This window comes from Spirillospora sp. NPDC029432 (genome assembly GCF_040703975.1).
Classification (GTDB): Bacteria; Actinomycetota; Actinomycetes; order Streptosporangiales; family Streptosporangiaceae; genus Spirillospora.
The window spans coordinates 1-54988 of record NZ_JBEZWH010000010.1; the positions used below are offsets into that span (position 1 = coordinate 1).

Genomic DNA, 54988 nt, shown 5'->3' on the forward strand with positions numbered 1-54988 from the left:
GGCCAGGGCGCGGCTCTCGGCCATGCAGGACGGGCATTCCGCGAGGTGGCCGGCCACCCGCGCGGCCTCGTCGGGCGGGCAGGCGCCGGCCGCCCAGGCTCCCAGCAGGGACGGCACGTCCCCGTGCGCCGCAGTCATCGCGTTCCCTTCCCGGCCGGTCCTCCCCTTGGCCTTCGTCCGGGCGCGGCCGTCCGGATGAAGATCGTCAGGTGATCTCGAGAAGCTTCTCCCGCACGGCGTAGACCACGGCCTCCATCCGGGAGTGCAGCTGGAGCTTCTCCAGGATGTTGCGGACGTGGTTCTTCACCGTGTTCTCCGAGATGAACAGCTCGCGGGCGATCTCCCGGTTGCCCAGTCCCCGGGCGACCAGCCGCAGCACCTCCATCTCGCGCTCGGTGAGCCGGGGCGCGGGGACCTGCTGGGTGCGCTCCTCGCTCTTCTTGGCGAGCGCGGCGAACTCGGTGATGAGCTTGGACGCCATCGACGGGCTGATCAGCGACTGGCCGCCGTGCACGGCGCGCACCGCCTGCGGGACCTCGTCGATGGAGATCTCCTTGAGCAGGTAGCCGCTGGCGCCCGCCTTGATCGCCTCGAAGAGGTCCTCCTCCTCGTCGCTGATCGTCAGCATCACGATCTTGGCGCTGGGCGCCGCGTCCTTGATCGCCGTGCACGCCTCGATGCCGCTGCGGCGCGGCATCCGGATGTCCATGAGGACGACATCGGGCAGCAGGTCGCCGGCCATCTCGACGGCCTCGTGGCCGTCCCCGCCCTCACCTATGACCTCGATGTCGTCCTCACCCTGCAGGACCATCTCCAGGCCGCGGCGGAACAGTGCGTGGTCGTCGACGATGAGCACGCGGATGGGATCGCCGGGGCCCGCACCGGCCGGGGTGTCGCCGGCGGCCTGGCGGGGCACCGGCGCGGCGCCGCGAGCCTGGGGATTCTCGCTCACCTGAGGCGCGGCGTGGAGGAGACGCCGCTTCCCCCCTTCACTATTCGTGATCTCGGGTCTTGCGAAGCCGTGCTGGGTAACGCCTTTCTAGATCATGGCACGGCCGGGCCGGTGACGTGACGCAGGTGCGGCATCACTCTTCGACAAGTCGGATGACGCCGTAGTCCCAGCCTCTCCTCCTGTATACGACGGAAGGGTGGCCCGTGGCCTTGTCCCGGAAGAGGAAGAAGTCGTGACCGACCAGTTCCATCTCGAACAGGGCCTGCTCGATGCCCATCGGCTCGGCCTTGTGGAACTTCTCGCGGACGACGATGGGGCAGTCGCCCTCCATGGGAATCGGGACGAGGTGCTCGTCCATGGCCGAGTCGACGGCCTCGTACACGTCCTCGTCCTCCCGCACCGCCGTCGGCGCCGCCTTGGCGGGCGGCGGGGACACCGGCAGGAGGTCGGGCGCCGCCTCGGGCAGCGGCTCCATGGTGGCCAGCTTCGCCTGGCCGCGGCTGCCGTGGTGGACCTTCCGGCGGTCGCTGCCGCGGCGCAGCCGGGATTCGAGCTTGTCGAGCGCCAGGTCGAGGGCGCCGTACCGGTCGTCGGCGGCCGCCTCTGCGCGGATCACCGGGCCGCGCGAGCGGATGGTCAGCTCGACCCGTTCCCGCTGGTCGGCCTGCCGCGGGTTGCGTTCCTGCGACACCTCCACGTCGACCCGCCTGACCTTGCTGTCGAGTCGTTCGATCTTTGCCAGCTTGGTGTCGACGTGCCGCCGGAACCTGTCGTTGACGTCGGTGTGACGGCCCCTCACGATGATGTCCACGCGGGACCCCCCTTCTCCCGATTGCGATCCTCGCCCGCTCCCGCTTCCGTGCTTCGGAGAGCGGACGCCACGACCCGCTGGGGTCGCACCCGCCCGGCCGACCTGGTCTTCGTCCCCACATCCGCCTGCTGAGGGGCTCGCGGCGCTCTCGCCACTACTGCCCTTCTCCCGGTTCGGGGGATGTCGGATCCCCCGACGGGGCAGGACTTACCTCTAAGGCGCACCGTGATCGGTCGACGAGAAGTCGCCTTACGTGGGCCGTTTCGCCTGCGCCTGGCATCGGCTAGCCGGACCGGCTGACGCGCTCCTGACGAGCACAGCGATCCGACGCAACCACGGACCCGGGCGGGTGCCATGTCAGGAACGCTAACCGCTTCCGGCACGAATGTCAGGGGGGTAACAAGAGGAAATACTCACTGACCGTCATCGGGAAGCACCCTCCGCCGCCCTCCGCGGGCCTCCTCCACCGCCCCCGAGCCGCCGGAATCCCCGTCCCGCAAGCCTTTCCGGGCCCCGCCCCGCCATCCGCGCGCACCGCGTACCGGCTGGTAGCGAGTTTGGGAAACCTGTACCGCGACTCTCACCACACGTGACCGTCCAAATCACCATGTAAGCCATGAACATCACCAGGCCGGGCGCCTGCCATCACATTCAGTAACTAACCTCCGCCCACTCAGAGCAACGTGAAGAAACTCACCGTTTCCGCCCCGGCTCCCCTCGCGGACGCCTCCGCGACCAGCGAGTGCCGCACGGCCGACGAGCGCCGCGCGACCGGCGGGCACCGCGCGACCGGCGGGCACCGCACGACCGGCGGGCACCGCACGACCGGCGAGCGCCGCACGGCCGCCGCGCGGAACGCGCGTCAGCGGGCGGGGCGGCGGCGCGGGGTCGCCGCCACCGTCGCGGCGGCCACCACGGCGGCGCCCGCCTCGCGGAGGGCCCGGGCCGCCTCGGCGAGCGTCGCGCCCGTGGTGATCACGTCGTCCACCAGGACGACCGTGCGGCCCGCCACCGCGGCGGACGGCACCACCTCCAGGGCGCCCGCCAGATTCGCCGCTCGGCGGCCGACCGGGAGCCCGGCCTGGTCCAAGACCCTCCGGCGCTGCCGGAGCGCCTGGAGGACGCTCACGGCCGTCCCGGCCGTCCGCAACCGCGCGGCGGCCGCCTCGGCCATCCGCCGCGTCGGATCGTGCCCCCGCCGCCGCACGGCCCCCCGCCCCGAAGGCACCGGCACGAGCAGCACTCCCGCGCCCGGCGGCCCGCGCAGCCCGGCGCCCGGCGCGACGTGACCATCGGTGCCCGGCGGGACGCGGCCGCCGGTGGCGCGCGTGCTGTGGAGGCCGGTTGCGGGGACGGTGTGAACCCTGTGAACCGTGCGGACGTCGGGGCCGGTGGCGGGGGTGGGGGTGTGCGAGAGGGCGGTTCGGGCTGCGCGGGCCAGGGCCTCGCCCAAGGGGGCGGCCAGGGAGGTGCGGCCGTGCTCCTTGTGGGCGGCGATGATCGAGCGGACGGGGCCCTCGTACGCGCAGGCCGTCCAGGGGCGCGGGAGTCCCTTGGGAACGGGTGACGGCCAGGCGGGACGGGGTACGGCGGTCAGGCAGGAAGCGCAGGTATCGCAGAGGAGGGCCCGGGGGCGGGCGCAGCCTGCGCAGGTCTGCGGGAGGAGGAGGTCGAGGAAGTCGGTCGCGAGTCCCATGCACTCCACGGTCGCGGGGCGCGGCGCCGGAGGGCAGGGGGTCGCGGGATTGTGGAAAACCTCAGCCGGGGTACGTCGGGTCCGAGGCGGGGATGTTGCAGACCCACTCGCTGAAGCGGTCGCGCGGGGTCCGCTGGCGGCAGACCTGCGTCTTGTGGGCCGACTTCGTGCCGATCAGCACGGGCTCGCCGGGGGCGGCGGCGATCGACTGGGGCGCGCCCAGCGAGCCGACGCCGAGGGAGCTGATGGCGCCGCCGCTGACGGGGACCAGGTACGCGAGGGTCTGCGAGTCGAAGTTCTTGCGGCCCAGGACGGCGAGGGTGCCGTAGTCGCGCCAGACCAGGTCGACGGCGCCGCCCAGCTCGGAGCTGACCGGCAGGAACGAGCCCACGTCGGTCCCGGTGCGCCGGACGATCCGGCCGATCTGGACCTGGTCGCGGCCGTCCATGTTGACGATCGCGGCGGCGCGGACGCCGTCGCGGGAGACGCGGAACGCCTTGACCTGGCGGCCGCCGAGGCCCCAGTGCGCGACGCGGACGGGCGCGCGGCCGCGGCGCTCGCGGACCCACAGCCAGGACTTGTCGCCGGTGGACTCGACCGTCCAGAGGCGGCCGTCGCGGTCCCAGGTGGGCGCGGTGAAGCGGGAGCCCTTGCGGGAGGACGACAGGACGGCGCGGATGTTGACCGCCCCCGCGATCAGGTCGCCCACCAGGAGCTGGTCGCCCTCGGCGCTGAGCCCGGCGACCTCCACGTAGTCGGGGGCGACGGCGGGCCGGGAGAGGCGGCCTGGGTTGCCGGTCGCGACGGGCTGCGGCTGGTCCTGGAGGAGCTGGCTGAGGTGGCCGGCGGCGCCGATGACGTACGCGTTCTTGTTGTTGGCCTCGCCGTCGGGGGCGTTGGCCTGCCAGGCCCGCATCGGCTGGGTGGACGACACACCGTCGGGCGCCGCCGTCTCCCCCTCGATCTGCAGCCGCCAGTGCTTGATCTCCGACAGCTGGCGCAGCGTCCAGCCGATCTGGGCGGACATCCGCTCCAGGTTGCCGCCGCGGGCCTCCTTGCTGAGGTCGACGGTGGCGACGTCCTTGGCGACCGTGACGCCGCGCAGGCGGGTGCCCTCGGGGAACGTGCTCTCCACCGCCGGGTCGAGCCAGGCCGTGGGGCCGTCCAGCAGGGCCCGGACGAGGTGGGCGGGCAGGTCCTGCCGGTTCACGAGGGGCAAGAAGATCCCGTTCGGTACGAGGGTGTGCCGGTCGGGCGCGAAGAAGAACAGGTTGACCGTCCGGAACGCGCGGTCCACGTCGCCCTTGGTCAGCAGCAGGCCGCTCTGCGCCTCGGGGGGCAGGCCGGTGACGCGCCAGACGCCGTGCGCGGTCTTGCCGACCTGGAAGAGGACCTCGACGTTCTTGGGGGCGGCGATGTACTGGCCGCCCTGGTCGATGGTGCCGAGCTGCTGGCCCCGCACGCGGACGGTGGCGGCGGAGCCGTTCTGCTTGACGAGCTCGGGCTCCTCGCGCTCCTGGAAGACGGTCACGGCGGGCCGCGCGCCGGGGCGCCAGAGGGACGGCGAGGAGAGGTACGCGCGGGCGACGGCGTGGTCGTCGTCGAAGCCGGCGGAGGCGGTGAGGTAGCCGGCGACGATCTGCTGCGGTCCCCATTCGGGGCGCGGCCGTACCGGAACGAGCCGGACGTACGGGTCGTCGACCTGGTCGGCGCCCTCCGCGGCCTTGCCGGTGATCACCCGGCCGCCGCTGGGCACGCCCGCGCAGCCGCTCAGCAGCAGCGCCGCTATCGCGGCGAGGCCGACGACGCTCCGCCTCAATCCCCCACCTCCAGTTCCGCGTACAGGGGCCGCGGGCCGCCGGCGCCGGGGGGCACCAGGGGCAGCGGGGAGCCTCGCAGCTCGGCCCCGGCGACCCGCGGCAGCGACAGCCGGAACTGCGAGCCCGCGCCGGGCTCGCCCCACGCCTGGAGCCAGCCGCCGTGCAGCTGGGCGTCCTCGCGGGAGATCGACAGGCCGAGCCCGGTGCCGCCGGTGGTGCGGGCGCGGGCGGGGTCGGCCCGCCAGAAGCGGTCGAAGACCATCTGGCCCTCGCCCGCCTTGAGGCCGACGCCGTGGTCGCGGACGGCCACGGCGACGGCGTCGCGGTCGGCGGCGACGGACACGACGATGTCCTCGCCCTCGCCGTGCTCGACCGCGTTGACCAGCAGGTTCCGCATGATCCGCTCGACGCGGCGGCGGTCGACCTCGGCCATGCACGGCTCGCCGGGAAGCTGGAAGACGACCTTGCTGCCCTTGCGCTCGGCGAGGCCCTGGATGTCGCCGACGGCGCGCAGCACCAGGTCGCGCATGTCGAGCGACTCGGCGTCCAGGGTGGCGGCGCCGGCGTCGTGCCGGCTGATCTCCAGCAGGTCGGCCAGCAGCGACTCGAACCGTTCGAGCTGGCTCTGCAGCAGCTCGGCGGAGCGGCCGACGGCCGGGTCGGAGAAGCTCTCGCGGGACTCGTACAGCATGTCGGCCGCGATCCGGATGGTGGTCAGCGGCGTGCGCAGCTCGTGCGAGACGTCCGAGACGAACTGCCGCTGCACCTGCGACAGGTCCTCCAGCTCGCCGATCTTCTCCTGGAGGTTGGCGGCCATGTCGTTGAACGAGCGCGCCAGCCGGGCCAGGTCGTCCTCGCCGCGCACCCGCATGCGCTCTTCGAGCCGCCCGGCGGCGAGCCGCTGGGCGCCCTGCGCGGCGAGCCGTACCGGGATCACGACCTGCCGGGTGACCAGCGACGCGATCGCGGCGAGCAGCACCAGCAGCACGGCGCCGACGCCGAAGAGCGAGCGGCCGACGAACGTGAGCGTCGCCTGCTCCTCGGTCAGCGGGAACAGGTAGTACAGCTCGAACTGGCCGGTCTTGCCGCCGACGATCAGGCCGGGCTCGTCGGGCTGCCCGATGTAGGACAGCGTGCCGTACGTGGACGCGCGCGTCCCCGAGGGCCCCTTGGCCAGCTCCTCGCGGAGCCGCTGCGGGACGCTGTCCTCGCGCAGCTCGTTGGTGGCGAACCCGTCGAAGTACGGCTGCCGCACGTCCCGGATGTAGACCTCGTACAGGCCGGACGGCCCGCTGCGCGCCTTCAGCGAGTTGACGACGGTCTCCAGCCGGCCGCCGGCGTCCTCGGACGGGTTGCCGAGGTCGCGCTGGACGGCGCTGAGCCCCTCGTCGAGCTGGAGGCGGGCGGCCTTGACCTTGCCGTCCATCAGCGCGGTGGTGATCTGCTGCATCAGGAACAGGCCGAGGATCGCCACCACGATCGCGGAGATGAACAGCGTCGAGGTGACGACCCGTACCTGGATGGAGCGGCGCCACCGCGTGTAGGCACGGCCGATCGCGCCGCGGAGCACTCGGCGCGTCCTGCCGAGCCCGCGGCGGGCGAGGCGCCTGACCCTGTTCATCGCGGGGTACGGGCGCCCGGTCAGGCGGGTCCGGCCTTGTAGCCGACGCCGCGGACCGTCACGACGATCTCGGGCCGTTCCGGATCCTTCTCGATCTTGGCGCGGAGCCGCTGCACGTGCACGTTCACCAGCCGGGTGTCGGCGGCGTGCCGGTAGCCCCAGACCTGCTCCAGCAGCACCTCGCGGGTGAACACCTGGCGCGGCTTGCGGGCCAGCGCGACCAGGAGGTCGAACTCCAGCGGGGTGAGCGGGATGTGCCGGTCGCCGCGCTTGACCGAGTGGCCGGCCACGTCGATGGTGATGTCGCCGATCTGCAGCGTCTCGGGCGCCGGCTCGTCGGTGCGGCGCAGCCGGGCGCGCACCCGGGCCACCAGCTCCTTCGGCTTGAACGGCTTGACGATGTAGTCGTCGGCGCCCGACTCCAGGCCGAGCACCACGTCCACGGTGTCGCTCTTGGCGGTGAGCATCACGATCGGGATGCCGGACTCGGCGCGGATCTGGCGGCACACGTCGATGCCGTCGGCGCCGGGGAGCATCAGGTCGAGCAGCACGAGGTCGGGCCGGGTCTCCCGGAACGCCTCGAGCGCCTTGTCGCCGTCATGGACGAACGACGGCTCGAAACCCTCGCCCCTCAGCACGATGCCGAGCATCTCGGCGAGAGCGAGATCGTCGTCGACGACCAGTACGCGTCCTCTCATGGCCCTCATCGTCACAAAAGTCGGGGATGGTGGGGGGAAATCATGGGGTCTGACGGGGTCTGTCGGGGTGTGGTGGGAACGGCGCGCGGGGGATACCCACCTCAGCGTGCCAGGTTACCCGCGTTTGCCTGGTCCGTGACCCGTACGGTCACGGAAAGATCGCCGGGCGTGCGGCGGGACGGGCGAACGCGACGGTCCGCCCGTGACAGGATGACCCGACGAGTAATCGCACGGGGAGCGGACATGGCGACACCGGACGGCACGGACACGGCCCTCGCGGGCGAGATCCCGTTCCGGCCGCTGTCGATCGCGGAGATCCTGGACGGCGCGATCGCCTGCGTCCGGCTCTACCCGCGCGCCGTCCTCGGCACCTCCCTGCTGGTGACCACGGTCGTGCAGGTCGCCGGGTCGGTGGCCGCGTACTACTTCGTCGGCCGGACGGCGCGCGACGAGGTCACGCCGAGCTGGGTGGTCCGCTCGGTCGGCACCCAGTTCACGCTCGGCGCGTTCGGCCTGGTGCTGTCGGCGTTCGCGATCGTGCTGCTGGCCGGGATGCTCGCGCCGGTGATCGGCCGCGGGCTGTACGGGCAGCCGGTGCCGCTGCGGCGCGCCTGGCGCGACACCCGGCCCCGGCTGTGGCGGCTGATCGGCACCGCGCTGGTGGTCACCCTCGTCCCGCTGCTCGGGCTGGCGGTCCCGATCCTGCCGTTCGCCGCGTTCGTCGCGGTCGACGCGCCGGCCGGCGCGGGCGTGCTGTCGGCCGTGATCGGCTTCCCGGTCGGCGCCGTCCTGATGGTGTGGCTGTACGTGCTGCTCGTGCTGGCCGCGCCCGCCGTGGTCCTGGAGCGGCAGAGCGTCGGCGGCGCGCTCAAGCGCGCGTACGCGCTCTCCCGCGGCCGCTGGTGGCGCACGTTCGGGACCTGCCTGCTGGCCATTCTGGTCACGGTGTTCATGGGGTTCTTCGCGCTGCGGATCCCGTTCCTGCTGGTGGAGCTGATCTTCTTCGGCGGCGGCGGGAGCGCGGACGGCCAGGGGAACGAGGCCATGTACGCGCTGGCCGTCGACACCGTGGGCCGGATCGTGAGCTGGACGGTGGTGCTGCCGTTCGACGCGGGCGTGATCGCGCTGCTCTACCTGGACCGCCGGATGCGCCGCGAGGGCCTCGACCTGGAGCTGCGCACCCGCGCCGTCGAGCGCGCCGCGGCACGCAAGGCTCCGGTGGCGGGCGACGGCTCCGCGCCCGAGGGCGAGGACCGCCGCGACCCCGACGACGAGTTCTTCGAGTCCTGGGAGCCGCCCCCGCCGCGGCCCCAGGCCGGACCACTGCCGTACGAGACCGGGGCGATGCCGTGAAGCTGCCCGAACCGATCGGCCGCGAGGAGGCCCAGGAGCTGGCCCGCCGCGAGCTGGAGAAGCCGATCTACCAGCGCGACCAGCCGTCCTGGCTGGAACGCGTCCTGGACCGCGTCGGCGAATGGCTCCGCGAGCTGCTCAACCGCAGCGTCGACCCGACCGCGCACGGGAACGACGGCGGCTGGATCTCGCTGGTCGTCATCCTGCTCCTGGTCGCCGCCGCCATCGGCGTGGTCGCCTGGCTGATGTGGGGCCGCGGCAACGTCCGGTCCCGGCGCGAGGCGCTCCTGGAAGAGAAGCCGACGACGGCGCGCGACCACCGGGCCTCCGCCGAGGAGTACGCCGCGGCCGGCGACTGGCCCAAGGCCATCCGCGAGCGGCTCCGCGCCATAGCCCGCGACCTGGAGGAACGGGCCGTGCTCGAACCCCAGCCGGGCCGCACCGCCGACGAGCTGGCCGCCGAGGCCGGCGCGGCGCTGCCCGAGCTGGCCGGCGGGCTGCGCGACGGCGTACGGATCTTCGACGACGTCTGGTACGGCGACCGGCCCGGCAGCGCGGAGTCGTACGCGCAGATGAAAGCCCTCGACGAGCGCGTACGGGCCGCGCGACCGCGCCCCCTGAGCGACGACGCCGGGGACGCCGGGGACGGCGAGGCCGCCCTCGCCGGGACGGCCGCCGACGAAGGGGGCCCGCGATGGTGATGAGCGACCGGCCCTCCACCGCCCCCGCCGCACCGCCCGGACCGGGAGCGGGCGGCGACGTCCCCACCGCGGGCCAGGTGGCCGCGCGCCGCTGGCGGTCCTCGCGGGGCGTGCTGTTCGCCGTGCTGGCCCTGATCGTGATCGCGCTCGGGATCGCCGCGCTGCGCCCGTCCGGCTCCGGCCAGGACCTCGACCCCGAGTCGGCCCGCCCCGGCGGCACCCGCGCGCTCGCCGAGATCCTCAAGCAGCGCGGCAACCCCGTCCAGGTGTCCCGCCGCGCCGACGACGCGGCCGGGCGGGCCGGCCCCGGCACGGTGCTGGTGATCACCCGGCCGGAGCGGCTCACCGACCGCGACATCGCCCTGCTCCGCGGCGCCCGCGGCGACCTGCTGCTGGTGGAGCCGTCCCGGGACGTGCTCGCCGGGCTGGCCCCCGGGGTCGAGCGCGCGAGCAGCAGCTACGAGCCGGTGTCCGAGCCCGGCTGCGCCGTGCGCGGCGCCGAGATCGCCGGGCGGGTGGAGTTCGGGCAGTCCGACACGTACCAGCTCACCGGCGGCGCGAGCGGCGGCATCGGCTGCTACCGGTCCGAGGACGACCTGCACCGGCTCGTCCAGGTCCCGGCCGCCGGCCGTACGATCACCGTCCTCGGCTCCGCCGCGCCGCTCACCAACGAGAGGCTCCGCGACGAGGGCAACGCCGCGCTCGGCATGAACCTGGCCGGCGCCCGCGCCGCGACCGTCTGGCTGATCCCCGACATGCCCGCGCCGGGCAGCGGCAGCGAGGAGGAGTCGCTCGGCGACCTGCTGCCGTTCGGGGTCAAACTCCTCATCCTCCAGCTGATCATCGCCGTCGTGCTCGTCGCGCTGTGGCGGGCCCGCCGGCTCGGGCCGGTGGTGGCCGAGGCGCTCCCGGTCATCGTCCGGTCCGCCGAGACCGTGGAGGGCCGGGCCCGCCTCTACCGGGCGCACCGGGCCCGCGGCAGCGCCGCCGAGGCGCTGCGCACCGGGACGCGCGAGCGCCTCGTCCCGCTGCTCGGGCTGCCCCGCAGCGCCGCCCAGGACCCCGCCGCGGCGCGCGAGATCGTCGCCGCCGTCGCCCAGCGCAGCACGTACGACGAGGCGATGGCCGGCGCGGCCCTGTACGGTCCTGAACCGGGGGACGACGGGCAACTCGTCGGGCTCACCGACCTCCTCGACGACCTGGAAAGGCAGGTACGCGCCTCGTGAACCACCCAGTCGAGCTCGACAAGGGGATGCCGTCCGACGACGACCGCCCCGGCGGCGCACTCGAAGGGTCCGACGCGGCCCGGGCCGCGCTGACCGCGCTGCGCGGCGAGGTCGCCAAGACCGTCGTCGGCCAGGACTCGGTGGTGACCGGCCTGGTCATCTCGCTGCTGTGCCGCGGCCACGTGCTGCTCGAAGGCGTGCCCGGCACCGCCAAGACCCTCATGATCCGGACGCTGGCGGCGGCGCTCGACCTGGACTTCAAGCGGGTGCAGTTCACGCCCGACCTGATGCCCGGCGACGTCACCGGCTCGCTGATCTACGACAACCGGACCGCGGAGTTCGAGTTCCGCGAGGGCCCGGTCTTCACCAACCTGCTGCTGGCGGACGAGATCAACCGGACGCCGCCCAAGACCCAGGCCTCGCTGCTGGAGGCGATGGAGGAGCGGCAGGTCTCGGTGGAGGGCATGCCGCGCGCGCTGCCCGACCCGTTCGTGGTCTGCGCGACGCAGAACCCGATCGAGTACGAGGGCACGTACCCGCTGCCCGAGGCCCAGCTCGACCGGTTCCTGCTCAAGCTGACCGTGCCCGTCCCCACCAGGGACGAGGAGATCGCGATGCTCCAGCGGCACGCGACCGGCTTCGACCCGCGCGACCTGTCGGCTGTCCAGCCGGTCGCCGGCGCGAGCGACCTCGCCGCCGGGCGCGCCGCGGTACGGACCGTCCACCTCGACCCCAAGGTCGCCGCGTACGTCGTCGACCTGTGCCGCGCCACCCGGCAGTCCCCGTCGCTCGCGCTCGGCGTGTCCCCGCGTGGCGCCACGGCGCTGCTGGCGACGTCGCGCGCCTGGGCGTGGATGTCGGGCCGCGACTACGTGACGCCCGACGACGTCAAGGCGCTGGCCCGGCCGACGCTGCGGCACCGCGTCCAGCTGCGCCCCGAGGCGGAGCTGGAAGGGGCCACCACCGACGGCGTGCTGGAGGGCATCCTCTCCCACGTCCCGGCGCCCCGCTGACCGGAGGGAACACTCCATGGCGCTGACCGGACGCCTGGGCCTGCTGGCGCTGCTCGCGGCTCCGCTGCCGATCTTCTTCCCGAGCTGGTGGACCCTGCTCGGCATCCTGGGCGTCCTGCTGCTGGGCGTGGTGGCCGACCTGGCGCTGGCGGGCAACGTCCGGGCGCTGCGCTTCCACCGCGCCGGCGACACCAACGTGCGGCTCGGCGAGCGGGCGACGGTCGCGCTGATCGTCGAGAACCTCGGCCGGCGGCGCCTCAAGGCCGTCGTCCGGGACGCCTGGCAGCCGAGCGCGGGCGCGGCCGCCCGCACCCACACGGTGGACGTCCCGGCCGGGGAGCGCCGCCGTGTGGACACCGCGCTCGTCCCCACCCGGCGCGGCGACCGCGAGGCGGTGACCGTGACCGTCCGGTCGGTGGGGCCGCTCGGGCTTGCCGCCCGGCAGCTGTCGCGGCCCGCGCCGTGGACGCTCCGCGTCCTGCCGGCCTTCCCCGCCCGCCGCCACCTGCCCGGCAAGCTCGCGAAGCTCCGCCAGCTGACCGGCCAGCACGTGGCGCTGATCCGCGGCCAGGGCACCGAGTTCGACTCGCTGCGCGAGTACGTCGACGGCGACGACGTCCGCTCGATCGACTGGCGGGCCACCGCCCGCCGCGCCGACGTGGTCGTCCGCACCTGGCGTCCCGAGCGCGACCGCCGCCTCTACCTCGTCCTCGACACCGGCCGCACCTCGGCGGGCCGCGTCGGCGACATCCCGCGGCTCGACTGCTCGATGGACGCCGCCCTGCTGCTGGGCGCGCTCGCGTCCCGGGCCGGCGACCGGGTCGACCTGCTCGCGTACGACCGCCGCGTCCGCACCCGCGTCGAGGGCGCGTCCCGTACCGACCTGCTGCCCGCGATGGTGCAGGCGATGGCGCCGCTCGAACCCGAGCTGATCGAGAGCGACGCCGCGGGCATGGTCTCCACGCTGATGTCCCGCGTCCGCCAGCGCTGCCTGGTCGTGCTGCTCACCGAGCTCAACACGGCCGCGCTGGAGGAGGGCCTCATCCCGCTCCTCCCCCAGCTCACCGCCCGGCACCTCGTCATGATCGCCGCGGTCGGCGACCCGCGCGTCGGCGAGATGGCCACCAGCCGGGGCGACCTGGCCTCGGTCTACGACGCGGCCGCCGCCGAGCGGGCCCGCGCCGAGCGCCGCCGCCTCACCGCCGAGCTCCGCAGCCACGGCGTCGAGGTCGTGGACGCCCCGCCGGACGAGATCGCGCCCGCCCTCGCCGATGCCTACCTCGCGCTCAAAGCGGCGGGCCGGCTGTAGTTCCCGGTAGTTCCCTGTAGTTCCCGGCCTCCTAGCCCGCGGTGGGGGCCAGGTCGGGGCGGAGTTCGGCGTCGCCGGTCTCGCCCTTGCGGACGGCGCGGCGGCCCAGGACGATCACGTACGCGAGGAACGCGACCTCGGCGACGACGCCGATGCCGATGCGGAGCCAGGTGGTGTGCACCCAGCCGGTCACGAAGCCCTCGATGAGGCCGGACACCAGCAGCACGGCGATGAGGCCGAGCGCGACGCCGACGGCGGCGCGGCCCTCCTCGGCGAGCGCCTGGCCGCGCCGGCGGCGGCCCGGGTCGATGACCGTCCAGCCCAGCTTGAGGCCGGCGGCGCAGGCCAGGTAGACGGCGGTGAGCTCCAGCAGGCCGTGCGGGAGGATCAGGCCGAAGAAGATGTCGCCCTTGCCGTGCGCGAACATCAGGCCCGCCGTGAGGCCCAGGTTGACCTGGTTGAGGAGCAGCACGTAGATCGTCGGGATGCCGAGCAGGATGCCGAAGATCAGCGCGGTCGCCGACACCCAGGCGTTGTTGATCCACACCTGGAACGCGAAGGACGCCGCCGAATGCTCCACGTAGTAGTTGGCGAAGTCGTGCTCGACCAGCCGCCTGATCTCGTGCGGCGTCGCGACCGCCGCCTGCACCTCCGGGTTCTGCGCCACCCACACGGCGAGGACCAGCGCGACCAGGTTGCCGAGCACCGCGCAGCCGAGCCACCACCAGCGCATCCGGTACGCGGTCGCCGGGAACGATACGGTGGCGAACCGGCCCACGTCCCGCCACAGCGGGGCCTGCGCGCCGGCGACGGCCGCGCGCCCCCGCGCCACCAGCGCGGACAGCCGGCCGACCAGCATCGGGTCGGGCGAGCTCGACCGTACGACCGACAGGTGGGTGGCCGTGCGCTGGTAGAGCTCGACCAGCTCGTCGATCTCCGGGCCGGTCAGCTTGCGGCTTGAGTTGATCAGCCGCTCCAGCCGCTGCCACTCGGCGTTGTGCGCGGCCACGAAGGCGTCGACGTCCACCCGGCGAGACTAACGCCTCGGCCGCTCGTACGGGCAAAATGGACCCGGCACCCCCAACGGAGGAGGCACCTTGACGCAACTCGTCACCGGCGAGGCCGTCGCGCTCGACATCCGGGTCGCGCGCCTGGCCAGCCGGGGCTGCGCCCTCCTGCTGGACCTGTTCTTCCAGATGATGATCCTCAACCTGCTGCTGTACGTGGCGGGCATGACCGCGGTCGTCGCCGACGAGGCGTGGGGCGTCGGGCTGAGCATCCTGGCGGTCGCGGGCGTGATCGTCGGATACCCGTGCGCGTTCGAGACGCTGACGCGCGGCCGCACGCTCGGCAAGCTCGCCGTGGGGATCCGGGTGGTGGCCGACGACGGCGGCCCGATCCGCTTCCGGCAGGCGCTGGTGCGGGCGCTCGCGGGCTTCCTGGAGTTCTTCGTCCTGTACGGCGCGCCCGCCCTGCTCACCTCGCTGTTCAACAAGCGCGGCAAGCGGCTCGGCGACGTGTTCGCGGGCACGGTCGTCATCCAGGAGCGGCTGCCGCACGCGGCGCTGCACGGCCCCGTCGCGGTGATGCCGCCGCAGCTGGCCGGCTGGGCCCGCAACCTCGAGGTCTCGATGGTCTCGGACGAGCTGGCGATGACCGCCCGGCAGTACCTGTCGCGCTTCTGGGAGCTGCGTCCGGAGGTGCGCGACCAGCTGGGCACCCGGATCGCCGGCCAGATCCGCGCCGTGGCGAGCCCGCCGCCGCCCGAGGGCGTCCGCCCGGAGATCTTCATCTCGGCCGTGCTGGCCGAACGCCGCCGCCGCGAGGAGTGGCGCCTCTACCGCCGCCAGGCGGCCCGCATGCGCAAGCTGGGCCACGCCTGGCCGGTCGCGCCCGCGCCCGCCCCCGTGATGGCCATGGCGGGCGCCCCGCCGGCGGCCGGGCCGATGCGCCAGGGCCCGCCCGCGCCGCCCCCGTTCAGCGCCCCGCAGCCAGGCCAGCCGCGCTTCCTGCCGCCGACCGAGTACGGCGCGGGCCCGTACCAGCAGGTCCTCACACCCCAGCACCCGCCGCAGCACCCTCAGGCCACCGGCGGCTGGCCCCAGCAGCAACCGCCCCAAGGGCAGACAGGCACCTGGCCGCAGCAGCCCCACGGGCAGACAGGCGCCTGGCCGCAGCAGCCCCACGGGCAGACAGGCGCCTGGCCACAGCAGCCCCACGGGCAGACAGGCGCCTGGCCACAGCAGCCCCACGGGCAGACAGGCGCCTGGCCACAGCAGCCCCAAGGACAGACGGGCGGCTGGCCTCAGCAGCAACCGCCCCAGGGGCAGACGGGCGGCTGGCCGCAGCAGCGCTAGAGGTTGGGCGGGGATTCGAGGTCGGTGAGCTCGATTCCCGGGGCGTCCAGGACGACGTCGCCCGCCACGTGCACGGGCGCGACCTCGCCGGTGGCCAGGTCGGTCAGCTCGTAGCTCGCCACGGGGAGCGGATCGGTCTCGGTCTCGTACGGGGTGACGCCGATCAGGCGCCAGCGGCGGTCGACGGTGAGGGTCGCCAGCGACGGGCCCGTGACCTGGACGAGGCGTACCGACGCGCCCTCCCCCGGCCGCAGGTCCAGCGTCCGTGACAGGGCGACCAGGAACGCCGGGGACTCCCCCAGGAAGCCCACCGCGCGGGCCTGGTGCTCGGTGTCGCCGCGCACCCAGACGAGGTCGCGGCCGGTGACGCCGCCGCGGATCCGCCACTCGGGCCCGGCCAGCTCGACGCGGATCTGCCGCCAGCGGGTGTCGGCGACGAGGTCGGTGCGGACGCCGTCGGAGCGTTCGCCGACGTAGCGCCACCCGCCCGCGCCGGGAGCGCACTGGAAGCGCTCCTCCAGGCCGCCGTCCAGATGCAGGTACGTGCCGCGCGGCATGGTCAGGAGCCCAGCCGCCAGGAGTGCAGGTAGTCCTCCTGCTCGGCGGTCAGGGTGTCGATCCCGATCGACATGGACGCGAGCTTGAGCCGCGCGACCTCGGTGTCGATCTCCTTGGGGACCTCGTGGACGGCGGGTTCGAGCGTCGCGTACGCGGTGGCGAGCCAGGCCAGGGTGAGCGCCTGGTCGGCGAAGGACATGTCCATGACGGCGGCGGGGTGCCCCTCGGCGGCGGCGAGGTTCACGAGCCGCCCCTCGGCGAGCAGGACCAGCCGCCGGCCGTCGGCCAGCACGTACTCGTCGGCCTGCGGCCGGACCCCCTCGTGGACGTCCACGGCGAGGTCGCTCAGGGCGCGCACGTCGATCTCGACGTCGAAGTGGCCGGAGTTGGCGAGGATCGCGCCGTCCTTCATCACCGCGAGATGCTCGGCCGTGATCACGTCGCGGTTGCCGGTCACGGTGATGAACACGTCCCCGAGCGGCGCGGCCGCGGCCATCGGCTGGACGGCGAAGCCCTGCAGCGCGGCGTCCAGCGCCTTCACCGGGTCGATCTCGGTGACGACCACGCGGGCGCCGAGCCCGCGGGCCCGTTCGGCGAGGCCGCGGCCGCAGTAGCCGAAGCCCGCGATCACGATCGTCTTGCCGGCCAGCAGCGTGTTGGTGGCCCGGACGATGCCGTCCAGCGTGGACTGGCCCGTCCCGTACCGGTTGTCGAACATGTGCTTGGTGTCGGTGTCGTTCACCGCCACCATCGGGAACTTCAGCGCCCCCTCGCGGGCCATCTGGTGCAGCCGGATGACGCCCGTGGTCGTCTCCTCGCAGCCGCCCTTGACGGTCCCGAGCAGGTCGGTCCGGTCGATGTGCAGCGTGTTGACCAGGTCGCACCCGTCGTCCAGGACGAGGTCGGGCCCGGTCTCCAGCGCCTGGTGGATGTGCCGGTAGTAGCCCTCCCGGTCGGTCCCGGAACGGGCGAACACCTCGGCCCCGTACTCCTGGACGAGCGCCGCGGCGGTGTCGTCCTGCGTCGACAGCGGGTTGGACGCCGCCAGCGCCACGCTCGCGCCGCCCGCCTGGAGCGTCCGGATGAGGTTGGCGGTCTCGGTGGTGACGTGCATGCAGGCCGCGACGCGGAGGCCGTCCAGCGGGCGCTCGGCGGCGAACCGCTCCCGGATCTGCCGCAGCACGGGCATCGTCCGGTCGGCCCACTCGATCCGCTTGACCCCCTCGTACGCGAGGGAGACGTCCGCGATGTCGCTCACCAGTTCCCACCTTCAATCAGACGAGAGCCGCCGTACAGCCGGGACGGGCCGTACGGCGGCATGCTCGCTCGATCTTTACCGGATCCCGGTCAGTACCGGTAGTGGTCGGGCTTGTAGGGGCCCTCCACGTGGACGCCGATGTAGGCGGCCTGCTCCTTGGTGAGCTCGGTGAGCTTGACGCCGAGGGCGTCGAGGTGGAGGCGGGCGACCTTCTCGTCCAGGTGCTTCGGCAGCACGTAGACGCCGATCGGGTACTCCTCGGTCTTGGTGAAGAGCTCGATCTGGGCGATCACCTGGTTGGTGAACGAGTTGGACATCACGAACGAGGGGTGGCCGGTGGCGCAGCCCAGGTTCATCAGCCGGCCCTCGGCCAGCACGAGGATCGAGTGGCCGTCGGCGAAGCGCCACTCGTGCACCTGCGGCTTGATCTCGATCCGCTCGATGCCGTCGAGCTTGGCCAGGCCGGCCATGTCGATCTCGTTGTCGAAGTGCCCGATGTTGGACACGATCGCCTGGTGCTTCATCCGGGCCATGTGGTCGGCGCGGATGATGTTGAAGTTGCCGGTGGTGGTGACGAAGATGTCGGCGATCTCGACGACGTCCTCCAGGGTGGTGACCTGGAAGCCGTCCATCGCGGCCTGCAGCGCGCAGATCGGGTCGATCTCGGTGACGATGACGCGGGCGCCCTGGCCGCGCAGCGCGTCCGCGCAGCCCTTGCCGACGTCGCCGTAGCCGCAGACGACGGCGACCTTGCCGCCGATCAGCACGTCGGTGGCGCGGTTGAGGCCGTCGATGACCGAGTGGCGGCAGCCGTACTTGTTGTCGAACTTCGACTTGGTGACCGAGTCGTTGACGTTGATCGCCGGGAAGGCGAGGGTGCCCTCCTTGGCCATCTCGTACAGGCGGTGGACGCCGGTGGTGGTCTCCTCGGTGACGCCCTTGATGCCGGCGGCGGTCTCGGTCCAGCGGCCGGGACGCTCGGCGATGGTGCGGCGCAGCGTGTCGAGGATGATGCCCCACTCCTCGGGGTCATCGGCCGTGGCGGACGGGACGGCGCCCGCCTTCTCGTACTCGGCGCCCTTGTGCACCAGCAGGGTGGCGTCGCCGCCGTCGTCGAGGATCATGTTCGGGCCCGACCCGTCCGGCCACGCGAGGGCCTGGTCGGTGCACCACCAGTACTCCTCCAGCGTCTCGCCCTTCCAGGCGAACACCGGGACGCCCTTCGGGTCCTCGGGGGTGCCGTCCTTGCCGACGACGATCGCCGCGGCGGCGTGGTCCTGGGTGGAGAAGATGTTGCAGGACACCCAGCGGACGTCGGCGCCGAGCTCGACCAGCGTCTCGATCAGCACGGCGGTCTGGATCGTCATGTGCAGCGAGCCCATGATCTTGGCCCCGCGCAGCGGCTTGGCCTCGGCGTACTCGGCGCGTACGGCCATGAGGCCGGGCATCTCGTGCTCGGCGAGCCGGATCTCCCGGCGCCCGAAGTCGGCCAGCGACAGGTCGGCGACCTTGTAGTCCATGCTTGCGTAACTCCTCGTCGTCCACTGTGATCGGCGACCGCCGCCGGGGCGGGTTCCGGTGCCGGGGTCGCCCGCGAGTCTAGGCCCGCCCCCGGGTGCGGAGCACGGCCGGACCTGACTTTCTGACATGGATTTGTCAGAATCGGCCCCATGCGCATCACGGAGGCCGCCCGCCGGCTCGGTACCTCGCCCCGCATGCTCCGCTACCGCGAGAGCCTCGGGCTGCTGCCCGCGACCCGGGAGCCGTACCCTGGTTCGCGCGGCCGCGTCGCGGGCGGCCACCGCCGGTTCGGGGACGCGGAGCTGCGCGCGGTCGCCCTGGCGCTGGCCCTGGAGAAGCGGTACGACATCGGCCCCGCCGAGCTGGCGTTCGGGCTGCGGGTGCTGGCCGAGCCCGAGGTGCAGGCCCGCGTGCGCGAGCTGGGCGAGCGCGTCGGCCGGCTCTCCGCGCCGCCCACCCGGGCCCTGGACTTCGAGAAGGAGAAGGCCCTGCGCCTCCTCCAGCAGCGCTCCCGCCCTAGGCCGGAAGGACGTGCGCGAGGAGGAGCTTGACCAGCATCGCCGGCGCCAGCCAGAGCAGCGCGGCGGGGACGGGGAACGCGGCCAGCGCGACGGCCGTGCCGAGGACGGCGGCGCCGAAGGCCACCGGAGGCCGCAGGGACTCCGGGGCGGCCGTGGCGGCGAGGGCGCCCGCGACGGCCAGCGCGTACAGGAGTGCGGCGGCGGCCCAGCCGTAGCCGGGCACCGTGAGCGCGACCAGGAACGGCTGCACGTGGACGGCCACGAACCCCAGCCGCCTGGACGGGGACTCGCCCGGCCCGTGGAAGCGCCGCTTGGCCGCTCCCGTGGCGTTGGCGACCGCTCCCCCGAACATGTCGAACGCGACGACGGCGATGACCGCGACCGGGAGGGCGGCGTACCCGGCGTCGAGGGCGAGGGCGGCGGCGAGGACCGTTCCGGCGGCCGCGGTGCCGTAGGTCACGGCCAGCTCGCCGGCACCGGCCCCCGGTGCCACCAGGAGGCCGTTGATCGTACGGAGGGCGGTCACGCGCCCTCCCGCGGGCGCAGGCCGTCCAGGCAGACGGCGAAGATCGAGCCGGCCAGCTCGCGGAGCGGCACCCGGGGGTCGACGACCCACTGGAGCAGGCAGCCCTCGATGGCGCCGACGATGACGGCCGCCTCGGCGGCGCCGGTCCCGGCGCGCACCGCGCCCTCGGCGGCGGCCTCCTCCAGCAGGACGGTGACCGTCTCGCGGTACCGCTCGTAGACGCGGGACATGTTCAGGGGGTGGCCGGGCTCGCCGCCCCGGCCGACCGTCCACAGGTCCAGGAAGAGGCGGGCCAGGTCGGGGTCGCCCGCGGCCGCGCCGATCACGGCGTGCACGAGCCATTCGAGCCGTTCGGCGGCCGGGCGGTCGAGCGTGCGGGCGATCCGGACGATCTCCGCGTCGGCGGCGGCCAGCTCCTCGAAGACGGCGTCCAGGATCGCCTCGCGGCTGTCGAACGCCAGGTAGACGCTGCCCTTGCCGATCCCGGCCTCGGCGGCGACGTCCTCGACGCGCGAGGCGGCGAAGCCCTTGCGGGCGAACACCCGGATCGCCGCGTTCAGGATCTGCTGCCGCCGGGCGTCCTCGTCGACGCGCTTGGGGGTCATCCGGCCTCCTTTTGACTGACTGGTCAGTCATTCTACGCCACGCGGCGCGAGAAGGGCGCCGGGCGCCTGTCTACGCGGACGGATTCTCGCCGGGGACGACCACGCCGGACTCGTACGCGAGCATGACGGCCTGGGCGCGGTCGCGCAGGCCCAGCTTGGTGAAGACGCGGGCGACATGGGTCTTGACCGTGTGCTCGCTCACCACGAGCCGCTGGGCGATCTCGCCGTTGGACAGCCCGCCCGCGATCAGGACGAGCACCTCGGTCTCCCGCGCGGTGAGCGTGGACAGCTCCGACGGCGCCTTCGGCTGGTTGCGGCGCTGCTTGGTGAACTCGCGGATGAGCCGCCCGGTGACCTGCGGCGCGAGCAGCGAGTCGCCGCGCGCCACGACCCGTACGGCCGACACCAGCTCGTCGGCGGTGGCGTCCTTGAGCAGGAACCCGCTGGCGCCGACGGCGAGCGCGTCGTAGACGTACTCGTCCACGTCGAACGTGGTCAGCACCAGCACCCGCACGGCGTCCGCCCACGGCTTGGCCAGGATGCGGCGGGTCGCCTCGATCCCGTCCATGCCGGGCATCCGGATGTCCATCACGATCACGTCGGGCCGCTCGGCCTCGGCCAGCCGGACCGCCTCCCGGCCGTCGCCGGCCTCGCCGGCGACGGAGATGTCGGGCTGGGCGTCCAGCAGCGCGGCGAACCCGGCCCGCACGATCGTCTGGTCGTCGACGATCAGAACCTTGATCACTCCGCCGCTCCCTGGCGCGCGGAACGGCGGTCAGGGCCGCCCGGGCGGCGGCTGGGAACCGGGGTCACGGGTGGGGCTCTCCTCCCTCGTCAGCGGAAGCTCGGCCTCCACCAGGAACCCGCCCTCGGCGGCCGGGCCGGCGGAGAACCGTCCGCCCAGCATGGTCGCACGTTCCCGCATGCCCACGAGGCCATGTCCGCCGCCCTCTTCACCCTGATGCGGGGTTTCCAGGCGCGTACGGTCGCTCTGGCCGCTTCCGGCAGCGTTCATCGGGTTCGCCGGGTTCGCCGGGTCCAGTACGGCCGTACGCTGCGCGCCGCCGTCCCGGTCCAGCACCATGGTCTGCGCGGCCGAGCCGTCGTCGCGGACCCGTACCGCCAGCCGGTCCGGCAGGTAGGTCAGCTCCACCCGCACCCCGGCGCCGGGAGCGTGCCGCCGCGCGTTGGTGAGCGCCTCCTGGACGATCCGGTACGCCGACAGCTCGACCGTCGTCGACAGCGACCGCAGCTCGCCCTGCACCGCCAGATCGACCTGCCCGGCCGCGGCCCGGTGCTGGTCGATCAGGTCCGGCAGCCGGTCGAGGCGCGGCTGCGGCGCCGACTCGGGCTCCGGCTTGGCGTCGGCGCGCAGCACGCTCAGCAGCCGGCGCATCTCCACCAGGGCGTCCCGGGCCGTCCGGGCGATCTCGGAGTAGCCCGCGCGGGCCTCCGGCGAGAGGTTCTGCATCGTGTACGGCGCGGTCTCCGCCTGCACGGCGATCATCGAGACCGAGTGCGCGACCACGTCGTGCAGCTCGCGGGCGATCCGGGCGCGCTCGCGCATCACGGCCTGCTCGCGCTGGACGGCGGTCAGCCGGGTGAGGGTCTCGCTGGTGCGCTCGTGCGCCTCCGCCTGCGTCCGGTCCGCGGTCTCCACGGCCCGGCGCGCGTCGCCCAGCCCGATCGCCGCCAGCACGGCCACGGCGGCGGCCGGCCAGGGGATGTCGTCCAGCGTGCTCGTCGCCAGGTAGACGACCGCGACGGTCACCGCCGCGCCGACCGCCAGCGCGCCCGCCGACTGCCGGGGCAGCTGCCGGCCCAGCGCGTACAGCGTGTACAGCGCGGCGAACGCGGTCGTGACCAGCACCGTCTGGCCGGTCAGCAGGCTGGCGGCGAACGCGCCGAGCACCACGGCCGCGACCGGGCGCAGCGACTCCGCCCGCCACACCAGCGGCAGCGTGCCCGCGACGGCGAACGCGCCCTCGACGGTCAGCGGCGTCGCCACCCGCGGCGCCAGCTCGGCGAGCGCGGCGACGGTCAGCGCGAGCCCGGTGAGCGGGGCGAAGTACCAGGCCCGGGTGAACTCGCTCCAGGCGTTGATCCAGCGCGGCAGCGGCGCGGTCGTACCGGCGCCCGGGACCATCCGGGTACGGCCGTCACTGCCGGGACCGCCGGGGGCGGGGGCGGCGCGGCGGCCGTACAGCTTGGCGCCGATCCGTGCGCCGAGGGGGCGCAGCAGGCGGCCGATGCCGGTGAGGATCCACAGCAGCAGCTGGCCCACGCCCGCCACGATCCGGCCGGACAGCCGCCACGCGTGGTGGACGAGCCCCGCGCCGAACCCGGTGGGCGGGCCACCGCGCTCGCGCGGCGGTCCGGGCGGCGCCGGGGTCTGGGAGTGCTGGTCGCTGGTCACCCCTCAATACTGACCGCTCCGGGCGCCTTCTCACCTCACCGTGCGGTGTTATGCGATCAGCCCGTATCCCCCTCGAGGACGATCCGCGATCCCTCCTCCAGGGGGACGTCCGGGCGGGGACGCGGCACGTAATGTCTTAACCGTGACCGACCGGTGGCCCGCCGACATAGGGGGTTCGGCGAGCCGCCGCGGTCACGCCAGAACCGCCCGGCTTCAGGGGTCCGGGCGGGGAGCATGGGAAGGCGTCCTCGCCGGCCGGGGTACGGCCGGTCAAGCCTGGGCTGGGGTCGACCGGCAACAGGCCGCCGACCGGCGAGGCACCGCCTTCCCTTCCGAACGCTCCCGGCGTCAGGAGGACGCGGGCGAGTCCGTGGCGGTCGCCGCGGTGTCCTCGTCCCGGCGGGCCTCGTCGATGGCGGGCTCCAGGTAGATCAGCCGGGCGACCGGGAACTGCTCCCTGACCTTGGCCTCGGCGGCGTCGATGCCCCGGGCCACGTCCGCGGCCGTGTCGTCGTGATGCACCGCGATCTTGGCGGCGATCAGCATCTCCTCCGGGCCCACGTACTGCGTGCGCATGTGGATGACGCGGTCGACCTCGTCCACCGACTCCAGCGCCCGCTGGATCTCCCGCTCGACCTCCGGGTCGGCGCCCTCGCCGATCAGCAGGCTCTTGGTCTCCAGCGCCAGCACGATCGCGATCAGGGCGAGCAGCACGCCGATGGCCACCGTGCCGACGCCGTCCCAGACGCCGTTGCCGGTCACCACGGCCATCGTGACGCCCAGCAGCGCCAGGATCAGGCCGACCAGCGCGCCCAGGTCCTCCAGCAGCACGACCGGCAGCTCGGGGGACTTGGAACGGCGGATGAACTGCACCCACGACTTGCTGCCGCGCACGCGGTTGGACTCCACGATCGCGGTGCGGAACGAGAACGTCTCCATGATGATCGCCGCGATCAGCACGCCGAACGCCCAGGCCGGCGACTTCACCTCGTGCGGGTCGGTGATCTTGTGGATGCCCTCGTACAGCGAGAACACCGCGCCGACCGTGAACAGCACGACGGCGACGACGAACGCGTAGAAGTAGCGCTCCCGGCCGTACCCGAACGGGTGCTGCGGCGTGCGCTGGCGCTCGGAGCGCTTGCGCCCCACCAGCAGCAGGCCCTGGTTCCCGGAGTCGGCCACCGAGTGGATCGACTCGGCGAGCATGGACGACGACCCCGTGAACACGAACGCGACGAACTTGGACACCGCGATTCCGAGGTTGGCGGCCAGCGCGGCGACGATCGCCTTGGTTCCGCCCTCAGCACTCATGTATCAACGATCCTTGCCTTGAGCTCTTGAATGGCCGACACCGGTGTGGGGTCGGCCCCCAGCGCGATAGCCAAGTAAACCGTGATGTAGTCCGAAAGCGCGATCATTGTCGCGATTCTCTCCAGCGGATGCTCGCCCTCGGCGGCGATCTCCGTGACCGCGATCCCGCGCGCCCGGGCCAGTTCCTCGGTGACCTCGCGGCGCCGCGCCACCTGCGGATGCTCCGCGGTGTCGCGCAGCATGACCAGGTGCAGGCCGTGCTCGGCGTCGTCCGCCCGGTCCCGGAAGAAGTCGTCCTGGTCGTCCGTGCCGCCGCCCCGGCGGGCGGCCGCGAAGTACCCGTCGAACGCCACCACCTGGTTGTGCCCGGACTCGGGCAGCTCCCCCCAGACCCCCGGGTACTTGGCGTTCTCGTTGAGCTGGCAGCAGAAGCGGTACGCCGCCGTACCGGCCAGCGGTGACGTCCCCCACACCAGCGGCACGTCGCCCATCAGGTCGAGCGCGATCCGCTTGGCCGGGTTGACGAACGGCTCGCTCGCCGGGCGGCACCGGTGCGCGACGTCCTCCAGCCGGCCCGCGGCCGACTCCAGCACCTCGTCCGGCAGGTCGAGCAGCTTCAGCGTGCGGGCGGCCAGCAGCAGCGGAACGGTCAGCCCCCACAGCGTCGCCCGCGGCTGCCCCACCGAACGCGCCGGGACGAACAGCCCCCGGTTGCGTCCGGCCAGCTCGGCCAGCGGCGAGTCCGCGCCGCCGACGAACAGCAGCCGGCACCCGCGCCGCGCCGCCTCCGCCGCCACGACCAGCGTCTCCTCGGTCGCGCCCGAGCACGACACCGCGATCACCAGATCGGCGGCGCCCACCCAGCCGGGCAGGTGGTAGCCCCGGACGGTCACGACCGGCACCGCGCAGCCGGAGCCGCACACGGCCGCCAGCACGTCACCGGAGATGCCCGAGCCGCCCATGCCGGTGACCACGATCGCCCGCGGCCGCCCGTCCTCCGCCAGCGTCTCGATCCCGGCCTCCGCGGCCAGCAGCCGCGCCTCCCGGATCTGCGCCGCCGACGAGGCGACCTGCCGCAGCATCCCGCCCGGATCGGCCTCCTCGATCGCCCCGGGATCGTCCAGCCGCCCCGAGTCGACCCCGACGCTCATGGGGCGGGGGTCCTGGCCTCGTCCACCAGAAGGACCGGGATGTCGTCGCGCACCGGGTAGGCGTAGCCGCACGTGCCGGTGCACACCAGCTCGTCGTCCCGCTCCTCGGCGCGCAGCTCGCCGCCGCAGTTCGGGCAGGCCAGGATCTCCAGCAGCCAGGTGTCGAGCCTCACGTTCACTTCCCCCTCACGATGGCCAGGACCTCGTCCCGGATACCGGCCATGGTCTGCTCGTCGGCGGCCTCCGCGTTGAGGCGCAGCAGCGGCTCGGTGTTGGAGGGCCGCAGGTTGAACCACCAGTCGTCGGTGCCCACGGTCAGCCCGTCGAGCTCGTCGACGGTGACGCCGGGCCGGCCCTCGAACGCGGCGCGGACCTGCTCGGCGGCGGCGGCCTGGTCGGCCACCTCGCTGTTGATCTCGCCGGACGCCGCGTACCGGGTGTACTCGGCCAGCAGCGCCGACAGCGGCTCGCTCTGCCCGCCGAGCGCGGCCAGCACGTGCAGCGCCGCCAGCATCCCGGAGTCGGCGAACCAGAAGTCGCGGAAGTAGAAGTGCGCCGAGTGCTCGCCGCCGAACACCGCGCCGCTCTCGGCCATCGTCTGCTTGATGAACGAGTGCCCGACCCGCGTGCGGACCGGGCTGCCGCCGTGCTCGGCCACGATCTCCGGCACGGCCTTGGACGTGATCAGGTTGTGCACGATCGGCGAGCCCGGGTGCTTGGCCAGCTCCCGCACCGCCACCAGCGCGGTGATCGCGGACGGCGAGACGATCTCGCCCCGCTCGTCCACCACGAAGCAGCGGTCGGCGTCGCCGTCGAAGGCCAGCCCGATGTCGGCGCCCGTCTCCCGGACCTTCGCCTGGAGGTCGCGGAGGTTCGCCGGCTCGATCGGGTTGGCCTCGTGGTTGGGGAACGTGCCGTCCAGCTCGAAGTAGAGCGGCACCAGGTCGATCGGCAGCCCCTCGAACACCGACGGGACGGTGTGCCCGCCCATGCCGTTGCCCGCGTCCACGACCACCTTCAGCGGCCGGATCCCGGACAGGTCGACCAGCGTCTTCAGATGGTCGGCGTACCCCTTGAGCAGGTCCCGCTGGGAGACGCTCCCCTCGGGGCCGTCGTACGCCGGGACGCCCTTCTCCACCATGTCGCGGATCTCGGTCAGGCCCGTGTCGCGGCCGACCGGCTTGGCGCCCGCCCGGCACAGCTTGATCCCGTTGTACTTGGCCGGGTTGTGGCTCGCGGTGAACATCGCGCCGGGCATGTCGAGCGCGCCGCTGGCGTAGTACAGCATGTCGGTCGAGCCCAGCCCGGCCTCCACCACGTCCGCGCCCTGGCTCGTCGCGCCGCGCGCGAACGCCGCCGCCAGCGGCACCGACGACTCGCGCATGTCGTGGGCGGTCACCACGGCCGAGGCCCCGGTCACCCGCACGAAGGCGGCGCCGGCCGCCTCCGCGGTCGCGGCGTCGAGCTCGTCCGGGACCACGCCCCGGATGTCGTACGCCTTGAAGATCTTGGCGAGGTCGCCCACTCCTGCTCCCTGGTCGGTCTCATCGGTGCCGGGCACGGCGTTCTCACCACGACGCCATGTGGGGAACGAGCCTATCGAAGGGAGCCGGGCACGGCCGCCTTACCACCCGTCCGGGGTCACTCCTGGCCGGGCTGCGTCCCCGCGGGCTCGGAGCGCAGCACCCGCAGGTGGCCGCGGCGGCCGACCTCGGTGCCCTGACCCACCGGCTCCTGGCCGGTGCCGGGCGCGGGCCTGGCCGCCTCCCGCACCGCGTCGGCGAGGGCCTCCAGGTCGTCGGCGCTCGGCTCGGGGTCCTCCTCCACCGGAAGCCGGACCAGTTCCCATCCCATCGGAGCGGTGAGCCGCTCGGAATGCTCCGCGCACAGGTCGTAGCAGTGCGGCTCGGCGTACGTGGCGAGCGGCCCCAGGACCGCGGTCGAGTCGCGGTAGACGTACGTGAGCGTGAAGACTGCCGGCGCCTTGCAGGCGGTGCGGGAGCAGATGCGGACGGGGCTCACGATGGCCGACCGTACCTCCCAGCCGCCGACTCCGCCACCACCCGCGCAGACGTGTCGCCGTTACCGCCCTAATTCCCGCGCAACAATCACATACCGTGCCCGCTCGAATGCGGTGCGACCGCCGCCTCCATGGGTCGCCAGAGGTGGTCGAGGGGTAGTGTGGAGGCGTGCGATCCCGTGTGGCAGGCGTGCGCCGCCGCGACCGGCACGGTCGCGGCCTCCGCGGCCCTCTGACGCCCCCGCAGGCCCCTGTCTCCCGCACCCGGGCGGAGCGCTTCGACGACCTCGTCGCCGACGAGGTGCGCCGGCTCGGCCGCCGCTGGGAGCGCGAGCTGGCCCGCGTCGAGTTCGCGGTCGAGGACGTCCCCGCCGTCGAGCCCTGGTCCGACGCCCCCGTACCGCTGGGCCAGACCCGCCCCGCCGACGGCGCCGCCCCCGTCCGCATCGTCGTCTTCCGCCGCCCCATCGAGGCCCGCGCCACCGGCGACCGCGAGACCGCCCGCCTCATCCGCGACCTCCTGGTCGAGGAGGTGGCCGACCTCCTGGGCCTCTCCCCCGAATCCGTGGACCCCAGCTACGAGGAGTAAGCGGGCTCGGGGTCAGTAAAGGACGCTCTGGGTGTCGCCTACCGGGGGGAGGCGGAGCGTGGTGATCGCTGGGGGGACGGGCAGGGTGGTGAAGAGGGCCTTGTCGTCCTTGCCCGTCGACTGGGTGCGTACGGCGTGGACGGGGCCCGAGCCTGGCCGGGGAACGATCAGGAGGCCCTGGTTGTCGCCTGATGGGGCGGGCAGCTTGACGTCCACGGTGCGTTCGGACGGGACCCGCACGTCCTTGGGGGTCCCGGGGCCCTGGGAGGTCATCGGGATGACGCGCACGTCGGCGGGGCCGTGGGGGGCGGTCAACGTGACCGTGGTGTCGAAGCGGTTGTCGGAGACCGCGCCGAAGGCGCCGGGCGTCAGCGGCGGGGTCGCGGTGCCGTAGGCGACGTCGGCGCCCTTCTGGGCGTCCAGGCCGGCCAGGATCGGGCGGTCGGAGACCAGCCGTACGGCGGCGGGCTTGCCGGACAGGGCGCGGTCGAGGTCGACGGCGGTGACGGTGCCGGCGGGGGCGTCCAGGGTGTCCTGGCCTTCGGGGGCGAACGCGCCGTCGGGGCCGATCACCTGGACCTTGATGCCGGCGTTCTCCTCGCCCGGGACGGCGACCAGCACGCGGCGCCTGCCCTCCCCCGCGGGAACGCCGGGGACGATCAGCGAGGTCGCCGGGGGCGGCGAGAGCGGCAGCCACTCGATGCCCTCGCCCCCGGCGATCCGGACGCGGACGGACGCGGCGACGCGGCCGGCGGTGGCGCGGACGCGGAGGGCCAGGTCGCTCGCGGTCTTGACGGTGTCGCCCAGCCCCTCGGCGGACTTCCCGATCTCGATGACCTCGGTGCCGTACGGCGGGACGGGGATGCCGCGGCCGTCGGTGGTGTCGAGGGGGCCGTCGCCGGACAGGGCGGTGAGGTCGACCGCGGCGGGCTGACGGTCCACGTTGGCCAGGTGCAGCTGGACGCTCTCGGCCGCGACCGGGCCCGGGCCGAGGAACCACAGGTCGGTGCCGGGGCGGGCGCAGCGGGTGCCCGCCAGCCCGCGGTCCTTGCCGCCCGGCCAGTGGGTGGTCTGCTCGGCCTCCAGGCCCGCTGCGAGGGCACCCTGCGCCCGAACGGTGTACGAGTCGTCGCCCGGGTCCGGCAGGTCCTTGAGCAGGCCGCCGCCGAAGGACGCGAGCGAGCCCGCGGGCGCGCCGCCGCGGGTCGGGTGGAGGTCGGCGCGGCCGGGCTGCTTCGCCTTGGCCTCCAGAACGTCCTGAGAGGCGCTCTGGAGGGTCATCCGGGTGCCTTCCCTTCCGGGGCACACGGCGACGGCGGACGTGACGGGAGCGTCCCGTCCGGGGCCGGTGGCGTCGGCGGCGGGGCGCGAGAGGGCCGCGGCGCCGTACAGGGCGGCCACGGCCAGCAGGACGAGCGCGGCGGTGGCGTAGCGCATGCCGAGCAGGCGGACGATCTTCTCCGGGTTCACACGCGCTCCTCGGCCGGCGCGGGCTCCTCGCCGGGCGCCTCTTCGGGCTCGCCGGGCCGGACGCGGGCGCGCAGCGCGCCGGTGCGCCGCTCGGCCCCGGCGGCGGCGCGGCCGGCGGCGTCGCGGGCGGCCTGGCGCACCGGCTCGCTCACGCCCGCGGCCAGCCGGGCGGCCTCGGCCGCGGCGGGCGCCAGCCCGTTCCACAGCTCCTCGATGCGCTCGGCGGCGGCCCGGTCGAGCACCGCGAGGGGCGGAGGGCCCGCGTCCTCCCGCCCGGCCGGCGGGTGCTCGCCCGCCCTGTCCACCTGTTCGTCCACGGCCACGCCCCCACAATGGTCCGGTCGTTGACATCACCATAACCGGCGATGTCCGTGATCACCCCTTTTGATCGAGGTTCACCGGCCGCAGCGGGCGCAGCCGTCCCGGGTCAGCCGGGCGTACGCGGCGGCCGCGACCGCCATCCCGATCCCCCAGGCCAGATACCCCGGAACGGCGAACCAGAAGAACGCCTCGGGCAGGTCCAGGCCGCCCGACGGCGGGAACGGGTTCCGCCCCTGGAGCCGCTCGGAGATCATCTGGAGCAGCATCAGCCCGAAGTAGACGACCAGCCCGGCCGAGATCGCGGCGCCGGGCCACAGCACCAGCCGGCGCGGCACGGCCCGCCCGGCCAGGCCCGGAATCCAGCGCGGCCAGACCCGCCCCCAGGCGTGGACCAGCGCCAGCGGAAGCAGGCTGCCGCCGAGCAGGAACCCGATCTCGAACACCAGCGCCGAGGCCCCGGACGCGAGCGGGTTCTCGTCCAGTCCCACCACCAGCTGGGCGGCCACCCGTACCGCGCAGCCCGCGACCGCGGCGTAGGCGGCGGCGTACGCCCAGGCCGGGGTGCGCTCCAGCGGGCCGCGCGCGCCCGCCGGCCGCCCGCACTCCGCGCACGCCGCCCGGGTCCCGCGCTGGTACGCCAGCGCCGCCAGCCCGATCAGCGCGCCGCCGCCCACGCACGCGACCCTGCTCAGCGCACCGAGCGGGAAGAACTCGATGCCCAGCCCCGGCAGGATCGCGCCGATCACGTCCAGCAGAAGCAGCGCCCCGGACGCCACCATCGCCGCGCAGGATCCCCACGCCGCCGCCAGGAGCGGCCGCCTCGCCCCGCCCCCGCCCGGCGCCGCGGCCAGCCCCGCCAGCACCATCGCGCCCGCCGCGCACAGGCCGGCCATCCCCCACCCGCTGACGAGCACCAGGTCCTCACCGACCGGGGAGAGTTCCGCGGGCCGGTGCCCCAGCGCCCAGTAGGCCTGAAGCGCTCCGTACGCGATCAGCCAGGGAACGCCGGCCGCCGCCCATATCCGCGGATCGGTCCTGCGCCGTGCGGTCATCGTCACCATGCCTGCGATCCTTCGCGCTCCGGCCGCGCGAATCCTCCCCGGCGGGGGCGATCCGGCTCCCCCGTACGGGTGATCTTCACGAAGCCGGTGGCGGGACGCCCTGCCGGGCGGGTAACCTCGGCGCAGCGACTTGTTCGAACGCGGAGTTCAGGGAGGTGGGTTGATGGCCGTCGCGGTTGTTGCTGCTGCGCGCAGCACACGAGCCATCCTCATTTCCCGGGCCCGAGGCTGACGGCCCTTCCAGAGGCGTCACCGGGCCCCTTCACACAGGGGTTTCACTCCGTTGTCTTTCGCGATTCCGCAGGCCCTCCTCACCTATGGCTGGGACGAGGGCCTGGAGCAAGAGTTCGCCCAGTACCGTGAGCAGGGCCTCGTGCCCGCACGCGTCGCCGCCGTCGACCGCGGCCGCTGCGACGCCGTCACCGAGAACGGCGTCGTCCGCGCCGACACCGCACCCGTGACCACGGCCGATCCCGCCGCGGGGCCGTGCACCGGCGACTGGGCGGCGCTGCGCACCAGGGAGCACCCGGCGCTCACCGCGCTGCTCCCCCGCCGTACCGCCATCGTGCGGTCCTCGGCCGCCCGCGACTCGCGCGGGCAGGTCCTGGCCGCCAACATCGACACCGTCGCCATCACCGTCGCGCTCGCCGGCAACGGCCGTGCCGTCTCGCTCGGCCGGATCGAGCGGCTGCTCGCCCTGGCCTGGGAGAGCGGCGCCCGGCCGGTGATCGTGCTGACCAAGGCCGACGAGTCCGCCGACCCCGCCGCAGCCGAGGCCGAGGTGGCCCAGGCGGCGCCCGGGGTCGACGTCGTCTCGTGCAGCGCCCTCACCGGGGACGGCGTCGACATCGTCACCGCCGTGCTCACCGGCACCGTCGTCCTGCTCGGCGTGTCCGGGGCCGGCAAGTCGACGCTGGCCAACGCGCTGCTGGGCGCCGACGTGCTCGCCACCGGCGCCGTCCGCGACCAGGACGGCAAGGGCCGGCACACCACCGTCCGCCGCGAGCTGCTGCCGCTGCCGGCCGGCGGCGTGCTCATCGACACGCCCGGGCTGCGCGGCGTCGGCCTGTTCGACGCCGCCGACGGCATCCAGCAGACCTTCACCGACGTGGAGGAGCTGGCGGCCGAGTGCCGCTTCGGCGACTGCGCCCACGACAGCGAGCCCGGCTGCGCCGTGCTCGCCGCCGTCGAGCGCGGCGAGCTGCCGCAACGCCGCCTCGACAGCTACCGCAGGCTGCTGCGCGAGAACGAGTGGGCGGCCTCGCGCGGCGACGCCCGGCTGCGCGCCGAGCGCGCCGGCCGCTACAAGGAGATCAGCAGATCGCTGCGGCAGAAGTACAAGGTCGACGGGAAGAAGCGGTGAGCGCCGTGCTCAAGGCGAACGAGACGATCGAGTGGAGCACCCGCCCGGAGACCGGGCGCGACGCCGAGGCCGTCCACGCGGTCGTGCGGGCGGCGTTCCCCACCGCCGAGGAGGCCGACCTGGTCGACGCCCTGCGCGCCGACCCGGCCTGGATCCCGGGCCTGTCCTGGGTGGCCGAGACGCCCGACGGTGAGATCGCCGGGCACGCGCTGCTGACCCGCTGCCGGATCGGCGGCGCGGACGCCGTCGCGCTGGCCCCGGTGTCGGTCCTGCCCGCGTACCACAAGCGCGGCGCGGGCACGGCCGTCACGCGGGCGGCGCTGCGGGCGGCCGCCGAGCAGGGCGAAGCGCTGGCCGTCGTCCTCGGGCATCCGGAGTACTACCCGAGGTTCGGGTTCGTCCCGGCCTCGCGGATGGGCATCCGGGCCTCGTTCGAGGTGCCGGACGAGGCCCTGATGGCGCTGCCCCTGAACGGCACCGGGGCCGCGCCGCTCCCGTCCGGAACGATCGAGTACCCGGCGCCGTTCGGCGTCTGACCCGGTCCGCGGTCCGGACCTACCGGCCCTTGCGCCGGTAGGTCCGGACCGACAGCGGGACGAACACCGCCAGCAGCACCGCCGACCACAGCAGCACGGCGGCCACCGGGTGGGCGACCGGCCACGCCACGTCCCCGGCGGGCACGCCCGGGTTGCCGAACAGATCGCGGCACGCGGTGGTCAGCGCGCTGGCGGGGTTCCAGTCGCACACGAACCGGAGCCAGCCGGGCATCCCGGCGGTCGGCACGAACGCGTTCGACAGCATCGTGACCGGCATCATCAGCGGCATCAGATGGTCGGCGACCTGCTCGTTCCTCACCACCAGGCCGAGGTAGCAGCCCACCCAGCTCATCGCGTAGCGCATCACGAAGATCAGCGCGAACGCCTCGGCCGCGGGCAGCAGGCCTTCGCGGGCGCGCCAGCCGACCAGCAGCCCGGTGCCGGCCATGATCGCCAGGCTGAGCAGGCCGGTCAGGACGTCGGCGCCGGTCTGCCCGAACGGCACGGCCGAGCGCGCCATCGGCATCGAGCGGAAGCGGTCCATCACGCCGCGGGAGGCGTCGGTGGCGACCTGCATCGTCAGCGCCATCACCGAGCTGAAGGTGACCATGGCGAACAGGCCGGGCATCAGGTACTCGCGGTAGTTCCCGCCGCCGGGCACCTTGATCGCGCTGCCGAACACGTATCCGAACAGCAGCACCATGACCGCCGGGAAGATCAGCGCGGCGACCAGCCCGCCGGGCTCCTGCCGGGTCCGGCTCAGCTCGCGGCCGACGAGCGTGAGCCCGTCGGCGACGGTCCAGCGGATGCGTTCCGTACGCGAGCGGACGGGCGGCGCGGCGAGGGTCGGCGCGGCCATCACACGGCCTCCTTGTCACGGACGTCCCGGTCACGGCTGTTCCGGTCACGGCTGTTCCGGTCGCGGCTGTTCCGGTCGCGGCTGTTCCGGTCATGGACGCCCTGGTCATCAACGTTCCCGCCGGCGGCGGGGCGGCCGGTCAGGCGCAGGAACACCTCGTCGAGGGTGGGGCGGCGCAGGCTCACGTCGGCGGCGGCGACCCCGGCCCGGTCCAGCTCCCGCACGACGTCGGCGAGCCGTACCGAACCGCCGGCGAGCGGGACGCTGAGCCGGCCCTCGGCGGGTCCGGCCGCCGGCTCGCCGCCGGTGAGGCCGCCGAGCACGGCGGCCGCGGCCGGGGTCCGCGCGGGGTCCTCCAGCGCCACGTCCAGCCGGTCGCCGATCATGCCCTTGAGCTCGTCGGGGGAGCCCCCGGCGATCACCCGGCCGTGGTCGACCACCGCGATCCGGTCGGCAAGCTGGTCGGCCTCGTCCAGGTACTGGGTGGTCAGCAGCACGGTGGTGCCGTCGGCGACCAGCTCGCGGACGCTGTCCCAGATATCGTTGCGGCTGCGCGGGTCCAGGCCGGTGGTGGGCTCGTCCAGGAACAGCACCCGCGGGCGCAGGATCAGGCTGGTGATCAGGTCGAGCCGGCGCCGCATGCCGCCGGAGTAGCCGAGGACCTGGCGGTCGGCGGCCTCCGCGAGCCCGAACCGTTCCAGCAGCTCGTCGGCCCTGCGCCGGGCGTCCGCGCGCGACAGGTGGCAGAGCCGCCCGAACATGCGCAGGTTGCCGCGGCCGGTGAGCTTCTCGTCCACGGCGGCGTGCTGCCCGGCCAGGCCGATCAGCGTCCGCACCCGCTCCGCCTCCCGGGCCAGGTCGTGCCCGCCGATCCGGGCGGTGCCGGCGTCGGGGTCCGACAGCGTCGCCAGGATCCGGATCAGCGTCGTCTTGCCCGCGCCGTTGGGCCCGAGGACCCCGCAGACCTCGCCCGCCGGTACGGCCAGGTCGAGGCCCTGGAGCGCGCGCGTCTCGCCGAAGCGCTTGTGTAGCCCCTCGGCGACCACGATGGGTTCCGCCATTCCCCCTCCAATAACTGGGTACGTCGTACGCGATTACTGCCCGCAGGGTAAACAACCGGGTACGCCGTACGCAACTAGACTGATCGCCGAAGGGGGTGACGCCGGTGGCCGAGGGCGCGAACGGCGGGACCGAGCACGCCGACATCTGGATGCGGCCCGAACGGCCGGCGCGCGGGCCGCGGCCCGCCTACAGTCGCGCGCAGATCACCGCCGCGGCCGTCCGGATCGCCGACGCCGAGGGCCTGGAGGCGGCGTCCATGCGCCGGATCGCGGCCGAGATCGGGACCGGCGCGATGTCGCTGTACCGGTACGTGCCCAGCCGCGACGACCTGGTGGACCTGATGGTCGACCACGCGACCGCCGAGCTGGACCTGCCCGACCGGCCGTCGGGCGACTGGCGCGCCGACCTCACGCTCGTCGCCGAGCGCTCCCGCGCGCTGCGGCTGCGCCACCCGTGGCTGTGCGGCGTGGAGCGCCCGCGCGGCTCGTTCGGGCCCGCCCAGCTGCGGCTGCTGGAGTTCGGCCTCGGGGCCCTGGATCTGGGCCTCCCGATCGACGACATCCTCGTCCTGTTCGGGCTTCTCATGGGCTACGTCGACGACGCCGCCCAGCAGGAGCTGGCCTGGCGGGAGGAGGAGCGCCGCAGCGGGCTGGACCGCGAGGCCATGATGGGGCGCAGCGGCGCGTACGTCCGGAAGCTGCTCGCCGACGGGGAGCACCCGATGTTCGCCCGGGTGGTCAAGGAGGCGCGGCAGCCCCACATGGACGCCGAGGAACGGTTCCGGTACGGCCTGGAGCGCGTCCTGGACTGCATCCAGGCGGGCCTCCCGGCCGTACCGGACGATCAGCGGTCCAGCCGCCGGTAGCGGCGCACCGCCAGCGGCATGAAGACCGCGATGATGACCAGCGGCCACACCACCGCCAGCAGGAGCGCGTGCTGCGCCGCCCAGGAGTCGCCGCCCAGGCCGGGGTTACCGAACAGCTCCCGGCAGGCGGCGACCGTGGCCGACATCGGGTTCCACGCGGCGACCGCGCCCAGCCAGCCGGGCATCTGGTCCGGCGAGACGAACGTGTTGGACACCATGGTCAGCGGGAAGAGCGGCGCCCACGCCATCGCCGCGGCCTCGGGCTTGACCGACAGGCCGACCAGGATGCCCACCCAGGTCAGCGCGAACCGCAGCAGCAGGAGCAGGCCGATCGCCGCCAGCGCCCGCGCCGGCCCCTCATGGAAGCCCCAGCCGACCGCCAGCCCGCAGCCGACCAGGACGGCCAGGTCGAGGGCGGAGTTGACCACGTCCGACAGGCCGCGCCCCAGGACCACCGCGGACGGCGACATCGGCATCGAGCGGAACCGGTCGGTGACGCCCCGGGCGGCGTCGGTCGACACCATCGTGATCGTCAGCGAGATGCCGAACATCATCGTCTGCGCGAACATGCCCGGCATCAGGAACTCGCGGTAGTCGCCGCCGCCGTCGACCGTCATCGCGCTGCCGAACACGTAGCCGAACATCAGCACCAGCATGATCGGCCAGAGCACCTGGAAGACGACCATGCCGGGGTTGCGGATCCAGTGGATCAGCTCGCGGCGGGCGACCGTCCAGCCGTCCAGCCACGCCCAGCCCAGCCGGGACAGCGGCCCCGATGGCAGCGCCGGCACGGGCGGCACGGGCGGCGCAGTCATGCGACCACCTCCGCGGCCGGCGCGCCGGCGCCGCCAGGCCCGCCCGCCTCGGCGGGACGGCCGGTGAGGCGCAGGAACACCTCGTCGAGCGTCGGGCGCCGCAGCGCCACGTCCTCGACCTCGACGCCCTCCTCGGCCAGCGCCCGCATGACCTCCGTCAGCGCGCCGATCCGGTCCCGTACGGGCGCGCTGACCCGGCGGGCGTCCCGGCCGGTGTCCGGCCCGGCCCCGGTCACGCGGGCGACCACCCGCTCCGCCGCCGGGACGCCGGACGGTTCGCGCAGCACCAGGTCGATCCGGTCGCCGCCGATCGCGGACTTGAGCCGTTCGGGCGGCCCGTCGGCGATCACCCGGCCGGCGTCGAGCACCGCGATCTGGTGCGCCAGCCGGTCGGCCTCGTCCAGGTACTGCGTGGTGAGCAGGACCGTGGTGCCCCCGGCGACCAGGGCGCGGACGGCCTCCCACACCTCGGTGCGGCCGCGCGGGTCCAGGCCGACGGTGGGCTCGTCCAGGAACAGCACGCGCGGGGCCAGGATGAAGCTCGCCGCCAGGTCGAGGCGGCGGCGCATGCCGCCGGAGTAGTGCTTGACGCGCTTGCCGGCGGCGTCGGCGAGGCCGAACCGCTCCAGCAGCTCGCCGGCCCTTGCGCGGGCGGCGCGGGCGCGCAGGTGGTAGAGCCGCGCCCACATCTCCAGGTTCTCCCGGCCGGTGAGGACCTCGTCCACGGCCGGATGCTGCCCGGTCAGCCCGATGCGGCGCCGTACCCGGGCGCCGTCCCTGGCCACGTCGTGCCCGGCCACGGTGACGCGGCCGGAGTCGGCGCGCAGCAGCGTGCTCAGGATCCGCACCGCGGTGGTCTTGCCCGCGCCGTTGGGCCCGAGCAGCCCGCAGACCGTTCCCTCCCCCACCTCCAGATCGAAGCCGGCGAGCGCGGCGGTCGCGCCGAACCGTTTGTGCACCGCCTCGGCGACGACAGCCGGAGCCGTCGATCCCATACGAGCACCCTCTTCCCAGACTTGGAATCCAAGCTCTATTTTTGGGACAGCAATGTCCCGAAGAGAGGGTCACAAGTCCCGCGATGGTTGTCAAGTGATACTTTTCCTGCGATGAGCACCACCGAGTCCCCCGAGTCCGGGGTGCGCGGCCGCACCCGCCGCGCGATCCTCGGCGCCGCCGCCTCGCTGCTGGCCCGCCGGCGCGGCGCGACCCTGGCCGAGATCGCCGAGGCGGCCGACGTCGGGCGCAGCACGCTGCACCGCTACTTCCCCGACCGCGACGAGCTGATGAGGGCCGTGGTCGACGACTCCGTCGAGGCGATCGGCCGTTCGGTGGAGGGCGCCGCGATCGGCGACGGGCCGCCGCTGGAGGCGATGCGCCGGCTGGTCGCCGCGATGGTCGAGTCCGGCGACCGGATCATGTTCCTGTGGGGCGACCCGCGCGTGCTGGAGGAGTACGGCCCCCGCGCGCGCTGGGGCGACGCCGCCGAGGAGGACTGCGAGGGGGACGAGCGGTTCGCCGACGACCCGGTGCTGGACCTCATCCGGCGCGGGCAGGCCGAGGGCGTGTTCGACGCCGAGCTCAGCCCGGAATGGATCCAGCACACCCTCTGGTCCCTGGTCTTCACCGGCGTCGAGGACGCCGACAAGGGGCTGCTCCCCCGCCACGGCGTCACCGCCACCGTGATCCGCACGTTCGAGAACGGCATCCGCTCCCCGGCGGGCTGAGGGCGCCGGGCGCGGGCCCGTCCCGGCCGGTGCGCCGTCGGCAACCGGCCGGGACGGGGGCGTGGTGGTCCGCGGTCAGACCTGCAGGCCCTCCTCGACCTGCTTGAGCTGGTGGCGCGCCATGGCCAGGTTGGACCGGTTGCGGTCCAGCGCCAGGTAGACGAACAGGCCCTTGCCCTTGCGGCCGGTCACCGGCCGGATCACGTGGTACTGGCTGGACAGGGTGATGAGGATGTCCTCGATGTCGTCCTTGAGGCCGAGCTGCTCGATCGTGCGCATCTTGGCCCGGACGACCTCGGTGTTGCCGGCCGAGGCGACCTGCAGGTCCAGGCTCTTGGAACTGCCCAGCGACCCGAGGGCCATGCCGCTGTTGTAGTCGACGACGGCGGCGCCGACGGCACCGTCGATCGCCATCATGTCCTTCAGCGAGACGTCCATGTTGGACATGCGTGCTCCCTTCACTGGTTCACTTCACGGGCGGCGCGGTCAGATGGTGCGGTTCCTTCCTCCGGCGGCGCCGGCGCCGCGGACGGGGACGAGGGGGCCCGCGCCCCGGCCAGCAACGCGGCGATGGCCCGGGCCGCGGGGCGCGATTCCAGATGCAGCCGGCCGACGTTGACGCCCGGGCCCGACAGCACGGTGAGCGAGGCGCTCCAGCCGGCCGAGTAGACCACCACGTAACCGCTGGTGCCGTGCACGACGACCTCGTGGAACCCGCCGCCGTGCGCGGTCGAGGCCATCCGGTGCGACAGCGCCAGCTCGGCGGCGGTCAGCGCGGCCATGCCCGACGGCTCGACGCCGTCCGGCAGGTCGTGCGCGATCAGCAGGCCGTCGCTGGAGGCCACGACGCTGCCGGTGAGGTCGGGGACCCGCGCCCGCAGCGCGGTGAGCACGGCCAGCACGGCCGGGGCGGGCACCGCCGCGCCGCGGCCGTCGATCCGCTCGTGGAACGCCACGTTCGCCAACCTTTCGATCATCGATCCCCAGCGCCGTCTCAGCACGTCACGCGAGCTCCTCCAGCCCCGCCCGCAGCCGCAGGAGCACATCGCGCTCCACCGGCTCCCAGCCCGCCGCCTCCCCCGGATCCGGGACGACCCGGACCCGCCGGGGCGGCGGCTCCGGCGCCGGTCCGGCGGCCGGCGGCCCGGGGGCGCCCGGGCGGGGCGGCCGGACCAGCGAGGCCGCGATCAGCACCCGTACGGCCAGCAGGCACCCGAACGTGGAGCGCCCGAGATCGCGGGCCAGCTCGGCCGGACCCCGACGGCCGTCGGCGTTCAGCAGGATCTCCGCCTGCAGCCCGGTCAGCACGACCCGCTGCCGGTCGACCCGGCGGACCGGGACGACCGGCGCCCGGTCGGCCGCGGCCCCCGGCCACACCGCGTCCAGCCGGGCCCCGCGGCGCGCGCACTCGGCGAGGAGCGCGCCCGGCGCGATCCGGCACAGCGGCGCCAGCCGGTGCGGCGGCCCCTCCGTGAACTCCGCCTCCGCACCGGAACCGAGCAGGAAGTACGCGGCGTCGAACATCGCCAGCAGCGCCAGCGCCTCCAGCCGCGGATCGCCCAGGACCTCCAGGACCTCCGCGTCCGCGCCCTCCCTGCCCTCCCTGCCGTCCCTGTCGCCCATGCCCTTCATGCCGGCCAGCCGGTCGAGCCCCGCCGTGCCGCGGCTCTCGGCGAACGCGATCGCGCCGTCGACGATGTGCAGCGCGCCCTCGTCGCCCGCCCGCAGCGTTCCGGTGCGGCGGTCTCCTTCCAGCCTCTCCAGCGCGGCGGCCAGCGAGCGGCCGGAAAAGGCCGCCGGAATGTCAGGCGCCATGGCCGGATCCCGCCATTTCCTCGATCAGCGTCCGGGTGCGTATCCGGGCCAGTGCGAGGTTGCCGGTTTCGCGGTCGATCAGTAAATGCAGGAACAGCCGGCCGTCGAACGAGGTGTTGATCAAAGTGAGCAGGTGGTAACCGGCGGACCCGCACACGATGATCTCTTCTATGTCGTCGCCCGCCGGGGCCGCGCACAGCGCCGGACTGTCCAGCACGGCGCGCACCACGTCGGTCGTGCCCGCCGCGTCCTCGTGCTGGTCGAGCGGGTCGTCGCGGCCCGCGGCCGCGATCGCGAGCCCGCTCGCGCAGTCCACCAGGGTGACCCGGCGGGCCCCGGGAATGCCCATGATCCGGGTCAGGCAGCCGTCGATGCCGAGCACGCACACCCCCAATGCGCGAAGTGTTTTCGAGACGCCGACGCTACACGGCGACCCGACCGCCATCCACCGAATCATCGGAGAATCTCGGCGATTAAACGTGCTTTCTCGAAATAGGCGGAAAAGTCGCCGCTAGTCGGGAGGAGAATACCTTTCGGTATTTCCCGGGAGCCGTTCACCGGCCGCGCGGGACGCGCGGGAGCCGATCGCGCGCAGGTGGGCGATCAGCTCCGGCGGTTCGTGCACCTCGAACTCGCAGCCCAGCATGATCAGGCGGGCGGCGAGCCACTCCAGCGTGTCGGTGTGCCCGTTCAGCCGGCAGCTGCCCTCGTCGATCGGCTCGATCTCGGCCGGATCGCCGCCCAGCCTGCCGCGCGCCTCGTCCGCCGGAAGACGCAGGGTCGCGACCGCGCGGTAGGTGGGGGCCAGCGAGTGCAGACTGCTCAGGACGAACGCGGCGGCGTCCTCCCCGGGCGTCTCGCGCGGCGCGAACCGCTGCCCGGTGGGGAACGGCTCCCGCACCCGGTCCACCCGGAAGATCCGCCAGTCGTCCCGGCCGGTGTCATGGGCGACCAGGTACCAGCGGCGCCCCGCCGGGACGAGGCGGTGCGGCTCGACCAGCCGCCGCGACTCACTCCCGTCCCACGACTCGTAGGCGAACCGCAGCCGCTCGTGGTTGGCGGCGGCCGCCGCGATCGCCGACAGCACCGCCGGGTCGACGCTCGGACCGGCCAGGCCGGGAGGCGGGACGGTGACCGCGTTCAGCGCGCCCACGCGGCGCCGCAGCCGGGACGGCAGCACCTGCTCCAGCTTCGCCAGCGCCCGCACCGACGCCTCGCCGATCCCCTCGACCGCGTTGCCCGCCGCCGTGCGCAGCCCCACCGCGATCGCCACGGCCTCCTCGTCGTCCAGCAGCAGCGGCGGCATGGCGGTGCCCGCGACCAGGCGGTAGCCGCCGACGGGCCCCATCGTCGCCTCGACCGGATAGCCCAGCTCCCGCAGCCGCTCGATGTCGCGCCGGATCGTCCGGCCGCTGACCGCCAGCCGCTCGGCGAGTTCGCTGCCGGCCCATTCGCGCGGCGTCTGCAGGAGCGAGAGCAGGTTCAGCAGCCGCGCCGATGTGTCTCCCATACCTCAGAGGATGCCGGACCAATAGGACGCGATCTGACCTAGATGCCTCCTACCGTGGTGGTCGTACGCGAGATCTGCGGGTTCCTCGGAAAGGTGCACTGGATGCGGCGGATGAACTGGGACGAGCTGAACGCGCGCCGGCTGGCGCGGCACGCGCTGGACGCCCCGGCCAAGGAGGCCCGGCCCGCCGACATCGTCACCGCCATGGCCGGCACGCACGCCCAGGTGCTCTCGGCCGCGGAACTGGGCATCGCGCTGCGGATCGAGGGCGCGACGCGGGCCGACGTGCGCGCCGCGCTGTGGCAGGACCGCAGCCTGGTCAAGACGTACGGCCCGCGCGGCACCGTCCACCTGCTGCCCGCCGCCGAGCTGGGCATGTGGATCGGCGCGCTGACGGCGCTGCCGACGGTCGACCCCGCTCCGCCAGGGCGGCGGATGACGCCCGAGCAGACCGACGAGGTCGTCGCGGCGGTCGGGGACGCCCTGAGCGACGCGGAGCTGACGATCGACGAGCTCACCGCCGCGGTCGTCGAGCGCACCGGGCCGTGGGCCGGCGAGCTCGTCATGCCCGCGTTCCAGGGCATGTGGCCGCGGTGGCGGCAGGCCCACCACGAGGCCGGGATCCGCGGCGCGCTGTGCTTCGGGCCCAACCGCGGCCGGAAGGTCACCTACACCAACCCGCACCGGTGGCTGCCCGGCCTGGAGCCGATGCCGGCGGAGGAGGCGCTGCCGCGGCTCGTCCACCGGTACCTCAACGCCTACGGCCCGTCCACGCCGCAGCGGTTCGCGCACTGGCTGAACACGCCGGTGACCTGGGCAAACGAGCTGTTCGAGCGGATGTCCGGCGAGCTGGAGCGGGTCGACGTCGAGGGCGAGGCGAACTGGGTGACGGCCGGGGACACCGCCGTGCCCGCCGGGCCGCCGCGCGGGGTGCGGCTGCTGCCGTACTTCGACACCTACGCCTACCGGGTCGGCAACCAGCCGGCCCCGATCCTCTACCCGGGCGAGGCCGCCGAGCGGGTGCGGCCCGCCAACTACCAGGTGCTGCTGGTGGACGGGGTCGTCACCGGGCTGTGGCACCAGCGCCGCTCCGGCCGGAAGCTCGCCCTGACCGTCGAGCCCCTGATCGCCCTCACCCGCGCGCAGCGCGCCGAACTGGACGCCCAGGCGGAGCGCGTCGGCGAGATCCTGGAGGCGAAGCCCGAGCTGACGATCGGGAAGGTGACGGTCGGCGGCCACGCCTGACCCGACCCGTCCCGCCCCGACCCGCCCCGACCGGTCCCGCCAACGCCCTTCCGGCCGCGCCCACCGCCTCCCCGCGGCCGGGGAGGCGGTGGGGCGGGAGGCATGGGCTAGGAGGCCGCGGCGACGGCCAGCCGCACCTCCTCGGCGATCAGGTCGGCGTTGATCATGCTGCCGGCGCGCAGCCCGTCGGCCGCCGAGGTGACGACCTGAGCCATGAGATCGGTGACGTTGCCCGCCGCCCACACGCCCGGCACCCCGGTCGCGCCGGTGGCGTCGGACGCCACGGCGCTGCCGACGACCGTCCCGAACGCCTCCCGGTCCTCGGCCTCCAGGCCCAGGCTCGCGAGCACGTCCGCGACGGCGGTGAAGCGCGGGGCGACCACCAGCGCCTCGGCGGGACGCACGACGCCCTCCCCGCCGGGGCCGCCCTTCAGCCGCACCCCGGTCAGCCGGCCGCCCTCGGTCTCCAGCCGCTCGACCTCGCCGTCGATCACCGCGATGCCGCGCGCGGCCAGCTCCGCGTACTGCTCGTCGGACGGCTCGGGCCCGGTGTGCAGGAACAGCGCCACGTCATCGCTCCACTGCCGCCACATGAGCGCCTGGTGGACGGCCTGGGGCCCGGTCGCCAGGACCCCGATGGCCCGGTCGCGCACCTCCCAGCCGTGGCAGTACGGGCAGTGCAGCACGTCGCGTCCCCACAGCTCGGCCACTCCGGGCACCTGCGGCAGCTCGTCCACCAGCCCCGTGGTGACCAGCAGCCGGCGCGCGCCGTACGCGGTGCCGTCCTCCAGCCGCACGTCGAACCCGCCCTCCTCGCGCCGCCGGGCCGACACGACGCGGCCGGAGACGACCTCGCCGCCGTACCCGGTGACCTCCTTGCGGCCCGCCGCCAGCAGCTCCAGCGGCGGCACGCCGTCCAGGCCGAGGTAGTTGTGCGCGCCCTCGGCCGGGGCGTTGCGCGGCCGGCCCGCATCCACCACCAGCACCGAGCGCCGCGCCCGGGACAGCGCCAGGGCCCCGCTCAGGCCCGCCGGGCCGCCGCCGACGACCACCACGTCGTAATCCTTGCGGTTCTCGTTCATTGCGATGCACCTCCTGCGAAGAGCATGCGCCGTGCGCCCCACAATGACAAACCCTATTGCCGGTTCAGCAAACGAGGCGGGTGACCGGTAGGGTTCCCGCTGGACAGAGCGAGGAGGTGAGACCCATTACCGCAGCAGCAGGCCGGGTGCTCCCCTCCCGTCGGCGTCACGGATGACCCGAGGAGCGCCCGCACGGCATCCTGGAAGGTCACCATGTCAAAAAGCCCCTCCCTCACTCATTCCGCCGTCGTCGAGCGGCTCCGTTCCGCCGGATGCGTCTTCGCCGAGGACGAGGCCCGGCTGCTCGCCGAAGCGGCCCGCACCCCCGCCGAACTCGCCGCGATGACCGAACGCCGCGCCGCCGGCCTCCCCCTGGAGCACGTCGTGGGCTGGGCGGAGTTCCGCGGCCTGCGGATCGCCGTCGACCCGGGCGTCTTCGTGCCGCGCCGGCGGACCGAGTTCCTCGTCGAGCGGGCCGCCGCGCTCGCACCGCCGGACGCGGTCGTCGTCGACCTGTGCTGCGGCGCGGGCGCGCTCGGCGCGGCGCTGGCCGCCGCCCGGCCCGGCGTGGAGCTGCACGCCGCCGACATCGACCCCGCCGCCGTCCGGTGCGCCCGCCGCAACGTGCCCGCAGGCGCCCGCGTGTACGAGGGCGATCTGTACGAGCCGCTGCCCGCCGGGCTCCGGGGCCGCGTCGCCGTCCTGCTCGCCAACGTCCCGTACGTGCCCACCGCCGAGGTCGCGCTGCTGCCGGCCGAGGCGCGCGAGCACGAGGCGCGGGTCGCGCTCGACGGCGGCGCCGACGGGCTGGAGGTGCTGCGGCGGGTGGCCGCCGGCGCGGCCGGCTGGCTGGCGCCGGGCGGGCACCTGCTGTTCGAGACCAGCCGCCGCCAGGCCCCGCTCGCGGCCTCGATCGCCGCGGGCGGCGGGCTGGCGGCCCGGGTGGCCACCTCCGACGATCACGACGCCACCGTCGTGATCGGGACCCGCGGCGCGTAGGCGCGCCGCTTCGTCGATTTGCCGCTCCGGCAACGAAGTTTGTCACGCGCCGGGGTTCGGAGGCAGCCTGCGGGAACGACGCAGGAGAGGAGACGCCGATGCACGACGACGATATGGCCGGCGAGATGACCGGCGCGGAGTTCTGGGACGCCCGCTACGGCGAGAAGGAGCGGATCTGGAGCGGGAACCCCAACGACGCCCTGGTCCGCGAGGTGACCGGGATGGCGCCGGGCCGCGCGCTGGACCTGGGCAGCGGCGAGGGCGGCGACGCGATCTGGCTCGCGCGGCAGGGCTGGAGCGTCACCGGCACCGACATCTCCGGCGTCGCGCTCGAACGCGCGGCGCGGCACGCCGAGGAAGCGGGCGTGGCCGACCGGATCGAATGGCGGCGCACCGACCTCGGGACGTCGTTCCCCGAGGGCGAGTGGGACCTGGTCTCCGCCCACTTCCTGCACTCGCCCGGCGACCTGCCGCGCGATCGGATCCTGCGGGCCGCCGCCGGGGTCGTCGCGCCCGGCGGGGTGCTCCTGATCGTCAGCCACTCCGGCTGGCCGTCGTGGGAGGAAGAACCCGACCCGAGCGTCCACCTCCCGACGCCGCGGGAGGTCCTGGACTCCCTGGAGCTTCCGGACGGCGAGTGGGAGGTGCTGCGCTGCGAGGAGCACGACCGCGTCCAGAACTCCCCGGACGGCACCCCGGGCACCCGCGTGGACAACACCGTCAAGGTGCGGCGGGCGGCCTAGTCCGCCGGCAGGCGCGCGATCCGCGCGTTGAGGAAGCGGCGGCGCGGCAGGCTGGTGGTCCGCCGCGCCGCCGCCTCGTACGCCTCGCGCGCCGCCGCCGCGTCCCCGGACATCTCCAGCAGGTGCGCCCGCACGGTGTGGAACCGGTCGTCCCCGGCGATCCGCCGGTCGTCCCGGAGCCGCCCGAGCAGTTCCAGGCCGGCGGGCGCGCCGCGCACCATCGCCACCGCGACCGCGTGGTTGAGCCGCTCCACGGGGCCGTCCGAGACGTGCAGGAGCAGCTCGTACAGGGCCACGATCTGCGTCCAGTCGGTCTCGGCCGCGCTGGGCGCCTCGTCGTGCAGCGCGGCGATCGCCGCCTGGAGCTGGTACGGCCCGGGCGCGCCCCGGGGCAGCACCTCGCCGATCAGCGCCGTCCCCTCGGTGATGTACGCGGCGTTCCAGGCACTACGGTCCTGCTCGGCCATCGGGACCGGCGCCCCGTCCGGGCCGGTGCGGGCGGGCCGCCGCGCGTCGGTCAGCAGCATCAGCGCCAGCAGGCCCGCGACCTCGCCGTCCTCCGGCAGCGCGCGGCGTACCATCCGGGCCAGCCGGATCGCCTCGGCCGACAGCTCGGTGCGCTGAAGGTCCGGGCCGGAGGTGCTGGCGTACCCCTCGTTGAAGATCAGGTAGAGGGTGTGCAGCACCGCGCCGAGCCGCTCGGCGCGGTCGGCCTCCGAGGGCAGGCGGAACGGCACGCGGCTCTCCTTCACCGCCCGCTTGGCCCGGCTGATGCGCCGGGTCATCGTCGCCTCCGGCACCAGGAAGGCGCGGGCGATCTCGGCGGTGGTGAGCCCGCCGACGGCCCGCAGCGTCAGCGCGATCTGCGAGGCGGGCGACAGCGCCGGATGGCAGCACATGAACAGCAGGACCAGCGAGTCGTCGGACGCGCCCTCGGACACCGTCCACTCCTCCGTCAGCTCCCACCGGGCGGCGGTGTCCTCGCGGCGCCGCCGGGCCTGCTCGCCGCGCAGCAGGTCGGTGAGGCGCCGCGAGGCGACGGTGATCAGCCAGCCGCGCGGGTTCTCCGGCATCTCCTCCGGCCATTTCAGGGCGGCGGCCAGCAGCGCCTCCTGCACCGCGTCCTCGGCGGCGTCGAAGTGCCCGTACCGCCGGACGACCGCGCCGAGGACCTGCGGCGCCAGCCGGCGCAGCAGGTCCTCCAGCCCCTCACCGGGCAGGGCGTCATCGGTCACTGGTTCATCGGTCACGGGGACCGCTCACAGCTCCAGCTCGGACGCGGAGCCGGCGATCGGCCGTACGTCCACGTACCACTCCCGGCCGCCCAGGTCCTCACCGGCGGGAGCCGGCGTGTCCGCCAGCCGCGCGGCGATCTCGGTGGCCCGGTCGAAGCTCGCGCACTCGACGATCGTGTACCCCGCCAGGACCTCCTGGCTCTCGGGGTACGGCCCGTCGGTGACCACCGGCACGCCGTCGCGGACCCCGACCCGCCGGGCGTGCACGGGGGCGGTCATCCCGCACGCGTCCACGAACTCCCCGGACTCGACCAGGTCGTTGTTCCACTTCGTCATGAACGCGTGCAGCGCCGCCATGTCCTCTTCCGACCAGGCCGGCCGGCCCTCGTTGACCCGCCCGGCGATCGCGTCGTAGTCGAGCTGCGACCCGAACATCATGATCATGTACTTCATCGTCCGCTCCCCTGCTGGACCGGCGCCCTTCGCGGCGCCTCTCACCGGATACGTCGGAGCCGGCGCGCCGGTCCGGACATCCCCCGCCGTCCCGTCACCACGATTATCCGCCGGTCCCCCCGGGAGCGCTCAGACGTCGCGGCGGTGGACGACCACGACGGCGATCACGACCGCCACCAGCGTCCACGCCCCGTACACCAGCCATGCCTCGGTGATCGAGACGGGGTACGGGTCGGCCGCGCCCATCGGCCCGCCCGGGCCCATGCTGTGCGCGGGGTTCTCGACCAGGGCGGCCCACGCCGAGTACGGCATCGCGTTGCCGGTCTCGGCGACCCAGCGGTACGTGTCGCCCTCGAACAGCCGCGGCAGCAGGATCAGCACGCCGACGGCCGCGACGACGGTTCCGGCGGGATGCCGGACGAGGGCGCCCAGGGCCATCCCCACCATGGCCGCCACCACGGCGAGCAGCGCGGCCCCGGCGACGGCGCGGAACGCGCCCGGCGCGCCTATGGACAGGCCGATGCCCTCCTGGGCGTAGATCGCCTGGGTCAGGCCGAATGTGCCGGCCGCGGCGACGGCCCCGTACACGAGCATCAGCGCGGCCACGACGAGGGCCTTCGCCGCGACGACCGCGCGCCGGGCGGGGACGGCGGCGAACGTCGTCCGGATCATCCCGCTGGAGTACTCGCCGAAGATCACGATCGCGCCGACGCTCGCCGCGACGAGCATGAGGACCTGGTACGCCTCCGGGACGAACGCCGCGTGCAGCGGGTCGAGCGCGGCGCGCTGCTCGTCCGGCCGCGCGCTGTTCGCGATGAGGTGGACGTTGGAGCGGGCGGAGTTGGCGCAGATCCCGATGGAGACCAGCGCGCCGGCCGCGAAGACCGCGTACGTCGAGCGGAGCGACCGCAGCTTGATCCACTCGGCGGCGACCAGGTCGGTGAACCGGGCGCGGTACTCGCCGGCCGGCAGGGTCGTGGTGCTCATCGGGCCTCTCCCGCGCGGTGCTCGGTCCGGTCGGCGGTCAGTTCCATGAACGCCTCTTCCAGCGAGGACGTCCGGGCGGTCAGTTCGTGCAGCATGACGCGGTGGCGGAACGCGAGCTCGCTGATCCGGGCGGCGTCGAGCCCGGTCACCGTGCAGGAGCCGTCGTCCTCCCGCGCCACCGTGCCGCCCTCGGGGGCCAGCGCGGCCGCCAGCGCGGCGGGGTCGGGCGTGCGCACGGTCACGCTCTGCCGGGTGCCGCGCGCCGCGAAATCGGCCAGCGGCTCCGCCGCGATCAGCTCGCCGCGCCCGATGACGATGAGGTCGTCGGCCGTGTGCTCCATCTCGGACATCAGGTGGCTGGAGACGAACACGGTGCGGCCCTCGGCGGCCAGCCGGTGGAACAGCTCGCGCACCCACAGCACGCCCTCGGGGTCCAGCCCGTTCAGCGGCTCGTCGAACAGCAGCACCGGCGGGTCGCCCAGCAGCGCGCCCGCGATCCCCAGCCGCTGCTTCATGCCGAGGGAGAAGCCGCCGATCCGGCGCCGCGCCACGCCCGCCAGCCCCACCTCCTCCAGCACCTCGTCCACCCGGCGTCGCGGGATGGCATTGCCGCGGGCGAGCGCGTGCAGGTGCGCCGCCGCGCCGCGGCCCCCGTGCACGTCGCCCGCGTCCAGCAGCGCGCCCACGTGCCGCAGCCCGCGCGGCCGGTCCCGGAACCGGACGCCGCCGATCGTGACGGTCCCGCCGGTGGGCGCGACGAGCCCGAGGATCATCCGCAGCGTGGTGGTCTTGCCGGCCCCGTTCGGGCCGAGGAATCCGGTCACGACGCCGGGCCGCACCGTGAAGCTCAGCGCGTTCACGGCGGCCACGCGGCCGTACCGCCTGGTCAGTTCTCTGGCTTCGATCACCCCGCTCACGCTGCCCGAGGCCGCGCCCCGGCCGCATCGGACCGCCGTCTGCATCCGCCCCCGACCACGGGTGTACACCCCCGGTCCGATGTGGCGCCGCCAGCGGGCCGATTACGATCACGGCATGCACGCCGCGCGCCTCAGACGCCTTCCGCCCGGAACCTGGACGGCGCTGGCCTGGTGCGCGGGGATCGCGTACTCGTTCGCCGTCGACATCCGGCTGCCCGGCGAGGTCGAGCCGTTCCGGCCGCTCAAGGTCACCCACCTCATGGCGGCGCACTGGTGGACGCTGGCCGCGGCGACCGCCCTGGCGCTCGCCGGCTCGGTGCTGCTGCGCCGCCGGCCGCTGCCGGCGCTGACCCTGCTGCTGGCGGGCTCGGTGCTCGAGGCGATGGCGCTGAACTCGACCGAGATCACGTTCGCGCAGTTCCTGGCGGCGCAGGTCGCCCTGGCGTACATCGCCGCGACCCGGGAGCGCCGCGCCGCGTTCGCCGCCGTCGGCCTGACGCTCGGTACGCTGGCCGGGTACGCGCTGGCCCGGCTGCTGCTCGGCTACTACATCGGCACCTCCACGCAGCTGACCGTCGCGCTGACGGCCGCCATCGCCTGGCTCGCCGGGAACTGGCTGCGGCAGAACCACGAGCGCGCCGCGGCCGTGCACGCCCAGGCCGTCACGGCCGAACGGCTCCGCATCGCCCGCGAGCTGCACGACTCGGTCGCCCACAGCATCGGGATCATCGCGATCCAGTCCGGCGCGGCCAAGATGGTCATCGGCACCCGGCCCGCCGAGGCGCGCGCCGCGCTGGACGCGATCGAGACCTCCAGCCGCGAGACCCTGTCGGGCCTGCGGCGCATGCTCGGCGCCCTCCGGCAGGCCGGGCCCGTGACGGCCGCCCCGGCACCCGGCCTGGCCGACCTGGAGGGACTCGCCGCGACCACGGCCGCCGCCGGCGTCCAGGTGGACCTGCGCTGGCAGGGGCCGCGGTGCCCGCTGCCCGCCGAGATCGACCGGTCGGCGTTCCGCATCGTCCAGGAGGCGGTGACGAACGTGGTCCGCCACTCCGGCGCCCGCCGGTGCCTGGTGTCGATCGAGCACACCGACCGCGACCTGGCGATCGAGATCGTCGACTCGGGCCGCGGCGGCCACCCGGCCGGCGCGGGCGCCGGCTACGGCCTGCTCGGCATGCGCGAGCGGGTCGGCCTGCTGGACGGCGACTTCACCGCCGGGCCGCGCCCCGGAGGCGGCTTCCGCGTCGCCGCCCGGCTCCCGGTGGAGGCCCGGTGACCGTACGGGTCGTGCTGGCCGACGACCAGCCCCTCGTCCGGGCGGGCCTGCGGATGGTGATGGCCGACGCGGACGGCCTGGAGGTCGCCGGCGAGGCCGGGACCGGTTCCGAGGCCGTCCGGCTGGCGCGCGAGCTGCGGCCCGACGTGGTCGTGATGGACATCCGCATGCCCGGCATGGACGGCATCGAGGCCACCCGCAACATCACCGCCGGCTCCGGGGACACCCGGGTCGTCGTGCTGACCACGTTCGACGACGACGACCACGTGTACGGCGCGCTGCGCGCCGGCGCCTCCGGCTTCCTGGTCAAGGACATGGCGCTGCCCGACATCCTCGCCGCGATCCGGATCGTCGCGGCCGGCGACGGCCTGATCGCGCCGAGCGTCACCCGCCGCCTGATCGAGGAGTTCGCCCGCCGGCCGGGCCCGCCGCCGCCCGCCGCCCGGCACGGCCCCGCCGGCGGGATCACCGACCGCGAGCGCGAGGTGCTGACGCTGGTCGGCGGCGGGCTGACCAACGCCGAGATCGCCGCCCGGCTGCACATCAGCGTGGCGACCGTCAAGGCGTACGTGACCCGGCTGCTGGCCAAGCTCGACGCCCGCGACCGCGTCCACCTGGTCATCATCGCCTACGAGCTCGGCCTGGTGTCCCCGTCCCGCTGAGGCGCACCATGGAACGGTGGCCACGCCGCGCGACTACGACACCGATCCCGAACGGTTCCGCCTCGCCACCCGGGTGACCGGGCGGTACCTGACGGGCACGCGCGGCCAGCACGAGCACGTCGCCGAGGCGCTGGCCGCCGCCGGCGCGGGCCTGGTCCTCGACATCGGCTGCGGCGAGGGGGCGCTGAGCGCGGCGGCGCCCGCCGCTTGCCGCGTCGTCGGCCTGGACGCCTCGCCCGCCATGCTCTCCCGCCATCCCCGTCCCGCCGTGCGCGCCGAGGCGACCGCGCTGCCGTTCGCCGCCGGGACGTTCGACGCGGCCGTGGCGGTGAACGTGCTCTACTACCTCGGCGACCCGGTCGCCGCCATCGCCGAGGCCCGCCGCGTGCTGGCGCCGGGCGGGACGTTCATCACCGCCTGCCCGGCCCGTTCCGACTCGCCGGAGCTCGCCGGGGTGTGGCGCCCGGAACGGTCGACGTTCGACGCCGAGGACGCGCCCGATCTGGTGGGCCGCGTCTTCGGCCCGGTCGAGGCCGAGTGGTGGGACGCGCCGCTGATCACCCTGCCCGACCGGGACGCGGTCGGCGACTACCTGATCGCACGGTGCGTGCCGCCCCCGGAGGCGCGGGCCGCGGCCGCGCGCCTCCGCACGCCGATCACGCTCACCAAAAGGGGCGTCTTCGTCTACGCGCGCAAGAGCGCTTGACGTTATGGGATGGTCAGCGCCGCCGCGGCGATGTAGACCAGCTGCAGCACGGTGCGGCGGCCGATCGGGTCGCCCTGGGCCACCTTGCGCCGGGCGGCCGAGACGTTCGCCGGGAACATCGCGATCATCAGTGCGATGAGGCAGGCCGCGGCGAGGGGCGCGGTCGCCGGGATGAGGACGCCGACGGCTCCGGCGAGTTCGAGGACGCCGGTGATCGTGACGAGCAGTCCGGGGTTGGGGAGTGCCGGCGGGACCATGCCGACGAGGTCGGCGCGCAGCGGCGGATAGAAGTGCGCGAAGGTGGTGAGCAGGAACATCAGCGCGACGCCCACTCGGAGCGCCGGCTGCCAGCCGTCCAGTGCGTCGATGCCCGCGGCGCCCGCCAGCCGGGCGCCGCCGAACCCCACCAGGAGCGCGAGGAGCGGTTCCATCAGCGTGTCCTTTCTCCGGTCGTCGCCGGAACCGCGGAATCGGCTTCGCGGCCGGCCTCGCCCCCTGATGCGGTGGGCGCGGGCGGGTGGTCGTCGAGGGTCATGGAGTCGTAGAGGCGTGCGCTCTTGGTGGTGAGGCGGGCGAGGGCGCGGCCGGGCCGCGCGGGCAGGGCGGAGATCAGGCGGGCGCCCTGGGCGAGCCCCCACAGGCCGAGGCGGGATGTGGGGACAAGGGTCTTCGCCGCGCTCAGCGCGACCGCGCGGCCGCCGTGCGCGTGCTCCGCCATCGCGCGCTCGTAGGCGGGGAAGGCGCGCTCGTGGTCGCCGCCCGCCCGCGCCAGTTCCCCGGCCAGGACGTAGGCACCGACGATGGCCAGGGTGGTGCTGCCGCCGACGGCGGGGCCGGGGCAGTAGCCCGCGTCTCCGGCGAGCGTCACCCTGCCCCGCGACCAGGTGTCCATGCGGAGCTGGGTGATCGAGTCGAAGTAGAACGCCGGGGTGCGGTCGAGCTCGTCCAGCCAGCGGTCCACGTCGGGGTGCATGCCGTCGAACGCGCCGCGCAGCAGCTCCTTCTGCCGGGGCACGTCGCGATGGTGGTAGTCGAGTTCGCGCTCGCTCCGGAACAGGAACAGCGCCCGCGCGCCGCCGAGGTGCCGCGCACCGTACACGCCGGCGGTACGGCCGACGCCGGCGTGGATGAGGAGCTCGCCGTCGAGGCCGGGGTCGCCCGGCAGGGTCAGCACTCCGAAGTAGGCCCCGATGTAGGTGCCGAAGCGGGACTCGTCGCCGAAGACGAGGCGGCGCACGTTCGAGTGCAGCCCGTCCGCGCCGACGACGAGGTCGAAGCGGCGGGGCGCGGCCTTCTCGAACCGTACGTCGCCGCCGGGTGAGATCGCGGTGATCGAGTCGCCGAAGACGTACTCGACGTCGTCGGCCGTGGCGTCGCGGTAGATCTCGCTGAGGTCGTCGCGCATGATCTCGGCGTGGCGGCCGGAGGTGGCACTGAAGATCTTCGAGAGGTCCACCCGGACGGGCCGCCGCACGCCCTCCCGGAAGAGGCTCATCCGGTCCGCGCCGGTGGCCCTCTCCTCGACGTGCGGGAGGACGCCCATCTTCGCCGAGATGTCCATCGCGGGCCGGAACAGGTCGACCGCGTGGCCCCCGGACTCGCGGGGCGCCGGCGCGCGCTCGACGACGGTGACGGAGAAGCCGTGTGCGTTGAGCCAGTACGCCAGCACCGGGCCCGCGATGCTGGCGCCGGAGATGAGGATCCGCATGCCCTCACCCTCCTTACTTAACGATAGGTAAGCTCAGAGTACTTACCTATCGTTAAGTAAGCTAGAGTTTCGGCATGTCTCGTCCCTCCGCCACCAAACAGCGGATCCTGGATGTCGCCCGCGAACTCTTCGTCCAGCAGGGGGTGCAGCGGACCAGCCTGCAGGAGATCGCTCAACGGCTGGGCATCACCAAGCCGGCGCTCTACTACCACTTCTCCTCGCGCGAGGAGCTGGTTCGCAGCATCGTCCAGCCGATCCTCGACGAGGAAGAGGCGTTCCTGGCACGTAAGGAGGCGCTGGACTCGGTGGAGCCCCGCGCCCTGCTAGAGGACTACTTCGACTTCCACTACCGCCACCGCAGGGACATGGTGCTCATGCTCGGCGAGCTGACCACGCTCGCCGATCTGAACCTGATCGATCGCGTGATGGGCTGGCGCGGGCGGCTGACCAGGTTGCTGTACGGCCCCGAGCCCACGCTGGAGCAGGCCACCCGGGCCGCGATCGCCTTCGGCGGACTCCAGGACTGCACGATCCAGTTCGCCGACGTACCCGAGGACGAACTACGCCGGGCGGCCGTGGACGGCGCCTGCGCGGCCCTGGGCATCGAGCCGCGGCGCAGAACGCGAGGTCGCGGAAGGCCGGCTTGAGCCGCGTTCAGGCCGGTTTGCGCGCCTCGATGAGGGTGCGCGCGGAGTGGGCGACGAACGGGCCGTCCCGGACGATCCGCTCGTGCAGGTCGCGCAGCCGGTCCCGGTGGGCGTCGACGGTGAACCCGGGCACGATCCAGATCACCTTGCGCAGGAAGTGGACCACCGCGCCGACGTCGAAGAACTCCATCCGCAGCCGCTCGGAGCGCAGGCCGGTGATCCGCAGGCCGGCGGCCTCGGCGTCCCGGGCCTCCGCCTCGGGATGGCGCCTGCGCCGCACCTCCTCCGGCTGCGGGCCGAGGAAGAACTCCACCAGCTCGAACACCGACGCGGGGCCGACGTGCTGGGCGAAGTAGGTGCCGCCCGGCCGCAGTACCCGGGCGATCTCCTCCCACCACACGGTCGCGGGATGGCGGCTGGTCACCAGGTCGAACGCCGCGTCGCCGAACGGCAGCGGCGGCTCGTCCGGGCTCGCCACCACCACGGCGCCGCGCGGGTGCAGCAGCGCGGTCGCCCTGGCGACGTTCGGCGGCCACGACTCGGTGGCCACCATCGCCGGCGGGAACGCCGCCGCACCGGCCAGCACCTCGCCGCCGCCGGTCTGGACGTCCAGCGCCGCGGTCGCGCGGCCCAGGCGTTCGCTCATCAGCCTCTGGTAGCCCCACGAGGGGCGCGCCTCGGTGGCCCTCCCCTCGAACCAGGAGAAGTCCCAGCCCGCGACCGGGGCCGCCTCGCCCTCGGCCACCAGCTCCTCGAATGTTCGCGGCATGCTGTGATCGTCTCAGTGCGGTAGATGCGCTGACCAGCGGATTTCGCGGCGCGGCCGCGTCAGGCGTCCAAGGCCGCGGCGAGATCGTCCAGGTATCGGGCGACCGGGCCAAGGGTGAGCAGGCC

At 74.1% G+C, this 54988-nt stretch carries 60 protein-coding genes (1 of these 60 cut by a window edge); 19 read left to right on the plus strand and 41 right to left on the minus strand.

Annotated elements, in window-relative coordinates:
• The 7 genes from AB0881_RS10230 to mtrA form a co-directional block, all read right to left on the minus strand.
• Positions 1-138: zf-HC2 domain-containing protein (locus AB0881_RS10230; protein ID WP_366616196.1), on the minus strand; the 138-nt coding region annotated here is incomplete at its 3' end.
• Between the two features lie 67 nt (positions 139-205).
• The gene (locus AB0881_RS10235; RefSeq protein ID WP_366616198.1) at positions 206-916 is read right to left on the minus strand and encodes a response regulator transcription factor; all 711 of its coding nucleotides are present in this window, start codon (positions 914-916) and stop codon (positions 206-208) included.
• A 169-nt stretch (positions 917-1085) separates the two neighbouring features.
• The gene (gene raiA, locus AB0881_RS10240; RefSeq protein WP_366615910.1) at positions 1086-1763 is read right to left on the minus strand and encodes a ribosome-associated translation inhibitor RaiA; all 678 of its coding nucleotides are present in this window, start codon (positions 1761-1763) and stop codon (positions 1086-1088) included.
• Between the two features lie 862 nt (positions 1764-2625).
• On the minus strand, positions 2626-3459 hold the full coding sequence (locus AB0881_RS10245) for a phosphoribosyltransferase family protein (protein ID WP_366615912.1): 834 nt from the start codon (positions 3457-3459) through the stop codon (positions 2626-2628).
• A gap of 61 nt (positions 3460-3520) precedes the next feature.
• Entirely contained in the window at positions 3521-5278 is a 1758-nt protein-coding gene (locus AB0881_RS10250; RefSeq protein ID WP_366615914.1) for an LpqB family beta-propeller domain-containing protein, read from the minus strand.
• Positions 5275-6900: an MtrAB system histidine kinase MtrB gene (gene mtrB / locus AB0881_RS10255; protein ID WP_366615915.1), complete on the minus strand. Its 1626-nt coding sequence runs from the start codon at positions 6898-6900 to the stop codon at positions 5275-5277. Before mtrB ends, AB0881_RS10250 begins: the two co-directional genes overlap by 4 nt.
• A 20-nt stretch (positions 6901-6920) precedes the next feature.
• Positions 6921-7598: an MtrAB system response regulator MtrA gene (mtrA, locus tag AB0881_RS10260; protein WP_030165828.1), complete on the minus strand. Its 678-nt coding sequence runs from the start codon at positions 7596-7598 to the stop codon at positions 6921-6923.
• Positions 7599-7841: 243 nt separating this feature from the next.
• Here mtrA and AB0881_RS10265 point away from each other — a divergent pair, with 243 nt between their 5' ends.
• From AB0881_RS10265 to AB0881_RS10285, 5 genes are read left to right on the plus strand one after another with little or no spacing between them, the layout of a single operon-like run.
• Positions 7842-8951, plus strand: a complete 1110-nt coding sequence (locus AB0881_RS10265) for a hypothetical protein (protein WP_366615917.1) — start codon at positions 7842-7844, stop codon at positions 8949-8951.
• A complete protein-coding gene (locus tag AB0881_RS10270) occupies positions 8948-9652 on the plus strand; it encodes a DUF4129 domain-containing protein (RefSeq protein WP_366615919.1) in 705 nt (234 codons plus the stop codon). Before AB0881_RS10265 ends, AB0881_RS10270 begins: the two co-directional genes overlap by 4 nt.
• Positions 9646-10878 carry a DUF4350 domain-containing protein gene (locus AB0881_RS10275; RefSeq protein ID WP_366615921.1) on the plus strand — a complete coding sequence of 411 codons (1233 nt, stop codon included), beginning with the start codon at positions 9646-9648 and terminating at the stop codon, positions 10876-10878. Before AB0881_RS10270 ends, AB0881_RS10275 begins: the two co-directional genes overlap by 7 nt.
• 26 nt (positions 10879-10904) lie before the next feature.
• Positions 10905-11891: a MoxR family ATPase gene (locus AB0881_RS10280; protein WP_366616199.1), complete on the plus strand. Its 987-nt coding sequence runs from the start codon at positions 10905-10907 to the stop codon at positions 11889-11891.
• A gap of 16 nt (positions 11892-11907) precedes the next feature.
• Positions 11908-13200, plus strand: coding sequence for a DUF58 domain-containing protein (locus AB0881_RS10285; protein ID WP_366615922.1), 1293 nt, complete (start codon positions 11908-11910; stop codon positions 13198-13200).
• Positions 13201-13231: 31 nt separating this feature from the next.
• Here AB0881_RS10285 and AB0881_RS10290 read toward each other — a convergent pair whose 3' ends face one another.
• Positions 13232-14227 carry a stage II sporulation protein M gene (locus AB0881_RS10290; protein ID WP_366615923.1) on the minus strand — a complete coding sequence of 332 codons (996 nt, stop codon included), beginning with the start codon at positions 14225-14227 and terminating at the stop codon, positions 13232-13234.
• Positions 14228-14297: 70 nt separating this feature from the next.
• Here AB0881_RS10290 and AB0881_RS10295 point away from each other — a divergent pair, with 70 nt between their 5' ends.
• Positions 14298-15557 (plus strand): RDD family protein, encoded by a 1260-nt coding sequence (locus AB0881_RS10295; protein WP_366615925.1) that lies wholly within the window; start codon positions 14298-14300, stop codon positions 15555-15557.
• Here the strand turns inward: AB0881_RS10295 and AB0881_RS10300 are convergent.
• The 3 genes from AB0881_RS10300 to ahcY (AB0881_RS10310) all read right to left on the minus strand — a co-directional run bounded on the left by AB0881_RS10300 (position 15554) and on the right by ahcY (AB0881_RS10310) (position 18893).
• Positions 15554-16114, minus strand: coding sequence for a hypothetical protein (locus tag AB0881_RS10300; protein WP_366615927.1), 561 nt, complete (start codon positions 16112-16114; stop codon positions 15554-15556). The two genes, AB0881_RS10295 and AB0881_RS10300, sit on opposite strands and share 4 nt — an antisense overlap.
• Before the next feature lie 2 nt (positions 16115-16116).
• Positions 16117-17373: an adenosylhomocysteinase gene (ahcY, locus tag AB0881_RS10305; protein ID WP_366615928.1), complete on the minus strand. Its 1257-nt coding sequence runs from the start codon at positions 17371-17373 to the stop codon at positions 16117-16119.
• An 89-nt stretch (positions 17374-17462) separates the two neighbouring features.
• Complete coding sequence (gene ahcY / locus AB0881_RS10310; protein ID WP_366615929.1) at positions 17463-18893, minus strand: adenosylhomocysteinase; 1431 nt, start codon at positions 18891-18893, stop codon at positions 17463-17465.
• 150 nt (positions 18894-19043) lie between these two features.
• On the opposite strand from ahcY (AB0881_RS10310), the gene AB0881_RS10315 reads away from it, so the two are divergent.
• Entirely contained in the window at positions 19044-19445 is a 402-nt protein-coding gene (locus AB0881_RS10315) for a MerR family DNA-binding transcriptional regulator (protein WP_366615930.1), read from the plus strand.
• Here AB0881_RS10315 and AB0881_RS10320 read toward each other — a convergent pair.
• The 9 genes from AB0881_RS10320 to AB0881_RS10360 form a co-directional block, all read right to left on the minus strand.
• The gene (locus AB0881_RS10320) at positions 19411-19941 is read right to left on the minus strand and encodes a hypothetical protein (protein ID WP_366615931.1); all 531 of its coding nucleotides are present in this window, start codon (positions 19939-19941) and stop codon (positions 19411-19413) included. The two genes, AB0881_RS10315 and AB0881_RS10320, sit on opposite strands and share 35 nt — an antisense overlap.
• Positions 19938-20546, minus strand: coding sequence for a TetR/AcrR family transcriptional regulator (locus tag AB0881_RS10325; RefSeq protein WP_366615932.1), 609 nt, complete (start codon positions 20544-20546; stop codon positions 19938-19940). Before AB0881_RS10325 ends, AB0881_RS10320 begins: the two co-directional genes overlap by 4 nt.
• 70 nt (positions 20547-20616) lie before the next feature.
• Entirely contained in the window at positions 20617-21291 is a 675-nt protein-coding gene (locus AB0881_RS10330) for a response regulator transcription factor (protein WP_366615933.1), read from the minus strand.
• A 30-nt stretch (positions 21292-21321) separates the two neighbouring features.
• Positions 21322-22962 carry a histidine kinase gene (locus AB0881_RS10335; RefSeq protein ID WP_366615934.1) on the minus strand — a complete coding sequence of 547 codons (1641 nt, stop codon included), beginning with the start codon at positions 22960-22962 and terminating at the stop codon, positions 21322-21324.
• A gap of 348 nt (positions 22963-23310) precedes the next feature.
• Positions 23311-24273: a cation diffusion facilitator family transporter gene (locus AB0881_RS10340; RefSeq protein ID WP_366615935.1), complete on the minus strand. Its 963-nt coding sequence runs from the start codon at positions 24271-24273 to the stop codon at positions 23311-23313.
• The gene (locus AB0881_RS10345; RefSeq protein WP_366615936.1) at positions 24270-25424 is read right to left on the minus strand and encodes a bifunctional phosphoglucose/phosphomannose isomerase; all 1155 of its coding nucleotides are present in this window, start codon (positions 25422-25424) and stop codon (positions 24270-24272) included. Before AB0881_RS10345 ends, AB0881_RS10340 begins: the two co-directional genes overlap by 4 nt.
• Positions 25421-25597 carry a Trm112 family protein gene (locus AB0881_RS10350; protein ID WP_366615938.1) on the minus strand — a complete coding sequence of 59 codons (177 nt, stop codon included), beginning with the start codon at positions 25595-25597 and terminating at the stop codon, positions 25421-25423. Before AB0881_RS10350 ends, AB0881_RS10345 begins: the two co-directional genes overlap by 4 nt.
• A 2-nt stretch (positions 25598-25599) precedes the next feature.
• The gene (locus tag AB0881_RS10355; protein ID WP_366616201.1) at positions 25600-26949 is read right to left on the minus strand and encodes a phosphomannomutase/phosphoglucomutase; all 1350 of its coding nucleotides are present in this window, start codon (positions 26947-26949) and stop codon (positions 25600-25602) included.
• Positions 26950-27065: 116 nt separating this feature from the next.
• Positions 27066-27446, minus strand: a complete 381-nt coding sequence (locus AB0881_RS10360; RefSeq protein ID WP_366615939.1) for a DUF3499 domain-containing protein — start codon at positions 27444-27446, stop codon at positions 27066-27068.
• 167 nt (positions 27447-27613) lie between these two features.
• On the opposite strand from AB0881_RS10360, the gene AB0881_RS10365 reads away from it, so the two are divergent.
• The gene (locus tag AB0881_RS10365; RefSeq protein WP_366615941.1) at positions 27614-28033 is read left to right on the plus strand and encodes a metallopeptidase family protein; all 420 of its coding nucleotides are present in this window, start codon (positions 27614-27616) and stop codon (positions 28031-28033) included.
• Between the two features lie 12 nt (positions 28034-28045).
• On the opposite strand, the gene AB0881_RS10370 is transcribed toward AB0881_RS10365, so the two are convergent.
• The 3 genes from AB0881_RS10370 to AB0881_RS10380 all read right to left on the minus strand — a co-directional run bounded on the left by AB0881_RS10370 (position 28046) and on the right by AB0881_RS10380 (position 30885).
• Positions 28046-29503 carry a DUF5719 family protein gene (locus AB0881_RS10370; protein WP_366615943.1) on the minus strand — a complete coding sequence of 486 codons (1458 nt, stop codon included), beginning with the start codon at positions 29501-29503 and terminating at the stop codon, positions 28046-28048.
• A complete protein-coding gene (locus AB0881_RS10375; protein WP_366615944.1) occupies positions 29500-29826 on the minus strand; it encodes a hypothetical protein in 327 nt (108 codons plus the stop codon). Before AB0881_RS10375 ends, AB0881_RS10370 begins: the two co-directional genes overlap by 4 nt.
• A gap of 72 nt (positions 29827-29898) precedes the next feature.
• Complete coding sequence (locus AB0881_RS10380; RefSeq protein ID WP_366615946.1) at positions 29899-30885, minus strand: hypothetical protein; 987 nt, start codon at positions 30883-30885, stop codon at positions 29899-29901.
• A gap of 283 nt (positions 30886-31168) precedes the next feature.
• On the opposite strand from AB0881_RS10380, the gene rsgA reads away from it, so the two are divergent.
• Positions 31169-32248, plus strand: coding sequence for a ribosome small subunit-dependent GTPase A (gene rsgA, locus AB0881_RS10385; RefSeq protein ID WP_366615947.1), 1080 nt, complete (start codon positions 31169-31171; stop codon positions 32246-32248).
• On the plus strand, positions 32245-32784 hold the full coding sequence (locus AB0881_RS10390; RefSeq protein ID WP_366615949.1) for an N-acetyltransferase: 540 nt from the start codon (positions 32245-32247) through the stop codon (positions 32782-32784). The genes rsgA and AB0881_RS10390 overlap by 4 nt, the downstream gene beginning before the upstream one ends.
• 19 nt (positions 32785-32803) lie before the next feature.
• On the opposite strand, the gene AB0881_RS10395 is transcribed toward AB0881_RS10390, so the two are convergent.
• A complete protein-coding gene (locus tag AB0881_RS10395) occupies positions 32804-33643 on the minus strand; it encodes an ABC transporter permease (protein ID WP_366615951.1) in 840 nt (279 codons plus the stop codon).
• Positions 33643-34704, minus strand: coding sequence for an ATP-binding cassette domain-containing protein (locus tag AB0881_RS10400; protein WP_366615952.1), 1062 nt, complete (start codon positions 34702-34704; stop codon positions 33643-33645). The genes AB0881_RS10395 and AB0881_RS10400 overlap by 1 nt, the downstream gene beginning before the upstream one ends.
• 104 nt (positions 34705-34808) lie before the next feature.
• Between AB0881_RS10400 and AB0881_RS10405 the strand changes: the two genes are divergently transcribed.
• Entirely contained in the window at positions 34809-35570 is a 762-nt protein-coding gene (locus AB0881_RS10405) for a TetR/AcrR family transcriptional regulator (protein ID WP_366615954.1), read from the plus strand.
• Here the strand turns inward: AB0881_RS10405 and AB0881_RS10410 are convergent.
• Together AB0881_RS10410 and AB0881_RS10415 are read right to left on the minus strand one after the other, a co-directional pair.
• Complete coding sequence (locus tag AB0881_RS10410) at positions 35549-36385, minus strand: ABC transporter permease (RefSeq protein WP_366615956.1); 837 nt, start codon at positions 36383-36385, stop codon at positions 35549-35551. The genes AB0881_RS10405 and AB0881_RS10410 overlap by 22 nt on opposite strands.
• Positions 36382-37380 (minus strand): ATP-binding cassette domain-containing protein, encoded by a 999-nt coding sequence (locus AB0881_RS10415; RefSeq protein WP_366615958.1) that lies wholly within the window; start codon positions 37378-37380, stop codon positions 36382-36384. The genes AB0881_RS10410 and AB0881_RS10415 overlap by 4 nt, the downstream gene beginning before the upstream one ends.
• A gap of 111 nt (positions 37381-37491) precedes the next feature.
• Between AB0881_RS10415 and AB0881_RS10420 the strand changes: the two genes are divergently transcribed.
• Positions 37492-38109: a TetR/AcrR family transcriptional regulator gene (locus AB0881_RS10420; protein WP_366615959.1), complete on the plus strand. Its 618-nt coding sequence runs from the start codon at positions 37492-37494 to the stop codon at positions 38107-38109.
• Between the two features lie 75 nt (positions 38110-38184).
• Here the strand turns inward: AB0881_RS10420 and AB0881_RS10425 are convergent, their stop codons facing one another.
• The 5 genes from AB0881_RS10425 to AB0881_RS10445 form a co-directional block, all read right to left on the minus strand.
• The gene (locus tag AB0881_RS10425; protein ID WP_366615961.1) at positions 38185-38556 is read right to left on the minus strand and encodes a hypothetical protein; all 372 of its coding nucleotides are present in this window, start codon (positions 38554-38556) and stop codon (positions 38185-38187) included.
• A gap of 11 nt (positions 38557-38567) precedes the next feature.
• A complete protein-coding gene (locus AB0881_RS10430; RefSeq protein ID WP_366615962.1) occupies positions 38568-39086 on the minus strand; it encodes a roadblock/LC7 domain-containing protein in 519 nt (172 codons plus the stop codon).
• Positions 39087-39111: 25 nt separating this feature from the next.
• Positions 39112-39924 carry a hypothetical protein gene (locus AB0881_RS10435; RefSeq protein WP_366615964.1) on the minus strand — a complete coding sequence of 271 codons (813 nt, stop codon included), beginning with the start codon at positions 39922-39924 and terminating at the stop codon, positions 39112-39114.
• Positions 39914-40369 (minus strand): hypothetical protein, encoded by a 456-nt coding sequence (locus AB0881_RS10440; RefSeq protein WP_366615966.1) that lies wholly within the window; start codon positions 40367-40369, stop codon positions 39914-39916. Before AB0881_RS10440 ends, AB0881_RS10435 begins: the two co-directional genes overlap by 11 nt.
• 66 nt (positions 40370-40435) lie before the next feature.
• Positions 40436-41434 (minus strand): YafY family protein, encoded by a 999-nt coding sequence (locus tag AB0881_RS10445; protein WP_366615968.1) that lies wholly within the window; start codon positions 41432-41434, stop codon positions 40436-40438.
• Between the two features lie 54 nt (positions 41435-41488).
• On the opposite strand from AB0881_RS10445, the gene AB0881_RS10450 reads away from it, so the two are divergent.
• Positions 41489-42679: a winged helix DNA-binding domain-containing protein gene (locus AB0881_RS10450; RefSeq protein WP_366615970.1), complete on the plus strand. Its 1191-nt coding sequence runs from the start codon at positions 41489-41491 to the stop codon at positions 42677-42679.
• 107 nt (positions 42680-42786) lie between these two features.
• Here AB0881_RS10450 and AB0881_RS10455 read toward each other — a convergent pair whose 3' ends face one another.
• Positions 42787-43761, minus strand: a complete 975-nt coding sequence (locus tag AB0881_RS10455; protein WP_366615972.1) for an NAD(P)/FAD-dependent oxidoreductase — start codon at positions 43759-43761, stop codon at positions 42787-42789.
• A 213-nt stretch (positions 43762-43974) separates the two neighbouring features.
• Here AB0881_RS10455 and AB0881_RS10460 point away from each other — a divergent pair, with 213 nt between their 5' ends.
• Together AB0881_RS10460 and AB0881_RS10465 are read left to right on the plus strand one after the other, a co-directional pair.
• A complete protein-coding gene (locus AB0881_RS10460; protein WP_366615974.1) occupies positions 43975-44760 on the plus strand; it encodes a putative protein N(5)-glutamine methyltransferase in 786 nt (261 codons plus the stop codon).
• 98 nt (positions 44761-44858) lie between these two features.
• Positions 44859-45503, plus strand: a complete 645-nt coding sequence (locus AB0881_RS10465) for a class I SAM-dependent methyltransferase (protein WP_366615975.1) — start codon at positions 44859-44861, stop codon at positions 45501-45503.
• On the opposite strand, the gene AB0881_RS10470 is transcribed toward AB0881_RS10465, so the two are convergent.
• The 4 genes from AB0881_RS10470 to AB0881_RS10485 form a co-directional block, all read right to left on the minus strand.
• The gene (locus AB0881_RS10470; protein WP_366615977.1) at positions 45500-46753 is read right to left on the minus strand and encodes a sigma-70 family RNA polymerase sigma factor; all 1254 of its coding nucleotides are present in this window, start codon (positions 46751-46753) and stop codon (positions 45500-45502) included. The two genes, AB0881_RS10465 and AB0881_RS10470, sit on opposite strands and share 4 nt — an antisense overlap.
• A gap of 9 nt (positions 46754-46762) precedes the next feature.
• Positions 46763-47191 carry a YciI family protein gene (locus tag AB0881_RS10475; protein ID WP_366615978.1) on the minus strand — a complete coding sequence of 143 codons (429 nt, stop codon included), beginning with the start codon at positions 47189-47191 and terminating at the stop codon, positions 46763-46765.
• 129 nt (positions 47192-47320) lie between these two features.
• Entirely contained in the window at positions 47321-48178 is an 858-nt protein-coding gene (locus AB0881_RS10480; protein WP_366615980.1) for an ABC transporter permease, read from the minus strand.
• Entirely contained in the window at positions 48175-49086 is a 912-nt protein-coding gene (locus AB0881_RS10485; protein WP_366615981.1) for an ATP-binding cassette domain-containing protein, read from the minus strand. The genes AB0881_RS10480 and AB0881_RS10485 overlap by 4 nt, the downstream gene beginning before the upstream one ends.
• 124 nt (positions 49087-49210) lie before the next feature.
• On the opposite strand from AB0881_RS10485, the gene AB0881_RS10490 reads away from it, so the two are divergent.
• From AB0881_RS10490 to AB0881_RS10500, 3 genes are read left to right on the plus strand one after another with little or no spacing between them, the layout of a single operon-like run.
• Entirely contained in the window at positions 49211-50371 is a 1161-nt protein-coding gene (locus AB0881_RS10490) for a histidine kinase (protein WP_366615983.1), read from the plus strand.
• The gene (locus AB0881_RS10495; protein WP_366615985.1) at positions 50368-51033 is read left to right on the plus strand and encodes a response regulator transcription factor; all 666 of its coding nucleotides are present in this window, start codon (positions 50368-50370) and stop codon (positions 51031-51033) included. Before AB0881_RS10490 ends, AB0881_RS10495 begins: the two co-directional genes overlap by 4 nt.
• A 16-nt stretch (positions 51034-51049) precedes the next feature.
• On the plus strand, positions 51050-51739 hold the full coding sequence (locus AB0881_RS10500; RefSeq protein ID WP_366615987.1) for a class I SAM-dependent methyltransferase: 690 nt from the start codon (positions 51050-51052) through the stop codon (positions 51737-51739).
• 2 nt (positions 51740-51741) lie between these two features.
• Here the strand turns inward: AB0881_RS10500 and AB0881_RS10505 are convergent, their stop codons facing one another.
• Positions 51742-52170, minus strand: a complete 429-nt coding sequence (locus AB0881_RS10505; RefSeq protein ID WP_366615989.1) for a hypothetical protein — start codon at positions 52168-52170, stop codon at positions 51742-51744.
• Entirely contained in the window at positions 52170-53447 is a 1278-nt protein-coding gene (locus AB0881_RS10510; RefSeq protein WP_366615991.1) for an FAD-dependent monooxygenase, read from the minus strand. The genes AB0881_RS10505 and AB0881_RS10510 overlap by 1 nt, the downstream gene beginning before the upstream one ends.
• Before the next feature lie 74 nt (positions 53448-53521).
• On the opposite strand from AB0881_RS10510, the gene AB0881_RS10515 reads away from it, so the two are divergent.
• Complete coding sequence (locus tag AB0881_RS10515) at positions 53522-54094, plus strand: TetR family transcriptional regulator (RefSeq protein WP_366615992.1); 573 nt, start codon at positions 53522-53524, stop codon at positions 54092-54094.
• Between the two features lie 7 nt (positions 54095-54101).
• Here the strand turns inward: AB0881_RS10515 and AB0881_RS10520 are convergent, their stop codons facing one another.
• Positions 54102-54863 (minus strand): class I SAM-dependent methyltransferase, encoded by a 762-nt coding sequence (locus AB0881_RS10520; RefSeq protein ID WP_366615994.1) that lies wholly within the window; start codon positions 54861-54863, stop codon positions 54102-54104.
• A gap of 59 nt (positions 54864-54922) precedes the next feature.
• Positions 54923-54988, minus strand: partial view of an AfsR/SARP family transcriptional regulator gene (locus AB0881_RS10525; protein ID WP_366615996.1) — the final stretch only. It continues 1893 nt past the right edge of the window; 66 of the gene's 1959 nt are visible here — the last part of the coding sequence; its start codon lies beyond the right edge, outside the window — the gene reads right to left on this strand; the stop codon is at positions 54923-54925.

Coding starts and splice junctions, on each gene's coding strand:
- AB0881_RS10465 (WP_366615975.1), top strand. CDS start 44,859: ATGCACGACGACGATATGGCCGGCGAGATGACCGGCGCGGAGTTCTGG.
- AB0881_RS10420 (WP_366615959.1), top strand. CDS start 37,492: ATGAGCACCACCGAGTCCCCCGAGTCCGGGGTGCGCGGCCGCACCCGC.
- AB0881_RS10315 (WP_366615930.1), top strand. CDS start 19,044: ATGCGCATCACGGAGGCCGCCCGCCGGCTCGGTACCTCGCCCCGCATG.
- AB0881_RS10275 (WP_366615921.1), top strand. CDS start 9,646: ATGGTGATGAGCGACCGGCCCTCCACCGCCCCCGCCGCACCGCCCGGA.
- AB0881_RS10440 (WP_366615966.1), bottom strand. CDS start 40,369: ATGGCGGTCGGGTCGCCGTGTAGCGTCGGCGTCTCGAAAACACTTCGC.
- AB0881_RS10460 (WP_366615974.1), top strand. CDS start 43,975: ATGTCAAAAAGCCCCTCCCTCACTCATTCCGCCGTCGTCGAGCGGCTC.
- AB0881_RS10265 (WP_366615917.1), top strand. CDS start 7,842: ATGGCGACACCGGACGGCACGGACACGGCCCTCGCGGGCGAGATCCCG.
- AB0881_RS10445 (WP_366615968.1), bottom strand. CDS start 41,434: ATGGGAGACACATCGGCGCGGCTGCTGAACCTGCTCTCGCTCCTGCAG.
- AB0881_RS10425 (WP_366615961.1), bottom strand. CDS start 38,556: ATGTCCAACATGGACGTCTCGCTGAAGGACATGATGGCGATCGACGGT.
- AB0881_RS10490 (WP_366615983.1), top strand. CDS start 49,211: ATGCACGCCGCGCGCCTCAGACGCCTTCCGCCCGGAACCTGGACGGCG.
- AB0881_RS10430 (WP_366615962.1), bottom strand. CDS start 39,086: ATGATCGAAAGGTTGGCGAACGTGGCGTTCCACGAGCGGATCGACGGC.
- AB0881_RS10325 (WP_366615932.1), bottom strand. CDS start 20,546: ATGACCCCCAAGCGCGTCGACGAGGACGCCCGGCGGCAGCAGATCCTG.
- mtrB (WP_366615915.1), bottom strand. CDS start 6,900: ATGAACAGGGTCAGGCGCCTCGCCCGCCGCGGGCTCGGCAGGACGCGC.
- AB0881_RS10415 (WP_366615958.1), bottom strand. CDS start 37,380: ATGGGATCGACGGCTCCGGCTGTCGTCGCCGAGGCGGTGCACAAACGG.
- AB0881_RS10480 (WP_366615980.1), bottom strand. CDS start 48,178: ATGAGCACCACGACCCTGCCGGCCGGCGAGTACCGCGCCCGGTTCACC.
- AB0881_RS10340 (WP_366615935.1), bottom strand. CDS start 24,273: ATGAGTGCTGAGGGCGGAACCAAGGCGATCGTCGCCGCGCTGGCCGCC.
- AB0881_RS10410 (WP_366615956.1), bottom strand. CDS start 36,385: ATGACTGCGCCGCCCGTGCCGCCCGTGCCGGCGCTGCCATCGGGGCCG.
- AB0881_RS10285 (WP_366615922.1), top strand. CDS start 11,908: ATGGCGCTGACCGGACGCCTGGGCCTGCTGGCGCTGCTCGCGGCTCCG.
- AB0881_RS10520 (WP_366615994.1), bottom strand. CDS start 54,863: ATGCCGCGAACATTCGAGGAGCTGGTGGCCGAGGGCGAGGCGGCCCCG.
- AB0881_RS10345 (WP_366615936.1), bottom strand. CDS start 25,424: ATGAGCGTCGGGGTCGACTCGGGGCGGCTGGACGATCCCGGGGCGATC.
- AB0881_RS10380 (WP_366615946.1), bottom strand. CDS start 30,885: ATGGTGACGATGACCGCACGGCGCAGGACCGATCCGCGGATATGGGCG.
- AB0881_RS10280 (WP_366616199.1), top strand. CDS start 10,905: ATGCCGTCCGACGACGACCGCCCCGGCGGCGCACTCGAAGGGTCCGAC.
- AB0881_RS10475 (WP_366615978.1), bottom strand. CDS start 47,191: ATGAAGTACATGATCATGATGTTCGGGTCGCAGCTCGACTACGACGCG.
- AB0881_RS10455 (WP_366615972.1), bottom strand. CDS start 43,761: ATGAACGAGAACCGCAAGGATTACGACGTGGTGGTCGTCGGCGGCGGC.
- AB0881_RS10395 (WP_366615951.1), bottom strand. CDS start 33,643: ATGGCCGCGCCGACCCTCGCCGCGCCGCCCGTCCGCTCGCGTACGGAA.
- AB0881_RS10400 (WP_366615952.1), bottom strand. CDS start 34,704: ATGGCGGAACCCATCGTGGTCGCCGAGGGGCTACACAAGCGCTTCGGC.
- AB0881_RS10515 (WP_366615992.1), top strand. CDS start 53,522: ATGTCTCGTCCCTCCGCCACCAAACAGCGGATCCTGGATGTCGCCCGC.
- AB0881_RS10505 (WP_366615989.1), bottom strand. CDS start 52,170: ATGGAACCGCTCCTCGCGCTCCTGGTGGGGTTCGGCGGCGCCCGGCTG.
- AB0881_RS10300 (WP_366615927.1), bottom strand. CDS start 16,114: ATGCCGCGCGGCACGTACCTGCATCTGGACGGCGGCCTGGAGGAGCGC.
- AB0881_RS10435 (WP_366615964.1), bottom strand. CDS start 39,924: ATGGCGCCTGACATTCCGGCGGCCTTTTCCGGCCGCTCGCTGGCCGCC.
- ahcY (WP_366615929.1), bottom strand. CDS start 18,893: ATGGACTACAAGGTCGCCGACCTGTCGCTGGCCGACTTCGGGCGCCGG.
- mtrA (WP_030165828.1), bottom strand. CDS start 7,598: ATGAGAGGACGCGTACTGGTCGTCGACGACGATCTCGCTCTCGCCGAG.
- AB0881_RS10510 (WP_366615991.1), bottom strand. CDS start 53,447: ATGCGGATCCTCATCTCCGGCGCCAGCATCGCGGGCCCGGTGCTGGCG.
- AB0881_RS10245 (WP_366615912.1), bottom strand. CDS start 3,459: ATGGGACTCGCGACCGACTTCCTCGACCTCCTCCTCCCGCAGACCTGC.